This window comes from Mucilaginibacter ginsenosidivorax (assembly GCF_007971525.1).
GTDB classification, from domain to species: Bacteria; Bacteroidota; Bacteroidia; order Sphingobacteriales; family Sphingobacteriaceae; genus Mucilaginibacter; species Mucilaginibacter ginsenosidivorax.
This window is the reverse complement of record NZ_CP042437.1, coordinates 3855844-3913514: the sequence shown is the minus strand read 5'-3', so window position 1 is coordinate 3913514 and position 57671 is coordinate 3855844. Positions and strand designations below refer to the sequence as shown.

41 protein-coding genes and 1 pseudogene (1 of these 42 running past the window's edge) are annotated in these 57671 nt (G+C 43.7%); 20 read left to right on the top strand and 22 right to left on the bottom strand.

Annotation, left to right across the window (positions count from 1 at the left end; all coding sequences use genetic code 11):
- Positions 1-743 precede the first annotated feature (743 nt).
- The 4 genes from FSB76_RS16435 to FSB76_RS16420 form a co-directional block, all read right to left on the bottom strand.
- Positions 744-1727 carry an ISAon1 family transposase gene (locus FSB76_RS16435; protein WP_225976222.1) on the bottom strand — a complete coding sequence of 328 codons (984 nt, stop codon included), beginning with the start codon at positions 1725-1727 and terminating at the stop codon, positions 744-746.
- A complete protein-coding gene (locus FSB76_RS16430) occupies positions 1720-2025 on the bottom strand; it encodes an ISAon1 family transposase N-terminal region protein (RefSeq protein ID WP_225976221.1) in 306 nt (101 codons plus the stop codon). Before FSB76_RS16430 ends, FSB76_RS16435 begins: the two co-directional genes overlap by 8 nt.
- A 273-nt stretch (positions 2026-2298) precedes the next feature.
- On the bottom strand, positions 2299-3024 hold the full coding sequence (gene recO, locus FSB76_RS16425; protein ID WP_147055154.1) for a DNA repair protein RecO: 726 nt from the start codon (positions 3022-3024) through the stop codon (positions 2299-2301).
- Complete coding sequence (locus tag FSB76_RS16420; protein ID WP_147055152.1) at positions 3014-3382, bottom strand: diacylglycerol kinase; 369 nt, start codon at positions 3380-3382, stop codon at positions 3014-3016. Before FSB76_RS16420 ends, recO begins: the two co-directional genes overlap by 11 nt.
- 207 nt (positions 3383-3589) lie before the next feature.
- Between FSB76_RS16420 and FSB76_RS16415 the strand changes: the two genes are divergently transcribed.
- From FSB76_RS16415 to FSB76_RS16405, 3 genes are all read left to right on the top strand, one after another.
- Entirely contained in the window at positions 3590-5461 is a 1872-nt protein-coding gene (locus FSB76_RS16415; RefSeq protein ID WP_147055150.1) for a M61 family metallopeptidase, read from the top strand.
- A 2-nt stretch (positions 5462-5463) separates the two neighbouring features.
- Positions 5464-6759: a M20/M25/M40 family metallo-hydrolase gene (locus FSB76_RS16410; RefSeq protein ID WP_147055148.1), complete on the top strand. Its 1296-nt coding sequence runs from the start codon at positions 5464-5466 to the stop codon at positions 6757-6759.
- 172 nt (positions 6760-6931) lie between these two features.
- Positions 6932-7456: an AAA family ATPase gene (locus tag FSB76_RS16405; protein WP_147055146.1), complete on the top strand. Its 525-nt coding sequence runs from the start codon at positions 6932-6934 to the stop codon at positions 7454-7456.
- 52 nt (positions 7457-7508) lie between these two features.
- On the opposite strand, the gene dapF is transcribed toward FSB76_RS16405, so the two are convergent.
- Positions 7509-8294 (bottom strand): diaminopimelate epimerase, encoded by a 786-nt coding sequence (dapF, locus tag FSB76_RS16400; protein ID WP_192910154.1) that lies wholly within the window; start codon positions 8292-8294, stop codon positions 7509-7511.
- 186 nt (positions 8295-8480) lie between these two features.
- Between dapF and FSB76_RS16395 the strand changes: the two genes are divergently transcribed.
- Complete coding sequence (locus FSB76_RS16395; RefSeq protein ID WP_147055144.1) at positions 8481-10025, top strand: Do family serine endopeptidase; 1545 nt, start codon at positions 8481-8483, stop codon at positions 10023-10025.
- A gap of 794 nt (positions 10026-10819) precedes the next feature.
- Here the strand turns inward: FSB76_RS16395 and FSB76_RS16390 are convergent.
- Positions 10820-12730 carry a 7TM diverse intracellular signaling domain-containing protein gene (locus FSB76_RS16390; protein WP_147055142.1) on the bottom strand — a complete coding sequence of 637 codons (1911 nt, stop codon included), beginning with the start codon at positions 12728-12730 and terminating at the stop codon, positions 10820-10822.
- Positions 12731-13133: 403 nt separating this feature from the next.
- Between FSB76_RS16390 and modA the strand changes: the two genes are divergently transcribed.
- The 3 genes and pseudogenes from modA to FSB76_RS16375 form a co-directional block, all read left to right on the top strand.
- Positions 13134-13910 (top strand): molybdate ABC transporter substrate-binding protein, encoded by a 777-nt coding sequence (gene modA / locus FSB76_RS16385; RefSeq protein WP_147055140.1) that lies wholly within the window; start codon positions 13134-13136, stop codon positions 13908-13910.
- 15 nt (positions 13911-13925) lie between these two features.
- The gene (gene modB, locus FSB76_RS16380) at positions 13926-14597 is read left to right on the top strand and encodes a molybdate ABC transporter permease subunit (RefSeq protein WP_147055138.1); all 672 of its coding nucleotides are present in this window, start codon (positions 13926-13928) and stop codon (positions 14595-14597) included.
- Positions 14594-15083: pseudogene (locus FSB76_RS16375) on the top strand (ATP-binding cassette domain-containing protein); the annotation flags it as partial. The gene modB and the pseudogene FSB76_RS16375, both read left to right, overlap by 4 nt.
- A gap of 237 nt (positions 15084-15320) precedes the next feature.
- Here the strand turns inward: FSB76_RS16375 and pnuC are convergent.
- Positions 15321-15929, bottom strand: coding sequence for a nicotinamide riboside transporter PnuC (pnuC, locus tag FSB76_RS16370; protein WP_147055134.1), 609 nt, complete (start codon positions 15927-15929; stop codon positions 15321-15323).
- Positions 15930-16112: 183 nt separating this feature from the next.
- Between pnuC and mutY the strand changes: the two genes are divergently transcribed.
- The 4 genes from mutY (at position 16113) to tnpA (ending at position 19887) form a co-directional block, all read left to right on the top strand.
- Positions 16113-17159, top strand: coding sequence for an A/G-specific adenine glycosylase (mutY, locus tag FSB76_RS16365; protein WP_147055132.1), 1047 nt, complete (start codon positions 16113-16115; stop codon positions 17157-17159).
- A 23-nt stretch (positions 17160-17182) separates the two neighbouring features.
- The gene (locus tag FSB76_RS16360; RefSeq protein WP_147055130.1) at positions 17183-17599 is read left to right on the top strand and encodes a single-stranded DNA-binding protein; all 417 of its coding nucleotides are present in this window, start codon (positions 17183-17185) and stop codon (positions 17597-17599) included.
- Between the two features lie 147 nt (positions 17600-17746).
- Positions 17747-19240: a serine hydrolase gene (locus tag FSB76_RS16355; RefSeq protein ID WP_147055128.1), complete on the top strand. Its 1494-nt coding sequence runs from the start codon at positions 17747-17749 to the stop codon at positions 19238-19240.
- A 179-nt stretch (positions 19241-19419) separates the two neighbouring features.
- Positions 19420-19887: an IS200/IS605 family transposase gene (gene tnpA / locus FSB76_RS16350; RefSeq protein ID WP_147055126.1), complete on the top strand. Its 468-nt coding sequence runs from the start codon at positions 19420-19422 to the stop codon at positions 19885-19887.
- Positions 19888-20450: 563 nt separating this feature from the next.
- Here tnpA and FSB76_RS16345 read toward each other — a convergent pair.
- Positions 20451-22634: a S9 family peptidase gene (locus tag FSB76_RS16345; RefSeq protein ID WP_147055124.1), complete on the bottom strand. Its 2184-nt coding sequence runs from the start codon at positions 22632-22634 to the stop codon at positions 20451-20453.
- A 104-nt stretch (positions 22635-22738) separates the two neighbouring features.
- Here FSB76_RS16345 and FSB76_RS16340 point away from each other — a divergent pair, with 104 nt between their 5' ends.
- On the top strand, positions 22739-24268 hold the full coding sequence (locus tag FSB76_RS16340) for a serine hydrolase (protein ID WP_147055122.1): 1530 nt from the start codon (positions 22739-22741) through the stop codon (positions 24266-24268).
- 97 nt (positions 24269-24365) lie between these two features.
- Here FSB76_RS16340 and FSB76_RS16335 read toward each other — a convergent pair whose 3' ends face one another.
- Positions 24366-24647: a hypothetical protein gene (locus FSB76_RS16335; protein ID WP_147055120.1), complete on the bottom strand. Its 282-nt coding sequence runs from the start codon at positions 24645-24647 to the stop codon at positions 24366-24368.
- 266 nt (positions 24648-24913) lie between these two features.
- On the opposite strand from FSB76_RS16335, the gene FSB76_RS16330 reads away from it, so the two are divergent.
- Both FSB76_RS16330 and FSB76_RS16325 read left to right on the top strand, forming a co-directional pair.
- On the top strand, positions 24914-27250 hold the full coding sequence (locus tag FSB76_RS16330; protein WP_147055118.1) for an efflux RND transporter permease subunit: 2337 nt from the start codon (positions 24914-24916) through the stop codon (positions 27248-27250).
- Positions 27251-27371: 121 nt separating this feature from the next.
- Positions 27372-28148, top strand: coding sequence for an SDR family oxidoreductase (locus tag FSB76_RS16325; protein ID WP_147055116.1), 777 nt, complete (start codon positions 27372-27374; stop codon positions 28146-28148).
- 231 nt (positions 28149-28379) lie between these two features.
- On the opposite strand, the gene FSB76_RS16320 is transcribed toward FSB76_RS16325, so the two are convergent.
- Positions 28380-28580 carry a hypothetical protein gene (locus FSB76_RS16320; protein ID WP_147055114.1) on the bottom strand — a complete coding sequence of 67 codons (201 nt, stop codon included), beginning with the start codon at positions 28578-28580 and terminating at the stop codon, positions 28380-28382.
- A gap of 83 nt (positions 28581-28663) precedes the next feature.
- On the opposite strand from FSB76_RS16320, the gene ileS reads away from it, so the two are divergent.
- The 4 genes from ileS (at position 28664) to FSB76_RS16300 (ending at position 35388) form a co-directional block, all read left to right on the top strand.
- Entirely contained in the window at positions 28664-32092 is a 3429-nt protein-coding gene (gene ileS / locus FSB76_RS16315) for an isoleucine--tRNA ligase (RefSeq protein WP_147055113.1), read from the top strand.
- Entirely contained in the window at positions 32093-32476 is a 384-nt protein-coding gene (locus tag FSB76_RS16310) for a TraR/DksA family transcriptional regulator (protein WP_090651575.1), read from the top strand. It abuts the gene before it with no gap.
- Positions 32477-33082, top strand: coding sequence for a lipoprotein signal peptidase (locus FSB76_RS16305; RefSeq protein WP_147055110.1), 606 nt, complete (start codon positions 32477-32479; stop codon positions 33080-33082).
- Between the two features lie 377 nt (positions 33083-33459).
- On the top strand, positions 33460-35388 hold the full coding sequence (locus FSB76_RS16300) for an LTA synthase family protein (protein ID WP_147055109.1): 1929 nt from the start codon (positions 33460-33462) through the stop codon (positions 35386-35388).
- A 72-nt stretch (positions 35389-35460) separates the two neighbouring features.
- Here the strand turns inward: FSB76_RS16300 and FSB76_RS16295 are convergent, their stop codons facing one another.
- The 11 genes from FSB76_RS16295 to FSB76_RS16245 all read right to left on the bottom strand — a co-directional run bounded on the left by FSB76_RS16295 (position 35461) and on the right by FSB76_RS16245 (position 53116).
- Complete coding sequence (locus FSB76_RS16295; RefSeq protein WP_147055107.1) at positions 35461-37092, bottom strand: RagB/SusD family nutrient uptake outer membrane protein; 1632 nt, start codon at positions 37090-37092, stop codon at positions 35461-35463.
- A 20-nt stretch (positions 37093-37112) separates the two neighbouring features.
- On the bottom strand, positions 37113-40346 hold the full coding sequence (locus FSB76_RS16290) for a SusC/RagA family TonB-linked outer membrane protein (protein WP_147055105.1): 3234 nt from the start codon (positions 40344-40346) through the stop codon (positions 37113-37115).
- A gap of 567 nt (positions 40347-40913) precedes the next feature.
- Positions 40914-41645 (bottom strand): 6-phosphogluconolactonase, encoded by a 732-nt coding sequence (pgl, locus tag FSB76_RS16285; RefSeq protein WP_147055103.1) that lies wholly within the window; start codon positions 41643-41645, stop codon positions 40914-40916.
- Between the two features lie 131 nt (positions 41646-41776).
- Positions 41777-43291 (bottom strand): glucose-6-phosphate dehydrogenase, encoded by a 1515-nt coding sequence (gene zwf / locus FSB76_RS16280; RefSeq protein ID WP_147055101.1) that lies wholly within the window; start codon positions 43289-43291, stop codon positions 41777-41779.
- A 26-nt stretch (positions 43292-43317) separates the two neighbouring features.
- Positions 43318-44745 (bottom strand): NADP-dependent phosphogluconate dehydrogenase, encoded by a 1428-nt coding sequence (gene gndA, locus FSB76_RS16275; RefSeq protein ID WP_147055099.1) that lies wholly within the window; start codon positions 44743-44745, stop codon positions 43318-43320.
- A gap of 1 nt (position 44746) precedes the next feature.
- Positions 44747-45370 carry an HAD family hydrolase gene (locus FSB76_RS16270; protein ID WP_147055097.1) on the bottom strand — a complete coding sequence of 208 codons (624 nt, stop codon included), beginning with the start codon at positions 45368-45370 and terminating at the stop codon, positions 44747-44749.
- An 8-nt stretch (positions 45371-45378) separates the two neighbouring features.
- Positions 45379-46476 carry a transaldolase gene (gene tal / locus FSB76_RS16265; RefSeq protein WP_147055095.1) on the bottom strand — a complete coding sequence of 366 codons (1098 nt, stop codon included), beginning with the start codon at positions 46474-46476 and terminating at the stop codon, positions 45379-45381.
- 319 nt (positions 46477-46795) lie between these two features.
- Entirely contained in the window at positions 46796-47503 is a 708-nt protein-coding gene (rpiA, locus tag FSB76_RS16260; RefSeq protein WP_147055093.1) for a ribose 5-phosphate isomerase A, read from the bottom strand.
- 82 nt (positions 47504-47585) lie between these two features.
- Positions 47586-49589: a transketolase gene (gene tkt / locus FSB76_RS16255; RefSeq protein ID WP_192910153.1), complete on the bottom strand. Its 2004-nt coding sequence runs from the start codon at positions 49587-49589 to the stop codon at positions 47586-47588.
- 21 nt (positions 49590-49610) lie between these two features.
- Entirely contained in the window at positions 49611-50366 is a 756-nt protein-coding gene (locus FSB76_RS16250) for an ROK family protein (RefSeq protein ID WP_147055089.1), read from the bottom strand.
- 368 nt (positions 50367-50734) lie between these two features.
- Positions 50735-53116: an alpha-L-rhamnosidase-related protein gene (locus FSB76_RS16245; protein ID WP_147055087.1), complete on the bottom strand. Its 2382-nt coding sequence runs from the start codon at positions 53114-53116 to the stop codon at positions 50735-50737.
- A 575-nt stretch (positions 53117-53691) separates the two neighbouring features.
- On the opposite strand from FSB76_RS16245, the gene FSB76_RS16240 reads away from it, so the two are divergent.
- The gene (locus tag FSB76_RS16240; RefSeq protein ID WP_147055085.1) at positions 53692-56079 is read left to right on the top strand and encodes a DUF2339 domain-containing protein; all 2388 of its coding nucleotides are present in this window, start codon (positions 53692-53694) and stop codon (positions 56077-56079) included.
- The gene (locus FSB76_RS16235) at positions 56048-57289 is read left to right on the top strand and encodes a DUF3999 family protein (protein ID WP_147055083.1); all 1242 of its coding nucleotides are present in this window, start codon (positions 56048-56050) and stop codon (positions 57287-57289) included. Before FSB76_RS16240 ends, FSB76_RS16235 begins: the two co-directional genes overlap by 32 nt.
- A 144-nt stretch (positions 57290-57433) precedes the next feature.
- On the opposite strand, the gene FSB76_RS16230 is transcribed toward FSB76_RS16235, so the two are convergent.
- A protein-coding gene (locus tag FSB76_RS16230) for a TIGR01777 family oxidoreductase (protein ID WP_147055081.1) crosses the window boundary here: on the bottom strand, positions 57434-57671 show its 3' portion. Its footprint extends 692 nt past the window's final position; 238 of the gene's 930 nt are visible here — the last part of the coding sequence; the start codon falls outside the window, past its right edge; its stop codon occupies positions 57434-57436.

Sequence of the window (57671 nt, the reverse complement as noted above, 5' to 3'; positions counted from 1 at the left end):
CAGTGTGGTTTCTAAAACGCTTTGCATGTGAATGAGGCTTTGTGCAAGGGGCAAAGTGACTGGCGGCGACGACTCACCCCGACGAGGCTACGCCCGTCTGCCCCTCTCTCCGACTGCGTCGCATAGAGGGGCAAGAAGTTTTTTTTCAAACCCTCTTTGCGGCTTTAGCCGGAGAGAGGGTCGGCCAGCGCAGCGTAGCCGGGGTGAGTCGTAGCCGACGTTCAAACAGACGCTATGTTAACCGAACATCAAAAGTTATACAGCACAACCTTTATACCCATACAGCTATCGATATGGTTTACCTATTTTTTCTTAAAGTTTGGGCTCTCTTTTTCGATACAAAATTCAGTACATCCCCAAACTTAATCGCCTTGAAGGTCTGCGTCACTGCAAAACTGAAGCCCTGTCCCCGGCAAAAACCGGCGCATTTTTTGACCATTTTGATTGAAAAAATGGCAAAATAAGGGCCTTTTTTTCAAAAAACACGCTTTTTTCATCAAAATATGGTGTTTTTTCATAAAAATGAAGCTTTTTTTGCCAAAAATTAGTCTACTAACCCTATAGTGCTTATATTTGTCCTAATTGTTATTATCGATCTAACCAATTAGTTCTTTATGGTAAATAATGAGGTCAGTCAACTTAAAAAAAAAGAGAGAGCCACCTGGCTATCTCTTTTTTTATTTTAGGCATGTTTTAAGGCTGAAATAATGGATCAGTCCGAAAAGTTGGGGGTGGATAAATAGTTAAGCATATAATTTAGCAAGCCTGAATAGGAAGAAGGTGGTATCTCTAACGCCTCTTGAAGTAGCCCTGAAAGCTTTGATCTTGGCATTAAAGGATTCGGCAGAAGCATTTGTACTCCTGTTGTCGAAGAAGTTCAAGATAGACTCATAATGCGTTTGAACAGACCTTGCTACGGTTTTAAAAGCATCAATTCCTGCCTCTTCTATATCGTTATACCAGATAGCCAATCTTTTGAATGCCTGCTGCTTGTCTTTACAGATGGTGAAGATTTGCCCCAGCCGGATGGACAGGTTGTAAGCTTTGAGCAGCAAGGGATACCTTGGAAACAACAGATCAGCTCTTTCTTTTTGTGATGCTGTCCATTTGGCCTGATGCTTAAATAACAGATATCTGCTCCTGGCCAGTAACTGTTTTAAAGTATCTCCATTGCTAAATACTTCGGGCTGATGACTTTGCTTATTCTTTTTAGCCTCCTCTATAGCTTTGTTCTCTTGTTCTAATGCTTCCCAACGATATTTGATCCTTGCTTCCTGTACGGCATCATAAGCCAGCTTTTGTACATGAAACCGGTCAATAACGCGTACTGCATTAGAAAAGCATCTGCGGATAGCTTTGATCATGTTCGCTGCCATGTCCATCGTCACTTCTTTTACCCTATTTCTTTTACGTACCGGGATTCGTTCCAACACGGTCATGATCTGTTCGGCCTGTGTACCCCTGAGCATCGCCACGATCGCTTTTTTACCGCCTTTTGCTTCCTTATTGGTCACAATCGTATACAGTTCCCCATTACTCAGAGCGGTTTCGTCTATGCTGAGCGAGGGGCCAATATTGTCAGCAAACAGCATCCATTCATCTGCATGATCTTTCTGGCCCCAACTGTGAAAATTACTGAGATGGTCTTTATATTGTTGTTGTAACTGCTTGCCATCCAAAGAATATAAACGGCCTAAAAGGTGGCAACTGATCGGGTTATTATCCAAATATTCCTTTTAAAAAAGTGCCGAACTCTGTCGTCATCCGTGCGCCTTTTCGTACTAAATTCCAATCCCTTGTAATGATAGCCCCGGTTTGCTTTACTTCCCATCTCCGCCTTTTAATACAAAGCGCTACCTTATGTCCACGGATCGGAAAATCCTGTATAGCCGTTTCGGGTAAGAAACCTTTTGATTCCAGTTGTGACTTCTCATACCCCGAAGGCGGCTGGTTCTTTTCTTCCAAATGGATATTCAATTGCCCATTCTCTGACGAGCGGACATCGGTAAGTTCAAAGTATTCCAAGATGCCTTCAGGTAAAATCAGGCGGACAAGGGTTTCGTGTGCAGCGGATAAGTCTGTAAATATTTATTATCCTACAAAAAAACAAACTTTTTTTTATTCATCCCCTCTACTATTCTGCTTGATCCGAAATAATGCATCCAACCAGCTATAATGATATTCAGTAATGCCATTGCATACCCCAGCTTTTCAGGAGCGAGAAGAACTTTCAACTCAACGCATTTGACTATAAAGAAAGTTTTTTTGACTTAGAACTTAAGACTTCCGACTCAAGACTTAAGAAAGAACCTCTTCCAGCACATCGCCCGAGCGGATATTGCCAAAGCCTTCAATATGCAGGGCATAGTACTCCATTAATTTCTGGATAAGATAACGCCGCTCGTCGTTACTCAGTTTCAGCTGATCCATATTTTCAAAACTGCTTTTGAGCAGCCTGCTAAAGTTTTGCGTATGCGGTGGCGACAGGTACATTACGGTATCTGGCTTATATTTGCTGAACGTCCCGTTCTTCAGGTCGAAATAGTCGGCATGGTCAATCAGCGCCCTGTCGGGATAAAATCCCAGGTACCGGGTAAGCCGGGATAAAAACAGCAGGTGAAAGTTGGCTACATTGCCGGTTTGATGATCCAGCCATTCTATCGCACTAAAAACAAAATCAAAAATATTCTCCTCGGCCGACTGCTGTTTGATGGATTTGTATAGCACCTCGTTTAAAAAAATGGCAATGCAGCTTTTGATCACATCATAGGGGATGCTTTGTAATACGGGCGAATTTTTAAGCTCGGCTATGCGTTGCACACTACCGGTATTTTTATGATAAACAACCAAATCAAGCAGGTGAAGCGGCTGGAGCATATTGCGGCCTATTTTTGCTTTTGGCTTTTTGGCCCCATTAATGATGTACGATTGCAGGCCGAACTTCTCGGTAAAAATTTGCACAATTACACTGCTTTCGCCATAATCGGTGGCTTTAAATACTATGCCACGGGTTTTATGCAGCATGCCTTACCAGTAAAATAAGTTTTGGTAAAAATATTACGATGCCCGTTACAAGTGCAAACAGGGCTGCAATTACTACTGCGCCCGCGCAAACATCTTTAACCCTGCCCGCCATTTCATTATAGTCCGGCGATACCAGGTCGGTCAATGTTTCAATCCCGGTGTTTAAAAGCTCAATTACCAGTACAAAGGCAATTGCCAGCATAATCCATTGCCATTCTGCAAAGGCAATATGGAGCGCAAAACCCAGCATCACCGCAATAAAAGCCAATACCAGGTGTATCCTGAAATTAGGCTGCGTTGCTGTGGCATACCTTAAGCCCTTAAAAGCAAAACCAAAACTGCGTATCAGTCTTTTCATAATTCAAAAATACGTGTAATTGGTGTAACTGATATATTAAAGATTCTTATGTGAAAGGCGGCAGCGCAAAACCTCTTAAAACTTGCGGCTTTGCTTGCTCTGCATGAAAATACAATAATGGGAGGGCAAACACCTTCTTCTGTAATAATATTGATATAATGCAATTTGGCCGATTAGTTGTAATTTCATCGCTGCTAATCATAATACATGAAAAAAACATTACTCCTCGCGTTTGCATCCCTGTTTTCGGCAGCTGCCATAGCCCAACAGGATGCACCAAAAGCTATTTATTATTCCATATCGTTCCCTAATGCCGCCCATCACGAGGCCGAGATTACCATCACCATTCCGCAGGCCCCAACCGGCCCTTTGCTGGTTAGGATGAGCCGCTCATCTGCCGGCCGTTATGCCACGCATGAATTTGGTAAAAATATTTATAATGTTGCCGCTACCGATGTAAATGGCAAGGCCCTTGAATTGAAGCAGGTTGAAGGTGATATTTACTCGATAGAGGAGCATCCATCCACGGTAAAAGTAAGCTATACCCTTTTTGGCAACTGGACAGATGGCACCTACGCCAGCATCGACCCAAGCCACGCCCACCTGAACATGCCCGCCACTTTTATGTGGGTTGTTGGGCAAGATAAAAGGCCTGTCACCTTCCAGTTTAACGATTTGGATAAATATGGCTGGCATGTGGCTACCCAGTTAAAACACGAGGATAAAAACGTGTACAGCGCCCCCAACCTGCAATACATGATGGATTGCCCAACCGAACTGTCTGATTATAAAATTGCCAGTTGGGATGTGGTTAATTACGATAATAAAAAAGAAAAAATAAACCTTACCGTTCACTCCGATGATAGCCAGGCCGTAATAGATAATTTTGGCAAAATGGTTGCCCGGATGGTGCAGGAAGAAAAAGCCGTATTTGGCGAATTTCCGGCCTACGATTATGGCGAATATACTTTTATCAGCGACATTCATCCAACCACATCAGGCGATGGAATGGAACATCGTAACTCAACCTGCATTACCATACCTGCCCCTAAGGTTGAGGGTTTGGAAAAAAGATTGTTAGGCGTTTTTGCCCATGAATACTTCCACAGCTGGAATGTGAAACGCATCCGCCCAAAATCATTGGAGCCTTTCAATTTTGAGCATGCCAACATGAGCAGCGAACTTTGGTTTGCCGAAGGCTTTACCCAATACTACGGCGAACTGCTACTGGTACGATCTGGCTTTGTTGATCTTGACGATTATACGGGCACTGTTGCCGGCCTTGTAAACCAGGTATTAAACACCCCTGCCGCCGCTAAATATCCCGCAACCCAAATGAGCCGTTATTCGGTATACGCAGATGCCGGTGTTTCTATCGATCCTAACAACAACGCCAACGATTTTACCAGCTATTACACCTATGGCGGCGCCATAGCCCTCGCACTTGACTTGCGCCTGCGCAGCGATTTTAATATGACGCTTGACGATTACATGCGCCAGGTTTGGCTAAGCCGTGGTAAAGTAATGAAACCCTATACCGTGCCCGATTTACAAACCGACCTGGGCAAAGTAACCAACCCGAAATTTGCTGCCGACTTTTTCAGGAAATACATTACGGGTATTGAAAAAAACAACTACGAGGAACTATTGGCCAAAGCGGGCTTGGTTTTACGCAAAATTAACCCAGAAAAAGGCTGGGCAGGATCATTAGCAACCACCGCCGGCCGTGGCAGGGCAGGCCAGCCGCGCGCGGGTAATGCAGAGGGTTTACCGATACTTTCAAGCACAATTATTGGCTCGCCGGTATACAAGGCCGGGCTTGATGCAGGCGATGTGATATTAAAGGTAAACGGCGTTGACATTAAAGACCAGAAAGGTTTTGACGACCAGCTTAACGATAAAAAACCGGGCGACAAGCTTACCGTAAATTATAAAAGCCGCACCGGCAGCCACGAAACAACCATTGTATTAGAGGCAAATCCTAATTTTGAAGTAGTTACCTTTGAAAAAGCAGGTAAGCCCTTGTCAAAAGAACAGGAAACATTCCGCAACAATTGGTTGCAATCAAAAGTTAAATAACCATGAAAAAAATCTTATTAAGCTTAGCTTTATTATCGGCCGCAACTTGTGGCTTTGCACAGGACGTGAATAAAATGATTGTGCAGGATGATGTTGGCCGAATTATTAAAACCCTATCGGCCGATGACATGCAGGGCCGTGCAACCTTTACGCCAGGCATCGAAAAAGCAGCCAAATTTATTGAAGGCGAATTTAAAGGCATTGGCCTAAAACCGCTGGCAGGTAATACCGGTTTCAGACAGGATTTTAAAATGATCCGTTCTACCCCTGTTAAGTTAACCCTGAGCATTAACGGCAAAAGCATTGCGCCCGACAGCGCTTTTGCAACCGGAAGCGAATCATTTAGCTGGGGCACCAACGCCGATGTGCAGGTGGTACAGGTAACGGGCGATAAAAATTTCAGGCAGGAGTACGGCGCCGTTACACGCAGCGGTAAAAAATCGCTGGTGCTGGTTGACCCTAAATTTAAAGATTTGTTTACCCGCGTACGCGGATTTAGCGGCAGGGGCAGCGTAACCTTTAAAGGCAAAGCAACAAGCCCTGTTATATTTGTGCTGGGAACTTTTGATAAAGTAACCACGTTTGATGCGAATTACGAAACCAAAGCCGAAGAACTTCCTTTGTTTAACGTTGCAGGCATGATCCCAGGTAAAACCAAGCCGGATGAGTTTGTAGTATTTTCGGGCCATTATGATCACCTGGGTATCCTAAAACCTATGGAGGGTGACAGCATTGCCAACGGCGCGGATGACGATGCGTCGGGTACAACCGCTGTTATATCGTTGGCTAAATATTACAAAAAGCTAAACAATAATGCCCGCACCCTTCTTTTTGTTGCTTTTTGTGCCGAAGAAATTGGCGGTTACGGTTCGCAATACTTCTCGGGCCAGGTAAACCCAGATAAAACGGTTGCCATGTTCAATATCGAAATGATTGGCAAGGCATCAAAATTCGGCCAAAACTCGGCATTTATAACCGGCTATGAACGCTCTGATTTTGGCAAGATCCTGCAAAAAAACCTGGATGGCACCGCTTTTAAATTTTACCCGGACCCATATCCTGAGCAAGATTTGTTTTACCGGAGCGATAATGCAACACTGGCCAGGCTTGGCGTACCGGCGCACACCATATCAACCGATCAGATAGATATCGACAAGTTATACCATACCGTAAAAGATGAGTTCAGCTCTTTGGATGTAAGTAATATTACTTCAACCATCAGGGCAATTGCGCTAAGTTCGCGCAGTATTGTTGCCGGCACAGATACCCCAACAAGGATAGCAAAACTGGAGCGGTAGTAGGTTTGCAAACAATCAAGAAAAAAAGGCCTGTGCGATTCCTTCCTCGGGGAAGGGGGAGGAAGGGGTTTAGCCCACTGATAAGTAAGGCGGCGAACCCCTACCTGCCACCGCGCAAATCGCCGCGCCCCTCCCCTGGGAGGGAATTTAGCTTCAATATTTAGGTTCCTCAATGTCCCACGTATTCAAAATAGCAGTAGTAGGTCCCGAATCCACAGGAAAATCAACCATGTCTGATTACCTGGCAGCGCATTATCAAACCATTGCTGTACCTGAGTACGCCCGTGGCTATTGCGAAAAGCTGACAGAGCCCTGCACCTGGCAGGATGAGATTAATATGTTTTACGGCCAACTGGCTTTGGAACAGCAGTTGCTGCCCATGGCCAACAAGTTACTGATTTGCGATACCACCTTTATTACCGTAAAAATATGGAGCGAAGAAATGTTTGGCCGCTCGCCACAGGAAGTATTGGACGAATTGCCCCGCCACCCTTATGATTTATACCTACTGCTTAATATAGACCTGCCCTGGCAGGACGACCCACTGCGCAATTTCCCTACCAAGCGGGAGTATTTTATGGATGTTTGGCACAAAGAACTGGACGCCCTGAATGCCAATTATGTACTGATATCAGGCACCGGAGCTGATAGGTATGAAGGCGCTGTAAAGGCAATAGATGAGTTTTTGGCAAAATAACTTATCTAAAAACAAAACGATTTGTCAGTAAGTCCGCGCTATAAAATCAAAGTTATACCTCTACTACACCATCAAATACCTGCACGGCGGGGCCTTCCAAAAATATATCGGTAAAAACCTTTCCGTCATAATCAAAACGAATATTAAGGTTGCCGCCCAATACTTTTATCGGTGTATCAATATGCCCCGTTTGCTGGTTGTGGCTGGCCATAGCAAGTGCTACCGCGGTTACACCTGTTCCGCAGGCGAAGGTCTCATCCTCTACTCCCCGTTCAAAAGTGCGCACAAAGTATCCATCATCGGTTGGTTCAACAAAATTTACATTGATGCCTTTCTCGCGGTAAGTAGCATTGTTACGGATGGCTTTGCCTTCATGAAAAACATCGCGGTGTGCAAGGTCATCAACCAGTTTAACGTAATGTGGCGATCCGGTATTGAGCACATAAGCGTCCAGGTCGGTTTTTAGCTCTTTTACATCTATCATTTGCAGGCTTACCCAATCCCCTTCCGATGAAATTTTGGCATAATGAGGACCGTCTACCGCCAAAAATTCAGTTTCGGTGTCAATCACACCCAAAAACTTTGCAAAGGCTACAATGCAACGGCCGCCGTTACCGCACATGCTGCTGGGCTGGCCATCGGCGTTATAATAAACCATCTCAAAATCAAAGCCTTCTTTATTCTGCAAAAACATCATGCCATCGCCGCCAATTCCAAAACGGCGGTCGCACAGGCTGGCAATCAGCTTAGGATTGTTATGGTCAACTATATTTTCGCGGTTATCAACCAGTATAAAGTCGTTACCGGCACCCTGGTATTTATAAAATCGTATCTTCACAATAATATCATTTAGTATCAATTACTTACCTCAAACAAATTGTTATTAAGTATGGTTGTGGTTAAGTAAAATCATTTTAACAAATTTTAACAAAAAACCTAATAACTTATCGTTGCTTATGTCGTCTATATGGTATTAAATTTGATTTGTTAATTATAAACAAAATAAAGAAAGGCAAATATAAAGATGAAAAAGATTGGTTTAACATTATTAACCGCTTTTGTTGGAGGAGCCATGGCTTTAGGCACTTACAAGGTTATCGAGAGCAAGTATGCCGACAACCTGAGCTTCGAAGACAAACAGAAAGTTTATTTTACCAGTAATCCCTCGGCCCCTGTAGTATCTTCAACCGGTGCGCTTGATTTTACGGAAGCTGCGGCAGCGGTAACGCCTGCCGTGGTTTACATTCGTACTACCTACAGCAGCCAATCGGGCAGCAGCGGACAGGACCAGTTTGAACAGATGTTTGGCGATATGTTTGGCCAGCGTGTACGCCCGCAAGGCCCGCAAATGGCATCCGGATCGGGTGTAATCATTTCCAATGATGGCTACATTGTAACCAACAACCACGTGGTTGAAAAAGCCGATAAAATTACGGTTGCTACCAATGACCACCGCACTTTCCAGGCTAAAGTGATTGGTACCGATCCAAGTACCGACCTTGCGCTGATCAAGATAAGTGCTACCGACCTTCCAATTGTAAAATTGGGCAATTCAGATGATGCCCGTGTTGGGGAATGGGTGTTGGCGGTAGGTAACCCTTTTAACCTTAATTCAACCGTTACCGCCGGTATTATCAGCGCCAAAGGCCGTAACATAGGCATCATTGGCAGCGAGGACAACCAGGACCAAAGCAATCCGTTTGGCCGTACCCGCAACCAGCAAACAACGCCTAAGTTAAACAAGGCGATCGAATCGTTCATCCAAACAGATGCTGCCATTAACCCTGGCAACAGCGGCGGAGCGCTTGTAAATACCAAAGGCGAACTGATAGGCATCAACGCCGCTATAGCATCGCACACCGGCTCATATGAAGGATATGGTTTTGCAATTCCGGTTAACCTGGCAAAAAAAGTACTGAATGATATCAAGAAGTATGGTACTGTAAAACGTGGTTTTGTTGGTGTAAGCTTTACTGAGCTTAACCCCGATGTAGCACAAAAATTAAACATCAACAATACAACCGGCTTATATGTTAATGACCTGGTTGAGGGCGGTGGTGCAGAAGCTGCCGGTATCCAAAAAGGTGATATTATTGAAAAAGTGGAAGGCGTACCTGTGTATGAATCATCTGACTTACAAGAGCACGTGGGCCGTTTACAACCAGGCGACAAAGTAAATATGACCGTGCTGCGTGATGGTAAAGAAAAAACCTTTGCAGTTACGCTTAAAGCAGACGCCAACCCTACTGGTACCCGCACAGCAGCCGTATCAAAATCGGCCGAGGAATTATTTAACAAATTGGGCGCAAGCTTCCAGCCATTAAGCCCGGCCCAAAAAGCCAAATTCCATGTAAACTCCGGTGTTGTGGTAACCCAGGTGCGTGAAGGCAGGGTGTTTGATAGCTTCGAGATCCCGGTGGGCTCTATCATTACAAGCATCAATAAATCGCCAATAAACAGCGTAGCTGATATTGATAAAGTAATCACTAACCTGCGCAATGGTAACCTGGTAATTTCGGGCTACTATCCGGATGGTACAAACTTTAACAACATGTTCCAGGTGCAGTAAGCTGGATGATATGCAGATTATAATACAAAAGCCCGGTGATTGCCGGGCTTTTGTTGTTGTGCTTCGTACCTCATAATGACTCTGTCATGCTGAGTGGTAAAATTTCGCGAAATTCTGAAGGGAGAATGACATCGTTAAAAGGGCTGTCATGGTGAGTAACCGATATTTGCGTTTAGCAAATAACCGCATTGAAAATGACATTTTTTAATGCTAATAACCAGCAAGTTACAGACTTGTCATTGGCAGTAACCGATATTTGCGTTTAGCAAATAACCGCATTGAAAATGACATTTTTTAATGCTAATAACCAGCAAGTTACAGACTTGTCATTGGCAGTAACCGATATTTGCGTTTAGCAAATAACCGCATTGAAAATGACATTTTTTAATGCTAATAACCAGCAAGTTACAGACTTGTCATTGGCAGCCTGTCGAAGCATAGCGGGCAAAGGCCTCTCCGCGCGCCCCTTCGACAGGCTCAGGGTGACCGGCCTGCGCACCTCGAAAGTACAACATGTCATGGGTAGGTACGAAGCATCTGTTCGCAAACTTTTATGGCGGTGATGCTTGTTGGCTAATAGATCCTTCCTTCGTCAGGATGACAGGAGTCATTTTACTTTAATCGAGAACAAATGTTTTCAATCAGAACGCGTGGTATGCATAGAATACTCTGAAACGGCTTGGTATAGGAATCACCAATGTAGAGAATTTCAAAAACACGGCATGGAGTACCTTTATTATTGTTTGTCAATAATTTATCTATTTTCGACGAACCTTATCAGTCCCCCTTTTTACCTATTCTGCCGTGTTCTCAATCACCAACTTACTCCAGCCTTTTGAGCCTGCGTTTTTAATTTCTTTTTTCTGGGCCTCCATGGCTTTTTTAATACGGGTGCTGTAGGCCCAGCAGGTACTTTGGCGAATGGATAATATCTCTGATAATTTATGTGACGAAATTTTGCCTTTTGTAGAGTACATCAAAAAGATCATATAAAAAGCTTTATTGATGGGGATGCGGGTATTTTGTAAAATGGTGTAGGCAATCACCGATTCTTCATAACCGCATTTGGAGCAGCGGCGGCTGTACGGCAAATGCCCGCCCCCGTAATGCGTACCGCCACATTTGCGACAGGCGTAGCCATTTTCCCACTTCAGGTCGCTCAGGAATTTAAAACAGGTTTCCCGGTCGGGATAGATTTTGCTGAACTCCTCAAAATCAACCTCAGCCGACATTACCCTGTCGTGCGTTACCTTCTCAATATCGTTATGCAACGTAACATTATCTTTCTCCAACAACACATTCATGCGCGAAATTTCTTCGGCTTGCTGCTGTAGTAATTCGTTTACAGATCGTAGTTCCTCGTTCTGGTCGGCTATCATTGATGATTTTTCAACCAGTTCTTTCGTACGTTCCTGCACCTGTTCTTCCAGGCGTTTGTTCAGCACGTCTTTCAATTCCTCGTTCTGCTTCATTTGCTTAATCATTGCTACCTGGGCGTCGTCCTTTTCCTTTTTCAGGATGCGTACTTTGTCGCCAATAGCAAAAGAAATGAATAGCATTTCGGTAATAAAGCAAACGCTCAGGCTGTAATAATCAAACTCGGTAACCGGCAGCCACCACATGTTTAAAGCAATACAGCTTTTGATGATAAAACCCGTGAGCAAAAACAAATACCCGATAACAAAAAAACGGGCCGGCTTGTATCCTTTTGCCCAGGTATAGCAGCCTGCATAAAACGCCAGCAGCAATGGTATAAATTCAATAATCTTGTAGTTAAACCAACTGTTGTTTATAAGGATGCAAGCCGCAAAAAACAGGCATCGCAGCGCAATAACCCAACTGGTTGCTTTATATAAACGCGGTGCGTTTACCTTTAAATTGAGCAGGCTTTGGGTAAACAGTACCGCAAAAATACTGGCGGCAAATAAAGCAATACCGTAAGCATACTGGTTCCACCCAGGGTTATTGGGCCATATATACTGATAGGCAATACCATCGGCACACATTTCATAAAGGCCAATGCTAATGTTATAGGCTATGTAGTAAAGGTATTGCACCTTACGCATAGCAATAAACATCATGAGGTTATACAGGCCAAAAACCAGTATCATACCGTAAAAAACGCCAAAAAAGAAATACTCGTCCAGCGCGTAACTAATAAACCAGCTAACGGTACGCAGTACCATTATTACGTTGACCGAATGGTGCGACCGGATACTGACGTAATAAACCGCATCGCCGGTTCCGGGGTTATTTAAATTAAGGCTAAAGTTTTTATGATGATAAAACCGCTCCGAAAACGGACGGCTGCTCCCCAAAAGTACCGGTACATATTTGTTAGCGCCGATAGGCGAATAAACTGTTATACTGTCAATAGTTTGATCAAAAAATTCCAGCAGCCAGCTGTTCTTAGTGGCGGGATTCCCGCCGATTTTGATGCGGTACCAATAGGTAGAATTTACGTTCCGGGTAACTGGTGTTGGTTCGGGGTTTACCTTAAAACTACCATCAAAAGCAGGTACGCCATCGCCGGTAAACCGCAGGCGGCCGGTGGTATCTTCAAAAAAATAAACTTGCCTGTATTCAAATATATGCTGCTTAACATGGTCGTCCAGCCGGACAACGGTTTGGGCAGAAGCAGGAGTGATAAAATAAAAAAAGGATAGTAAAACGGCAGTAAAATATCTCTTTAATAGTTTGCACATACGCAATTAAAAGGGGTAAGTATCTTTCGTACCCGCAGCTTGGTTTTGCGGGCACGAAAGCTGGTTAATTTGGTTAGCGTCAGGCCGGATACAATGATAGTACATTTCTTTTTATAATCCTATTAAAGGTATATAATACAGTTATTTAAATATGATTTTTATTAGGTTTAAACACTATTTTTATCCACCTTTTTATAGTTTTTTATAAAGTAAACCAACTTACGCAACATATATATAAATTGCGGAACCGGCAATGATATCTCTTGTAAATTTTCGCTGGCCGGCATCAATTAATTAATTGTATAACAAGTTTATATTTGCTTTGCGGGGACGACCCCAACACCCTGGTTAAACAATAAAAAAACGATGCATTTTCGCCATGCCCCACATAAAACAAGTACAAATGGAACACATAGAATACCATAACAAGCTGTTTAAATACATATTTTTTTTACCAGCTATTTGCCTTTTTACTTATTTGCCTGTTGCCGCGCAAAATGTGAGGGTTGCAGCCGCCGCCAACCTGCAATCGGTTATTGAAGTGTTGCAGAAAGATTTTAAGCAGAAAACGGGAATAAACATTGAGCCGGTAGTTGGTTCATCGGGTAAGCTTGTGGCGCAAATAAGCAACGGTGCTCCATTTGACGTATTTTTATCTGCCGATATGAGCTTCCCTGAAACGCTTTTTAAGGGCGGCTTTGCTGCCAAACAGCCGGTGGAATACGCAAGGGGAAGCCTTATCATTTGCAGTTCGCAAAACATTGGGTTCGAGAATTGGGAACGCATGTTATTAACTGCACGGGTAAAAAAAATAGCTATAGCCAACCCGGCCATTGCCCCTTACGGTAAAGCCGCTGAAGAGGTTTTGAAATACAAAGGCATTTTAGACGAAGTGAAATCAAAAACTGTTTATGGCGAAAGCATATCGCAGGTAAATACCTATGTTACTACCGGCGTAGCCGACGTTGGTTTTACTACCCAATCGCTTGTAAAGGAAGCCGGCTCCAAAACAGATTTGTACTACAAGGTTATCGACCCTAAATATTACAAACCTATTTTGCAGGGCATGGTACTATTGAAACATGGTATAGATAACCGCGGTGCCGAAAGATTTTACCAGTATATATTAAGCCCGGCAGCCAAAAGTATTTTTGCAAGCTATGGCTACCGTATACAATAACCACTATTTTTGTTGATGGACTTATCCCCAATATGGCTTACTTTAAAATTGGCCGGCATCACCACGGCGCTGTTATTTATTGTAGGAATACCTTTTGCGTGGTGGCTATCCGGAGGGAGGTCTTTTTTCAAAATCGTGGTGGAAGCCATTATCACCATGCCATTGGTTTTGCCGCCATCGGTATTGGGCTTTTATTTGTTACTGGCCTTTAGCCCGCAGCACGGGCTGGGCAAATGGCTGCATGATAGCTTTGACGTACAGTTGGTGTTTTCGTTCCCTGGTTTAGTATTGGCATCGGTAATTTACAGCATGCCTTTTATGATTGGCCCGGTAAAATCGGCATTACAGCAGCTGCCTGCTGCTTTGGCCGAAGCATCTTACACGTTAGGCAAATCGCGTTGGCAAACATTTAAAAGCGTGTTGCTGCCCAATATCAAACCATCGCTGCTAACCGCCGTTGTACTTAGCTTTGCACATACCCTGGGCGAATTTGGAGTGGTGCTGATGATAGGTGGCAATATCCCCGGCGTTACCCGCGTAGCTTCTATAGCCGTTTATGATGCTGTGGAAAAAATGGATTATACATCAGCTAATAATTATTCGCTCATTTTATTTTCGATAACGTTTGTAATGGTTATAGCTATTTTTGTGTTTAATAAATATCAAGCAAAAAGCCCTTTAGGATGATCAGCATCAATATCGAAAAGAAGCTAAAGGCCTATCATGGGCAGCAGGTGCTACACATTGATAAACAATTTGCCACGGGCAGTGTCACCAAAATACATGGGCCATCGGGCTCGGGAAAAACAACTTTTTTAAAGGTAATAGCGGGGCTTATCAGCCCCGAAAAAGGGATTATCAAGGTTGATAACGAAACCTGGTTTAATTCGGAAGCGAAGGTCAGCCTATCAACCCAAAAAAGAAATATCGGTTTTGTATTCCAACAATACGCGCTGTTCCCCAATATGACGGTGAGGCAACATCTTGAATATGCTACTGGTGATGAAAAATGGATAAACAAACTGCTATTGCTGGGCAAATTAGAATCGCTGCAAACGCATAAACCCGATTACCTGTCGGGTGGCCAGCAACAGCGCCTGGCCATTTTGCGGGCGTTGGCTACCAAACCCCGGTTACTTTTAATGGACGAGCCCTTTTCGGCCCTGGATGCAAAAATGAAAACCGAACTGATGGCCGAATTGAAAACATTATCGAAAGAGTTAAAGATAACCACCATCATCGTAAGCCACAATCCGCAGGAATTAGACGGCTGGGCCGATGAGGAGATAGTATTCAGTTAAGTCGAAAGTTTTAAGACGGAAGTCTCAATTCATTTTTTTACCCTCCCGGTACCACAACTTGTTTTTATATAAATACCATTTCCCTGGTTTAGAACTTAAAACTTTCGACTCAAGACTTGCCTTTATATTCTTTATACCAGTCAATGTATCCCATGGTACCTAAAACAAGCAAAATGGCATATAAAACCGCGGTTATATACAGATTTTTGTAGATATATAACGGCACATAACAAATATCAACAAATACCCAAAGCGCCCAGTTTTGCAGGATTTTCCGGGTCATCAGCAATTGGGCCATAAAACTTACCGCGGTGCAAAAGCCATCGATATAAGGCACCGTACTTGATGTAAAATACTGAAGATAAAGGCCAAGCAATCCTGATAAGGCAAGAGTGGCCAATATTACCAAAGCATACGCTTTGCCATTAAGGCTAACTACCGGTTTTTCATCCCGCTCTTTTTTACGAAGCCAAAAATACCACCCGTAAACACCCGTACCAAGGAAGTAAATTTGCAAATAGGCATCGCCAAATAAACCACTTTCAAAAAATACCACCATGTAGGCTATTACAGCAATAATTCCGGCCAGCCAGTTCCAGATATTCTGCCGCGCCGCCAGGTAAACGCAGGCAATAGTTGTAACGGCCCCAACCCACTCCAGGTAACTGGTTTGTTTAATGCCCTGGATAATATGCTGGCCGATAGAGAGGTGTTGCATTTACCCCAAATATATAAAAGGATATTAATAAACATCCACCGCCATATTAGTAAGCACCTGCATCATTCCGGATATTTCACAAATCGGGCATAAATTAAGATGCTATCTATTAAAGTGTTGCTTATTAAACTTCAGGCCGGCTAATGCTGCCATTTACCATTTACCTCGCTACCTTTACTCCCAATGAACTTTACCGACGAACTGGTACAATGGTACCTTGCCAACAAACGCGACCTGCCCTGGCGTAATACTACCGATGCTTATACGATATGGCTGTCAGAAATTATTTTGCAGCAAACCCGCGTTGAACAGGGGCTGCCTTATTTTAACCGCTTTGTGGAAAAGTACCCAACAGTGAGCGATTTTGCAGCAGCCCATGAAGACGAGGTGCTTAAACTTTGGCAGGGCCTTGGCTATTATTCCCGTGGGCGCAATATGCTCAAAACCGCGCAGCTGGTGCAGCAAATGTACAACGGCGTTTTCCCCGAAAGCTATGACGACCTAATTAAACTTAAAGGTATTGGCGAATACACCGCGGCTGCCATTTCATCTTTCTCGTCAAACGAAGCAAGGGCTGTTGTTGATGGTAACGTGTACAGGGTGCTGGCCCGATATTTTGGAATTTATGAAGCTATTAATTCCTCCACGGGTAAAAAGACTTTCCAATCACTTGCCACAAATTTGCTTAATAAGCAAAATGCAGCATTGCATAACCAGGCTATGATGGAGTTTGGGGCAATGCTTTGCAAACCTAAAAATCCAGGATGCGGCATTTGCCCGGTAAATGTAGGCTGTGCTGCTTTTTTAAACAATGCAACAACTGCATTGCCTGTAAAATTAAAAACTGTAAAAGTGCGCGAACGCTTTTTCAATTACTTTTTAGTTACAGATGGGAACACCGTTTTAATGAATAAAAGGGGCGATAAAGACATCTGGGCCAATATGTATGACTTACCAATGGTTGAAACGCCTGAGATGCTACCAGCGCACGAACTGGCAAAACTCCCTGAAGTTACTGCTATGTTTGGGAACGAACTAAACATTACGGAAGATACTTCCGTAATAAAACATATACTTACCCACCAACGGCTATTTGTGCGGATGGTAAAAACCACTAATACTCCACTTATTTTGAAAGAAAACTGGGCGTTTATCCCCGTTGACAGCTTACATGAACTGGCACTTCCGAAGGTCATTTTTATATTAATAAAAAACATTTTTAATTTATAAAATAATTTCCGTTATTTTATGGCATGTCTGGAATTAATAAAGTTATCCTTGTTGGCCATTTAGGCAAGGACCCTGAATTGCGTACTTTAGATGGTGGAGTATCAGTAACAAGTTTTCCGTTAGCTACATCCGAAACCTATAACAAAGATGGTCGCAAGGTTGAACAAACCGAATGGCATAATATTGTAATGTGGCGCGGCCTTGCAGATATGGCTGCAAAATTTTTACAAAAAGGGAAGCTGGTGTATATAGAAGGCAAATTGCGGACCCGGTCGTTTGAAGATAAAGACGGCATCAAGAAGTACACCACCGAAGTAGTCGCCGAAAATTTTACCATGCTTGGCCGCAAAAGTGATTTTGATACCGAGACTAACAAACTGACAAAAAACGTGGAATCGGTAACTTATACAGACGGAGAAGACTTGCCTCCTGCGTACTAACAACAGGGCGTTTTAACCAAATTATAACGGGTACTCTTTGCATTAAAGCCAAGGGTATTTTTTTGTGCTTTTTATTTAGATAGCAACGCATAGGCTGCATTATATTTTATCGCTATATTGAGTGCAGAAAACCTTTAGCCAAAAATCATGAAACTTTTAAAATGCCTGCTATTCATATGCCTTGCACCTGCAATGGCGTTTGCCCAAACCAGTGCGAACATCCAGGATTTTGACAACTACGTTCAGCAAGCCGTTACCGACTGGCATGTGCCTGGCCTGGCCATTGCAGTAGTAAAAGATGGTAAGGTAATATTTGCAAAAGGCTATGGCATACGTGAAATGGGCAAACCCGATAAGGTTGATACGCAAACTATTTTTGCCATTGCATCAACAACCAAGGCTATGACCGCTGCCTGTGCCGCCATGCTGGTTGACGAAGGTAAACTGCACTGGGATGACAAAGTAACAGATTACCTGCCCGGTTTTCAGCTATACGATCCCTACGTAACCCGCGAGCTAACGGTACGCGATTTATTTTTGCATGATAGCGGCGTGGGCAATACAGATTATTTATGGGCCTACATGAACATTCCGGCTGATGAGATGCTTCATCGTTTGCGCCTGGCAAAACCAGAATATGGCTTCAGGGCCGGGTTTGTGTACCAAAACTTATTTTATGTAACAGCGGGTAAAGTAATTGAGAAGGCCAGCGGCATGCCCTGGGCAGATTTTGTGCAGAAAAGGATTTTTACCCCACTAAAAATGACCCGGTCTGTACCTGCTTTCAGCAAAATTAAAGGCGTACCTAACCAATCGTCGGCACATATTAAGGTAGATAGCAGCATTGTTGTAGCCCAAAAAGATGTTACCGATGCCATTGGTCCGGCGGGTGGCGTATGGTCAAGCGTAGAGGATATGGCCAAATGGGTTAATTGCATGCTCGATAGCACTAAGTATAACGGCAATCAGCGCCTGCTTAAACCCGAAAGCTGGGCCATGCTGCTTAAGCCGCAAACATTTGTATCCGAGAGTGAATTTTACCCCACAGCCCGGGTTACCAAACCGCATTGGATAACCTACGGCCTGGGCTGGTTTCAGCAGGATTACCAGGGGCAGAAAGTCGATTTTCATACCGGCAGCCTCACAGGGCTGGTAGCCATAAACGGGATGATTGTAGATAAAAAGATGGGCGTATACATACTGGCCAACCTTGATCACGCCGAAGTGCGCCATGCCCTGATGTTTAAAGCCTTTGATTACTTTGCATTAGGCGGCAACCGCGACTGGAGCAAGGAGTTTTTAAAGCTTTACGGCGATATCCTGGCCAAACGGGAAAAATCAACCAAAGATTATGAAGCTAAACGCGTTATAGGCACCCATCCCACACTTGACCTGAAAGCCTATGCCGGCACCTACACCGATCCGCTTTATGGAACAGTAGTGATAACGGCCACAGCCGATAAACTAACATTCAACATCAACAATTTTATAACCGCCGAAGCCAGCTGCTGGAACTACGATACCTTTGTTGGCCCATACGTACGCAAGGAATACGGCAAAATTGGTGCTACATTTAATATCGACGAACTGGGCAAGGTAAGCACGGTTAATGTGGATGGGATGTTGTTTGCGAGGCAGTAATAAAACCATTTTTTAAATGCCTCTTAACGAAGGGAATTATGTAACATTTAAAATTCACCAAAACGCCTACATGCAAACCTCCTGTCCCAGAGGGACAAAAGCTTTGTAGAAATAAATTAACCCTGTTTTAGAGTCCCAGAGGGACTCAACTTCTTGAACATGCCCTTACCAGACAAGCTATGGCTACAAACAATACCTACACACAGTTATATATCCATTTTGTATTTGCAGTGAAATTTCGTGCATCATTAATTTCCGAAAAGTGGGACGAGCGGCTACGTTTATATATGACCGCAATTGTTCAAAATAACGGCCATAAAATGATCGCCATTAACAACATGCCCGATCATGTCCATTTGCTTATTGGTTTAAATCCTAAACAAGCAATAGCCGATCTGATGCGGGTGTTAAAAAGTGACTCGTCTGAATGGGTAAACAAAGAGAATTTAACTGCCGGAAAATTTCAATGGCAGGATGGGTATGGTGCTTTTAGTCATAGCAAATCGGAGGTTGATAGGGTGGTCAAATACATATTAAATCAAAAGAAGCACCATAATGAGAAAACGTTTTTAACGGAATATCGGCAATTATTAAAACGTTTTGATATTCCTTATGATGAACAATATATTTTCAAGCTTCCTGAATAAATCGCTTAGCTAAGTTTTGCCCCTCTGGGGCAAAAAAACAGGATACGTGGGTGCTACAAAGCTTTTGTCCCTCTGGGACAGGGCTTCGGTTGTTATTGGTTTGTAATGGCACAATTGTTTTTGTCGTTTTCTTAATGGATAGCCGTTATTTTGATATTGAGTATGATGAACAATATTTTCAAACTTCCTGAATAATCGCTTAACTAAGTTTTACCCTCTGGGGCAAAAAAAAATGGGATGGGTGGGTGCTACAAAGCTTTTGTCCCTCTGGGACAGGCCTTCAGTTGTTCGCGGTTTGTTATTACGCAATTATTTTTTGTTGTTTTCTCAAATGGATTTCTGCTAAGATAGATTTCAGACGCAAAAGCTGTCCCAGACGGACAAAAGCTTTGTAGAAATACACGCCACACATCCATTTTGCCCCAGCGGGGCAAAACACCACAAGCTTGTAAATACACAGCAGGATTATTAAAAACCTGTAAACTTTTTTTAGGACGACATACCGAATTAACAAAAACGCCCCTCGTAAAAACGAGGGGCGTTTCCACTATCAAACCACCATCCTATCTCCCACCCGGCGGGCAATGTTCTTTCAAATATTTGGTGAACATGGTGTGCAGGTGCAGGCTGGTGCCCGGGCCTTCAAAAATGCCGTGGGTACGGTTAGGGTAAGCCATCAGTTCAAACTGTCGGTTGTATTTAACCAGCTCGTTAATCAGTTCTTCTGCGTTTTTGTAGTGCACGTTATCGTCGCCGGTACCGTGTATGTACAGCAGGTTGCCGCGCAGGTTTTTGGCGTAGGTAATTGGCGATCCTTTGATAAATGCCGCTTTGCCTTCGTCATTAACCGGTACGCCCATGTAGCGTTCCTGGTAAATGTTATCATAGGTTAACTGGTCGCCTACGGCTGCTACAGCTATCCCTGTTTTGTAAATTTCGGGATATTGAAACATCAGGTTAAGGGTTGATGAACCGCCACCGCTCCAACCGTGTACTGCTATGCGCGTCGAATCGACAAAAGGCCATTTCAGGATCTCTTTGGCAGCCATGGCCTGGTCGCGAATGTTGATGATGCCAATATTTTTATAGATAGCCTTGCGCCATGCTGTGCCTTTGGGGGCCGGTGCGCCACGGCCTTCAACAGACATGTAAATGTACCCATCATCGGCCATGCTGCCTACATACAGGCCATTACGGCCGGTACCCCAGGTATCGGTAACGGTTTGGCCCGCAGGTTCGCCATAAACGGTAAATACAACAGGATATTTTTTATTCGGGTCAAAGTTGGTCGGCTTCATCATCCAGCCGTCCATTTCAATGCCATCAACGGTTTTTACTTTAAAAAACTCGGGTTTGTTTTTAGCATTCTTATCAACGGCAATTACTTTACCGCCAATATGCTGATGACCGGGCAGGCTTACCACTTCGCTTGCTGGCGGGGTATAGCTATTGCTGAAATTGTGCAGCGCCACTTTTCCGTTAGGCGAAATATCGTAACCATGGGTACCCGGCTCATCGGCAGGCGAAACACGCTCTGCTTTGCCACCTGCCAGTTTAATACGGTATAAATATTTCTGGGTAGCGTTATCCGGCGAAGCCATAAAATAAATATAACCGCCGGCTTCGTCAATCAGGCTTACGGTAATAACATCATAATCGCCTTTGGTAAGCAGGGTTTCTTTTCCTTCGCGGCTTACGCGGTAAATGTGTTTCCAGCCATCTTTTTCGCTCACCCATAAAAAATCTTTGCCTTTGTTTATCCACTCCCAGCCCATCGGATCGCCGTTGTTCCAGCGCTCTTTGCCGTCAATCCATGAGTTGCTTTTTTCTTCGCGGATAAGGCGGGTTGTGCCATTTGATATATTGCCGATAAATACGCTGCTTTCTGTTTGGGCGCGGTTCAGTTGCTCAACAATAATTTCGTTGGGGCTTAATGTCCATTCCATACGGGGGATGTAGTGCTGCACATTATCGCCGGGAATGTCCATCCACCTGGTAGCAGCAGTGCTGATATCAACTACGCCAATTTTTGCCGAACTTGGGTCTTCGCCTGCAACAGGATACTCAACCGGTACTACAAACGGATATATCGAGTCGGTTGTGTTCAGCATATAATAGCTCTTAATTTTGGTAGCATCTATCTTCCAATAAGCTATATTGCGGCTATCAGGCGACCAGCGGAAACCGTCGCGGCAGCCAAATTCCTCTTCGTATGCCCAGTCGAACGTACCGTTAATAACGTGGGTACTGCCATCGGTGGTTAGCTGTTTAACATCACCGCTGGTAAGGTCCTCTACATAAATATTATGGCCGCTTACGTAAGCAGCTTTAGTTGCATCGGGCGATAGTTTAGCAAACATCAATGACGATTCGGGCAGGTTTTTGCCTAATTGCCACAGCTTTTGGGTGCCGGTATCAAACACCCAATAATCACCACGGGTATCATAACGCCATACCTTTTTGGTATTGGTGTTGATAAGTACTTTTTTGCCGTCGTCGGATATAGTAAACCTTTTTACACCTATGGGTGTTTTGCCTTTAGGCGTAAGCATGGCCGTGCTTATCCAAACTGTTTTTTTGCTGCCATCGCGGGTATCATAAACGGTAATTTCGCCGCCTGTTGTTTTGTAATATTGATAGCCATCATTGGCCCAGTGTGTAGGTGCGCGTTGCGCTTTAGCCAGGTTATTGTTTAAAATAAACAGAACGATTAACAGGAACGACCAGCCTGAACGGTAAAATTTCATATAAAATGCTTTGAATAATGAATGCGGCATTATTTAAAAAATAAGTAATGCCGCCGTAAATTTTGCGTTAAATTAGCACATTCGCCAAGTATAAAACCAGTGTAATGAAAAAAATACTTCTGCTTATTACGTTTTCAATTTCATTTATCGCTGTTACCCAGGCACAGCATGCCGACCGGAGCAAGTTTATAAGGGATAGCCTTGACCTGTATGTAAGCCGCGCCCTTACCAACTGGCGTATCCCGGGGGTGGCGGTATGCATTGTTAAGGACAATAAAATTGTGCTGATGAAAGGTTACGGCATTAAGGAACTTGGCCTGCCAAATCTTGTGGATGTAAACACCTTGTTTATGATAGGCAGCAACACCAAGGCCTTTACTGCAACCGCGCTGGCTATGCTGCAAAGCAGCGGCAAGCTTTCGTTGGATGATAAGGTAACCAAATACATGCCGGAGTTTAAGCTTGATAATAAACTTGCCGGCGAGCAAGCCATAGTGCGCGATTTATTGTGCCACCGCCTGGGCCTGCAAACCTTCCAGGGCGATTTTACATTTTACAATACCAACCTTAGCCGCGAAGAAATTATTCAAAAGCTGGGGCAAATTAAAGCACCTTATCCTTTCCGCACCAAATGGGGTTATACCAATTCGGCATTTTTAACGGCAGGCCAAATTATCCCGAAGGTAACCGGCAAGCCCTGGGAAGTGTATGTGAAAGAAAATATTTTTGCCCCGCTGGGCATGAGCAATACATTGGCCCTCACGGCCGAAATGCCCAAATCGATAAACCGTACCGTACCACATACCCTAAATGATGGCCGGCTAACCGCCATACCTTATTGCCAGATTGATGGGCTTGCACCAGCCGGGGCTATCAGCTCGTCGGTAAATGACATGAGCAAGTGGGTGATGGCCTTGCTTAATGACGGCAAAGTTGGCAACAGGCAGGTAATTCCGGCGGCGGCGATACAGGCCACCCGGCAACCCCAGGATATTGTGGGCAGCATCCATCACCTGAATGGCGAGAATAATTTTGAGCTATACGGGCTGGGATGGTTTATACAGGACTACTCGGGCCACCGGCTGGTGATGCACGATGGCGGTGTAAACGGCTATTTATCTTCGGTAACATTATCTCCGCAAGATCACCTGGGTATCATCATTTTAACCAATACCGATCAGAACCAGTTTTTTGAAGCCTTACGCTGGGAGATATTAGATGCCTATTTTGGCCAGGGATATCGTAATTACAGTGACACATATTTAACCAGCTTTAAAGCCCGCGCCACTGCCGACCAGGCCACAGATAAAAAACTGCGCGATTCGGTACTGCTAAACTTGCGCCCGGCCTTACCGGCGCAAAACTATACCGGCAAATACACCAATAGCCTTTATGGCAGTATGAATATAACCCAGGGCGAGAACAACGACCTGGAGATAAGATTTGAACACCACCCTAAAATGTTTGCCAAACTGCAACCTTTAGGTGGCAACCGTTATTACGTAACCTTTTCAGATCCTACTTTAGGCAAGGCCGTATTCCCCTTCACCGTACAAAACGGCAGGGTAACAGGCGTAAGGGTTAAAGTAGCCGATTTTGTGGAGTATAATCCTTATGATTTTAAGAAGGAGTGAAGCCCCTCCTAAATCCTCCCCGGTAGGGAGGACTTAAAAAAATAGCAAAGTAAAAGTCTCCCCTGCCGGGGGAGATTTAGAGGGGGCTTCACCAACCCTAAAACTTCAAATTCGACTTAAGCCAAACCTGTACATCTTCCTGGGTAGATACTTCGGCGGGCAGTTCATCGTGAATGAGCTTTTCCATTTTGTTGCCGGTATTGGCAAAACGGTAATCCCACAATATCATCAGTTTGTTTATCAGGTAAACAACTTCGTTGCCTTCATCCTTTGCAAACGGGGTTGCATCTGGCTTGCCGTTTACGCGCGGATCATTTTGGGTATAATTCGTCCATTTGTAATCGGTATAATGCAGGTTTCGCTTCGAAAAAAGGATCATGAGCTTAAGGAATTTCTTTAAAGGTACGGATAAATAACCCGGTATTTTGCGATAGCCCATTTTATATGCGCCTAACCATTAAAATAACGTTAACAAATTGTTGTAGCCTGCAACTTATAGTACCCCTCATTAGCAAGCTTTCACGCAAGACATCCGTATTTGTCACTATTTAATTTGGAGCAAGCTGCTATTGTCATAAAGTCGATATCTTCAATGGGTGGTTAAATCTAAATTCGTAGTTTAGCGGCGGCTATAATTTACTGTTCATGTTCTGGAAAAAAACGGCATCATTTATTCTTAAAAACAGGCTTTTTGTGTTGATAAGCGTTGTGGCGTTAAGTATTTTTATGAGCTATGAAGCATCCAAAGTAAAAATAACCTTTAACGGCGGCAAGGTATTGCCCGTTACCGATTCGGCCTACATCAGGTATAACCAGTTTAAAAAAATGTTTGGCCAGGATGCCTCGTCCATGGTTATCGGCATCAAATCGGATAAAATTTTTGACAAAGACATATTTAACGACTGGTACAACATAGGTAACGATTTGAGGCAGGCAAAAGGTGTTAAAGCGGTTATTTCGGTAGCCAACGTTTATAACCTGCAAAAGGACACCGCCAAACATCGTTTTATTATAAAACCATTGGTTACCGGCATATTGCCAACAGCACAGGCCGTTGATAGTATAAAACAGAAACTGGCCAGCTTGCCTTTTTATAAAGGCGTGGTATTGAGTAACGATGGCAAATCAACCCTGATGGCTATCACTTTTGACGATAAGATCATCAACACGCCATATCGTGTACCCATTATCAACAAAATAAAAAAGCTGGGTGCAGCATTTGAGCAAAAGCATGGCATTAAAGTGCACTATTCGGGCCTGCCGCTTATCCGTACCGTGGTTGGCGATTTGGTGGCTCATGAATTTTCGATGTTCCTGAGCTTATCGGTATTAATTACGGCTATCATACTGCTGGCATTTTTCCGCTCGTTTTTCCCGGTGGTGTTTCCCATTATCATTGTTGTGCTTGGAGTAGTCTGGAGCCTGGGTACATTGGTGCTGATGCATTACGAAATGACTATCCTCACCGGCATCATTCCGCCGCTTATTGTGGTTATAGGCATTCCTAATACCATCTTCATCCTTAACAAATACTACCACGAATATGAGCTCTGCGGCGATAAAATGAAAGCGTTGCATCTCGCTATTGAAAAAGCCGGTATTACCACCTTTATTGCCAATATTACAACCGCCATAGGTTTCGGCGTATTATGCTTTACCAACAGCGAGCTGCTCACGCAGTTTGGCCTGGTGGCCTCCATCAGCATTATAGCTACTTTTGCATTAAGCTTAATTTTAGTGCCCATTATTTTCAGTTATCTGCCATCGCCCAAACCACAAAAGGCCGGCATTAAGGATAGCAAGCTGATGGCGAGCTTACTAAGCGGCCTTGATAAACTGGTGCATACCCGGCGCAAAACTATTTACATAGGCACGTTGGCATTAATTGCCATATCGTGCGTGGGCATTTATCAAATAAATATTAACGGGTTTGTGGTTGATGACCTGCCCCAGCATAACAACACGCTTGAAGACCTTAAATTTTTTGAGGCCAACTTTAACGGCGTATTACCCTTAGAGGTAAGCATTGATACCAAACGTAAAAACGGCGTGGTAAACCTGGGCGTGATCCGCAAGGTAGAGAAGCTGGAAAAACTAATTTCATCGTACCCGCAGTTTAGTCGCTCCATATCGCTTATACAGGTTTTAAAATTCAGCACCCAGGCTTTTTACGGCGGCGCGCCCGAATATTACCGGCTGCCTGATGGATTGGAGCAAAACTTTATCCTGAACTATGCAGGCAACTCGGCAGGTAAAGGTACCAGCGCTTTAAACAGTTATGTAGATAGCACCAAACAGGTAACCCGTGTAACCTTTGAAATGATTGACGCCGGGTCAAAAAAAATGAACGTGGTGCTGGCCGAATTGCAACCGCGCATCGACTCTATTTTTAACCCTAAAAAGTTTCATGTAGAGCTTACCGGCAGCAGCATTATATTTATTAAAGGCACCAATTACCTGCTTATTAACCTGTATGAAAGTTTGGCCTGGGCTATTTTCCTGATTGCCATTGTGATGTGGATATTGTTTCGCGGTGTTAAAATGATAGCTGTATCCCTGGTACCTAACCTGATACCCCTTATTATTACAGCCGGCATCATGGGCTTTTTTGGCATCCCGCTTAAGCCCTCAACTATCCTCATCTTCAGCATAGCCATGGGTATTTCGTCCGACCAGACCATTTATTTCATTACCCGTTACCGCCACGAACTGCGCAACACCAGCAAAAGTATATCGGTAATTGTATCCGATACCATCCGCGAAACCGGGGTGAGTATGATATTTATTGCCACTGTACTATTTTTGGGCTTTGGTGTGTTTGTGGTATCAAAATTTGGTGGTACACAGGCCCTGGGCATCTTGCTATCTATTACATTGCTGGTGGCGATGATCAGTAACCTTACCCTGTTGCCGGCATTTTTATTGACTTTGGAAAAAGGGATAGACAGGAATAAATTAAGGGGGCCGGATATAGAGGAATAAGCCTCACCCTGCCCTCTCCAAAGGAGAGGGTTCTGGAAAAGGTCTTTTTTAGCACTTAAAATAATTAGTAAACATTTTATTCAAAAGTCCTCTCCTTTGGAGAGGATTTAGGTGAGGCTTTATGGATCTTAAACTCAACAACAAAGTAGCCCTGGTGCTGGCAGCCAGTAAAGGGTTGGGCAAAGCAATAGCCACGGCTTTATCTGCCGAGGGTGCTAAAGTAATTATAGGCTCGCGCGATGAGGCGGAGTTAAATAAAACTGCCGAAGAGATCAGGAAGCTAACCGGTAACGAGGTTGTGGTTATTCCTGTTGATGTTTCGAGCGTTGATGAAATTGATGCCTTTGTTGCCAAAGCAGCAGCCACATTTGGCAGGATAGATATTTTACTGAACAACGCCGGCGGGCCACCTTTTGATAAGTTTGAAAATTTTGACAATGAACAATGGCAAAAAGCATTTGAGCTTAACCTGCTTAGCGTTGCTCGTTTCAGCAAATTGGTATTGCCCCACATGCAAAAAACGGGGAGCGGCAGAATCATTAACATCATCAGTGGTTCGGTAAAGGCGGTATTGGGTAATTCGGTATTATCAACCACCATGCGTATGGGCGTTGTAGGCATGGCCAAATTAATGGCCGATGAATTTGGACCATACAATATCACCGTAAATAATGTGGCACCGGGCTTAATCCTTACCGACCGCATTAAGCACACACTCCCTAAAGATGTTGACCCGGAACAAGCTATAAAAGACAAAGCAAAAACCATCCCGTTAGGAAGAATAGGCAAACCTGAAGAGCTTGCGGCGTTGGTTACATTTTTAGCATCGGAACAGGCAGCTTACATTAGCGGGACTACTATACAGGTTGATGGCGGGGCTAACAGGGCTATCTTTTAACAGGATTTAGGGATTTTGCAGGATTGACAGGATTTTTTCTTTTCCTGAACTCGGATTAAGCAGATTTATGGGATTATAAAGGACTTTTTGACTGTACGGGCGCAATCTGATTCAAGTTCATCAATTTGCAAATCAAATCCAAAAAATCTGAGAAATCCGTTTAATCCGGGTTCAGACTAAAACTGGACAATAAAAAATCCTGTCAATCCTGTCTAATTCTGTAAATCGTGTCTACCTTCTGCTATCCTTCAAATAATCAATAATTAAAGTAATGATACTCACTATGGCGGCCATAATTAAACCGGTGGCGGCACCCTGCATGTAAACCTTCCAATTGGAGCCTTGTAAAGCCGGGATAACCATAGTGGCCGAAAACAAGATCACGGCTACTAACAACATTAATATCGTGCGCTTTACTTTATTATTTTTCACCCGTCTAAATTAAAAAAATGATTTATAAATTCCGTATTTTTGCAACCTCTTAAAAAAGAGGTGATAAAAGGTAAAAGATATACATGTATAAGGAATATAAGCAGTTAAATTTATCGCAAACAGGCAAAGAAGTACTGGAATTTTGGAAAAAGAACAACATTTTCGAAAAAAGTATCAGCAATCGCCCGGAAGATAACCCTTACACTTTTTACGAAGGGCCACCGAGCGCCAATGGCATGCCCGGTATTCACCACGTAATGGCGCGTTCTATCAAGGATATTTTTTGCCGCTATAAAACCTTAAAAGGTTACCAGGTTAAGCGTAAAGGCGGTTGGGATACCCATGGCCTGCCCATTGAGCTGGCTGTTGAAAAAGCTTTGGGAATAACCAAAGACGATATCGGCAAAAAAATTACCGTTAAAGAGTACAACGATGCCTGCCGCAAGGAGGTAATGCGCTATACCGATGTATGGAACGACCTTACCGAAAAAATGGGTTACTGGGTCGACCTGAATGACCCGTACATTACCTACAAAAACGAATACATTGAAAGCCTTTGGTGGATACTGAAGGAATTTTATAAAGCCGGTTATTTATACAAAGGGTACACCGTACAACCTTATTCGCCAAAATCTGGCACCGGTTTAAGCTCGCACGAACTTAATCAGCCGGGCACTTACAAAATGGTGAAAGACACCACCATCGTTGCCCAGTTTAAAGTAAAACACGACCAAGATTCGGCCTTTTTATTTGAAGGTGTGAATACCGATGTGTTTATACTGGCCTGGACCACTACACCATGGACGCTGCCATCAAACTGCGCCCTTGCCGTTGGCGAAAATATTACCTACGTTAAAATAAACACTTTCAACCCTTACACTTTTGAACCAATCTGCGTTGTTTTAGCAAAAGACCTGGTTAAAAAATACTTTAAGGCCGAAGGAGAGAACGCATCTTTTGAAGATTATAAAGGCGGCGATAAAATTATTCCATGGACATTAGCAGCCGAATTTAAAGGCAGCGATCTGTTGGGTATTCACTATGAGCAACTAATGCCTTACGTAACCAACGACGACCTGGAAAAAAACGCTTTCCGCGTTATCCCTGCTGATTTTGTTACTACCGAGGATGGTACAGGCATAGTGCACACTGCATCAGTTTTTGGCGCGGACGACTTCAGGGCCTGTAAAGAAAACAACGTGCCATCGGTAATGGTAAAGGACGAAAATGGCAAGGAAGTTCCGTTGGTGGATAAGCAAGGCCGCTTTGTTGTTGAGGTTACTGATTTTGCAGGCCAATACGTTAAAGAAGAATATTATACCGCCGAAGAGCGCGCCGTAGAAGGTTTCAGGGCTACCGACGTACAGATCTCGATCAAACTAAAAACCGAGAACAAGGCCTTCGACGTAAAAAAATACGAGCACAGCTACCCGCACTCCTGGCGTTCTGATGAGCCTATTTTATACTATCCGCTGGATAGTTGGTTCATTAAAACAACTGCTGTTAAGGATAAAATGGTAGCGCTCAACAAAACCATCAACTGGAAACCAGAATCGACCGGTACCGGCCGTTTTGGTAACTGGCTGGAAAATTTGGTTGACTGGAACCTGTCCCGGTCCCGTTACTGGGGTACCCCGCTGCCTATCTGGCGGGAAGAAAATGGCGGCGAAGAAAAATGTATCGGATCGATTGCTGAGTTAAATTCTGAGATTGAAAAATCAATAGCTGCCGGGTTTATGCCCGAAGGTTTCGCACTGGAAGACATGCACCGCCCTTATGTTGATGATGTGATATTAACCTCATCAACCGGCAACAAGATGTTCCGCGAACCAGACCTGATCGACGTTTGGTTTGATAGCGGTGCCATGCCTTACGCGCAATGGCATTTCCCGTTTGAAAACCAGGAAGAATTTGCCAAAGCCTATCCGGCCGATTTTATTGCCGAAGGTGTTGACCAAACCCGTGGCTGGTTTTTTACCCTGCACGCCATAGCTGTAATGCTAAGCGAGTGCAGCGACGAGGTAAAGGCCGTTAACGAAAAAGTTGGCAACGGCGGTGTTGCCTTTAAAAACGTAATATCGAACGGTTTGGTGCTGGATAAAAACGGCAACAAAATGTCAAAACGTTTGGGCAACGGTGTCGATCCGTTTGAAACCATCGAGCAGTTTGGCGCCGATGCGCCACGCTGGTACATGATTAGCAATGCATCGCCGTGGGACAACCTGAAATTTAACGTAGAGGGCATTGACGAAGTTCGCCGTAAGTTTTTCGGTACGCTTTATAATACCTACTCATTCTTTGTGCTGTATGCCAACATTGATAAGTTCACTTACAGTGAGGCCGAAATTGAGATTGGCAAACGCCCGGAGATTGACCGTTGGATTATATCGCTACTAAATACCTTAACCAAAGAGGTTGATGGTTTTTATGCCGATTTTGAGCCAACCAAAGCAGCCCGTGCCATACAGGAATTTGTGGATGCGCATTTCAGCAACTGGTTTATCCGCCTAAGCCGCCGCCGTTTCTGGAGGTCGGATAATTCGGATGATAAGTTATCGGCATATCAAACTTTATATACCTGCTTAATCACCATCAGCAAGCTGATGTCGCCTATAGCGCCTTTCTTTGCCGATAGGTTATACAGCGATTTAAACAGCGTTACCGGCAAAGAAGCTTACGAATCTGTTCACCTGGCTTACTTCCCCGAGTATCATGCCAACCTGGTTGATACCGACCTGGAAGAGCGCATGAAACTGGCCCAGGACATTTCATCTTTGGTGTTATCGTTACGTAAAAAAATAGGAATTAATGTAAGGCAGCCGCTAAGTAAAATCCTTTTACCTATATTAGATAAGGACTTTAAAGCACATGTAGATCTGGTTAAAGAATTAATATTATCTGAAACAAACATTAAGGATATTGAGTATATTACCGATACCGCAGGCTTTATTAAAAAGAAGATAAAGCCAAACTTTAAAGCCCTTGGGCAAAAAGTGGGTAAAGATATGAAAGCAGTAGCCGAGGCTATAAACAACTTTACAAATGAACAAATCGCTTCTTTAGAGGCGAATGGCAGTATTGATGTAGAAGTAATGGTTGGTGGCAATTTGAAAGATAGTTTGCCGGAACCACTCACCACTCACTACTCACTACTCACCACCGATGTAGAGATAATAGCCGAAGACGTACCGGGCTGGCAGGTTGCAAACCAGGGCAAACTAACCGTTGCTTTGGATGTTACCATAACCAACGAGTTAAAACAGGAGGGTATAGCAAGGGAATTGATTAACCGCATCCAAAACCTTCGGAAAGATAAAGGGTTTGAAGTAACGGATAAAATTGATATTAAGCTTTTTGACCACCCTTACATTAGCGAAGCGGTGAAAAACAATTTAGCCTATATTTGCGCCGAGGTTTTGGCCGTTGATATAGTGCTTGATAACCAGTTAAATGAAGGCGATTTAATAGCCATTGACGGACATGAAATTTTGATTGTAATTAGTAAAATATAAATGAAAGTAGAAAACGAAAAAACCAGATATTCTGAGTCAGACCTGCAGGAATTTAAAGCACTAATCCTGGATAAACTGCGTATTGCTAAAGAAGAATTGAACTCGCTTGCAACATCATTAAGCTCGCCAAACGCGAACGGAACCGATGATACCGCAGGAACATATAAAACATTAGAAGATGGCTCGGCCACACTGGAAAAAGAACAAATTAACCAGTTAGCTGCCCGTCAGAAAAAATTCATTGATCAGTTGGAAGCTGCATTGGTACGCATTGAAAACAAAACTTACGGTATTTGCCGCGAAACCGGTAAACTTATACCTAAGGAACGTTTGCGCGCGGTGCCGCATACCACCATGACGATGGAAGCAAAAATGAGGCAATAAATGAAGGCTGCTTACACCAAACCTTTTTTTACCGCTTTCATCATTATCCTTGCCGACCAGGCTATCAAAACCTGGGTACGCAAGTACATGTATATGGGCGAAGAAATTCGCTTCCTGGGCAGCCACGGTATGCTGCACTACACCGAAAATAACGGCATGGCATTTGGCATGGAGTGGGGCGGCGATGCCGGCAAACTGGCATTAACCCTATTCCGCATAGCCGCGGTTGTGGGTATTGTGTACAGCTTGATTTACCTTATTAAACACAAATACCATCGCGGGCTGGTCATGAACGTGGCGCTTATTTTGGCCGGCGCCGTAGGTAACATTATCGATTCTACCTTTTACGGCATCCTGTTTCAGCATGGTAAACTGTTTCATGGCCGCGTTGTAGATATGTTTTACTTTCCCCTGCTCAGAGGCACCTACCCAACATGGTTTCCGTTTTGGGGCGGCGAGGCATTTGAGTTTTTCAGGCCGGTATTTAACCTCGCCGACTCGGCAATATGCGTGGGTGTTATTATGATACTACTATATCAAAAACGCTACTTCAAACACGAAATACCCGAGGTAGCAAGCCCCAACAGCGAGATGGTGGAGGAATAACGAACAAACAACAATATTAAAAGAGCCGCGTTAAGCGGCTTTTTTTGTTTTACGCGCCTTCCGATGCCTAGGTCCCGACAGGCACCTTTCCACAAACATTGTCGCCATAAGCAACCCGGAATAGCGGCCTGCGAGAACACAGACCGCAGGAGAGACACAAGTTTCAGAAAAAATCACAATTTAATAACACTAACTAAACCCACAAGTTATTTTAAATTATGACAAAAAATTAAAGCAAGGTTTTTGCTTATTTATTACATTCGTTGCTTTTACAAGCACCCCTGCATTTAAACGACGATAAATTCACAATTATTCCTTAACCAGGAATAACCACCTTTCGCCTTACACAATTTAGGGGTAGCCAAAACAATATTTTCATGGAAGATAAATTTAGGTTATCCGAATATAAGGTTCTTATATATCGTATGTTTTTAGGCTACCTGTTCTATTTTATAGCCCGGGTTTTATTTTTTGCCTATAACACACACCTGCTGGCCGTTGATAATCTTTCCACGCTGTTAAAACTTTGCTATTACGGGATGGCTTTTGATACCACGGCCCTGCTATATGTTAACAGCCTGTTTATCTTATTAAGCGTACTACCCTTAACCATCAATACCCGGCCGGGGTACCAAAAAGGCATCACCATTTTATATTTTATTACCAATTTTTTGGCCTACGCCACCAATTTTGTCGACATCATTTACTATCGCTTCAGCCAGGTACGCTCAACCAAAGCAGTGCTTGATGTATTGGCCGATGAAACCAATAAAAAAGCGCTGCTTGAGCATTTCACCTGGGCCTATTGGTATATCCTGGTGATATATATATTGTGCTGCTTGTGCTGGGTTTGGCTGTATTACCGAGTGAAAGTTATACCGCGGCCAGTAAAGCATTTGCAGCCCTACTTTATAACATCTGTAATTTCGCTGCTTGTTGCTGTGGCGCTGGTTATCGGTGGTATCCGGGGCGATTTTGCGCACAGTACCAGGCCCATTAATATGGTAGATGCCTATAAACACGTTACGGTGCCCAACCAGGGCGATGTGGTATTAAATACCCCCTTCGCCATTATCCGTACTATCAGCAGCAACAACTTTAAAATTCAGCACTGGACAACTACCGATTATATTAACGCCAACGTTAAACCTATAAAACAGTACAACAGTAAGCCCGCTACAAAACCAAACGTAGTGATCATTATTTTGGAAAGCATGGCCAAAGAGTATTGGGGCAGCATGAACAAGGGCGCCAACATACCCGGCTTTGTATCATACACCCCGTTTTTAGATTCACTTTCCGATAACAGCCTGATATTTACCAATGCCTACGCCAATGGCCGCCAGTCTATCCACGCCATGTCGTCGGTTTTGGCGGGCATTCCTTCGTTTCAAACGGCTTTTACTTCATCGCCTTTTGCCAAGCAAAAAATTGAATCTATTGTATCGGTATGTAACAGCATGGGGTATCAAACTTCATTTTTTCATGGCGCGGCAAATGGCTCCATGGGTTTCCAGGGCTTTGGCAGCATTTTAGGCTTTAAAAACTATTACGGCAGAACAGAATATAATGACGACCGGGATTTCGACGGCATCTGGGGCATTTGGGACGAGCACTTTTTTCAGTTTATGGGCAAAACGCTTAGTACGCAAAAACAGCCCTTTATGGCTACTTTGTTCAGCTTATCATCGCACGACCCATACCAACTGCCCGAAAAATACAAGACCAGGTTTAAAGGCGGGCCCCTTGCTATTGACAAATGCGTGCAATATTCGGATAATGCGCTGCGCGAATTTTTCAACTATGCCAAAACGCAACCCTGGTTTGCCAATACTATTTTTGTAATAACTGCCGACCATACCAGCCAAACCTATTACCCGGAATACAGCAAAGGCGTTAACCGTTTTGCCGTACCTATTTTGTTTTACAGCGCCAACAACGCCTATGCCTTAAAAGGCACGCGTACCGACCTTGCTTCGCAGATGGACATCTACCCTTCTGTTGCCGATTTGATAGGCTACAACAAGCCCTTCAGGTCATGGGGCCGCAGCTTAATTAACCCTGCACCTGCCGAATTACCAAGGGTAATCAACTCCACCGGTAACATCTACCAGTTGATGCAAGGCAACTACACCTATTTGTTCGACGGAAAAAACATCACCGGCGTATACGCCGTTACCGACAAGGGCCTGGAAAAAAACCTGATGACCAACAACCCCAATCCCGAAATGAATACCGGCATAGCCGACTGTAAGGCCTTTATCCAGGACTATGCTGATAGGATTGTTAACAAGAAATTGAATTAAATGTAAAAGGCCACGCATTTGTTTGCGCGGCCTTAGCAGTATTAACTGATATTATATAAAGAACGATACAAATCAATTCGGGTTTTTAACAGGAGCACTGCCTGCACCGGGCGGGTTTAATACCACCTCGTCGGCAGGTACATCCCAATAATCAAGGAAATTATAATTGATAGTTGCATGCGTGCTTAATACGCCATTTGGCGATAGTACAACCGCATTAGTACGGCCGCCGCCTTTTGATATATCGTATATTACACCCCATCTCCTGGCATCGTAAAATGCTGTTCCTCTAAACAATAAAGCAAGGCGTCTTTCTTTGCGCAATTCTTCTTTCGCAGCAGCCAAAGTTAAACCTGTACCTGAAACCTTTGCAAGTCCGGCCCCCTGGTAAGTTCTTACATTATCTATACTTGCTAAACCAAGATCAATTTGCCCGGTGTTAATCAGCGCTTCGGCTTTCATCAACTCATTTTCCTCGTAGGTAGCACCTATATAAACTTCTTGCTTACCCGGTGTTTTATTAGCAAGTTGAATAGCGCCGTTATTCGGAACGGCATCAATTTTCGCATCGTATAATTTCCATCTTGTGCTAAAGGTAAAACCGCCAACCTGGTTGTAGAATGGGGTAACCTGCAGGAAATTTTCAGCCAAACGCTTGTCTCCCGGTTTAATATCCTGTACCAATCTTTCGCTTATTGTAAAGCTGCTTGCAGTTTCATCGCCAGCGGTATTTACGGCTACTGACCCTCCGCCTGATGAAAACACATAATTGTTTTCTGTTGAAAATCCTGCAAAAACATTATCGATAGACTGGATACCCGAAGAGGTTAACGTAAGAATAGTTTGCCAGTTGGCGGCTGTCATGGCAGATGCGCTGGTGTTAACCAACAGGTTACGCGCCATTAATGTATTTATGCTATGCACAAACATGGCCGGCGTAGGCACTTTGCCATTACCCACCTGGAAAAATGAAGGGATCAGCTTTCCCATCAAAGCGGTGTACGTATCGGTAGCTGTTATACCATTTAAAATAGAAGCAGCCTGCGTGAGGTTTTTATTTGATTCGGCAATCAACGCGGCGCTGTTAACATAAGTGGCGTTTGTTGCGCTTATATCATTATTAATAAGGCCTGCATAATAAATTGAACCCAGCCTTGCGTAAGCATAGCCTTTCCACCAGTAAGCCCATGCTTTGTAGGTGGCCAGCTTTGTTGCTGCATCGCCAGATAAACTTACAGAACCAGCCAGGGCCAGGACTTGATTACAAGCATTATTTAATCCATACATGCTCTGCCATTCATAGTAAAACATATTCTGGCTTTGTTTATCGCGGGTATTGTTGAGCCTTAAATTTGCTATCTGGGGTTGGGTGTTTACAACTTTTGTACCGTCATCAAGTATGGCATAATCGGGTACGTTAACCAGGTTCACGTTTTGGTTTGCAGCCTGTGCCGACACATCATCAGCAAGTAGTTCATGATAGCCGTAGCAAAGGGAAAAAAAACTGTCGCCCAACCATCCATCGCCATTTACAAAACCGTTAATGTAAATACTTCCTGCTGCAAGCGAGGTTAAGCCCGATTCTGTTTTTGCCTGCTCAAGCGTAGGCGAATTAGGGTTTTTTACGTCTAATTCCTTTTTGCAGGACGACACAGCAAAACCGACTAAGAGTACTGATGTTATAATATATTTATATTTTTTCATTTTATTTTATTTAAAGTCAATTAAAACCCAAGATTTAAACCTACCTGGTATGATTTGCTGTTAGGTGTAGAATCATGATCTACGCCCCTGTCAAACGGAGAATTAGATGTGCCTGAGCTTATTTCAGGATCAAACCCGGTGTACTTGGTAAAGGTTAGCAGGTTGCGGCCTGTAAATGTTAAAACTGCCCTTTTAAATACTTTTTTGCTTATAAGGCGAGAGAAATCATATCCCAGGTAAATATTTCTCAATCGTAAAAAAGAGGCACTTTCATAAAAATAATCTTTAGTGCCGTTCCTTGCACCATTTACGCCCCCAATAATATCGGCATACGCGCTTCTGTAATAAGCAGTGTAAGCGGCAGATGTACCTCCTATGTTAACAGCTTTATCATAATCGCCGCTAATACCATCCCGGTATTGCCATTCCCTGGTTTGGTTATAAAGGTGGCTGCCGTAAACCCAGTCAAACTGGAAACCAAATGATAGTGATTTATAGGTAAAGTTGTTTATAAATGCTGCATTGAACTTAGGGTTAGGATCGCCAAATGAGGAAGCCTCACTTGCAAACTGAATTCCCTTTGTAGCTATATTAACAACCCGGCCATCAACAATTGTGTATTTACTATAATCGGCCGGAAGTATGTACGGCACGCCAGCGCTGTTGGTCTCGCTCAGGCTTGTTAGTGCTTTATTGCCAAATATCTGGCCAATTTTTTGACCTGCAGTCAAGGTTAAAAAGGTGCTGCCGGCTGCTGTGTTCAGGATGATTGGTGCACCGCTGGTGCTGGTTATCATTGTTGTAGCCTTACTAAAATTGGTTGTGAAATTCCAGTTAAAATCACGGGTTTTCAGGATGCCAATATTTAATGACGCCTGGATACCATGAGAAGAAAGGCCTATTGCATTGGTTTTTATTTGATTACCGCCAGTTGATGGAGCTGTATTGATATTGTAGATAACGTTATCGGCCTTACGGTTCCAGTAAGTACCGCTAACGTTGATTTCGCTGAACCAATTGCCGGATGCGCCTTTAATAGCTATATCGGTACCAATTTCATATTCCTTTGAAACCTCTACTTTTAAGTTCGGGTTGGCAAGTGACGTTGGCAGGTTAAATGTAAGCGCCGAGCCAAGGTTTCCGGGGTTAATAGTAGGATACCGGTCAAAAGGCATTGGTTGGGTACCGGCCTCGCCGTAACCGCCTCTTAACTTAAACTCGGGAATTACGTTTCCTAAAGCTGAGTTTTTCCAGAAATCAAACGACGATGGCCTGATATAACCGTTTGCATTTGGGAATGTAAACGGCTTTGAACCGCCGCCAAATGCCGATGAATAATCACTTCTGAAACCGCCGGCAACGCCACCGTAATCGCCAAAATCAATTTTCTGATTTACATAAAAACCGTAAGTAATAAATGGCGTAGTATAATCATAGGCCACGGCTTGTGTTGCTGTTTGGTTAAAGTTGTAAATAGCGTACTCCGGCAACTCCAGGCCATAGGTGTTGTATTGCTTATCAACGTTTTTCCTATAATCGTACCCTACCAGGGTACTTGTTGTGATGGGCAAATTAATATGAAAGTCTTTTTCAAAGTCGGTTTTAATAATTGCCGAACCATTAAAGTTTTGGAACGTAGTGCTGCTTGTGTTTTTATCCAGCTCGCCTTTAGGGTTAGCAGCATAGGCACCATAGTATGAACCAAGATCAATAGCGGTAAGCGTACCCGATTGATTTTTGTAAATAGTATTTTGCTCGGTATGCTGATAATTGATACCGTACTTGGCATTTAATGATATAAATTTATTGATCTTGTAGTCGGCCTGTATATTTTGCAATATATCTTCCCGGTTTGATACCCGGTTTGCCCATTGCGTGTAGTAATTAGGATTAGACCCGTTTACGCTCACAGTGCCTGAGTTTAACGACATTGGATAACTGCCATCGGCATTTTTCTGATTAAAATCGTAATACGGCGATGCATTTAAAACATCGAATATCCCGCCTGCATTACCAATACCGTAATTTGGATTAAGGGTGTTTTTTGTATAAATAAGTTGCGTTATCGATCTGATTGTAAATCCTTTGAATAATTCAGCGCCGATATTCGCAGTTAAATTTGTCCTGTCGTTGTAACCGTTGTTCCTGATATTACTTTGCTGATGGTTATTGGATATGGTTAAGTTATAATCAGAATTATCATTGGCACCCGAAATTGCCGCACTATTATTGGTTGTATAGGCAGTTTTAAATAGCTGCGCCAGGTGGTCATAATATTTTAAGTTAGTGCCATATTGCTGATGCGCAATATTTAACGGGTTTGACATCGCCGTAGGATGGCCGTTTGACGGATCGGCGCCGTACGCCCATTGGATACCCAGGTACCTGCCGTCCTGGTTTCTTACAACCGGATTGCCGGATGCATCAATAAATGTACCGCTGGCATCAACTTTAAAGCTGCTTAGTTTTGCCTGGTGTACGTCACCGATATTTAAATAATTGCCGGCACTTACGCTTGATGAGATATCTATCCGCGCCTTGCCCAATTTACCTTTTTTGGTGAATACCTGGATAACTCCGTTTGCACCCTGCGCGCCATATATTGTTGAAGCCGCGGCCCCTTGTACAATCTCAATGTGATCAACCGTAGCGGGATCAAGCTGGCTAATATCAGTTGAACGCGATTCGATACCATCCACCAAAATCATGGGCGATGTACTACCCTGAACCGTGTTGATACCTCTTAATACAATGTTGGTTTTTGCCCCGGGGGTACCGTCAACAGACGAAATCTGGGCACCGGCAACCTGACCTATCAACCCCTGGTCAATAGATGCCTGCGGAGAAGAGGAAAGGCTTTTACCGGCAACGGCTTCAACCGAGATGCCTAATTTAGCCTTACTGGTAGCCACACCAGATCCTGTTACAACAACCTCGCTCAGTTGTTTAAAATCGTTAGCTAAAGCTACGTTTACAACCCCGGTACTGCCAATGGGCACTTCTGTTTTTGCAAACCCAATAAAGGTAAAAACCAACGTGGTACCCGACGAAGGTACACTGAGCGAAAATTTACCGGAGCCGGAAGTTTGAGTACCTATGTGTGTTCCTTTTACGGTAACACTTACACCGGGGACAGGTAAGCCATCATCTTTGCTTGTAACGGTACCCGTAATGGTTCGGTTTTGGGCGTACGCGTATTGGCAAAATAATGCCAATAGTATCCCCATTAAGTTTTTGAGAAAACTTTTTTTCATACTTAAATCAGTTAAATAGTTAATAGTTGTTAAAAAACAAGATAGTCTGTAACATTTACATTACAAACCGAGGGCTAATTTTTAGCAATGAAGTAAAATAAGGGGAAATTAAAGCTCTTTTATTTTGTGATTTTTATTTTTTCAGACGTTTTATTTAAATAAATGCAATCATAAAGAGTTTTGTCCGTTAAAAAACGCATAAAAAAAGACTATTTATTACGGTATTGTTATGCAAAAATTAAATTATGGAACTTTTTACATTTATAGTTACTTAGTGTATATAAACTTTTAATAATTTTAGGTAAAAAATACAAAAATTCAATCTTTTAACTGTTTAATTTACAAACGAAAGGAAATAAATTAGGCTAAAAATTAAAATTACATACATAAAGTCTACAAAAACAGAACTTAAATTTAAAGTTATATATTTATTTAACATTTTATAAATACACTAAGTAAAGTCTTTTTTATTGATAGAAAAGCATGTTTTCTCCAAATCTTCAAAAAAAAACAAAGGCCGGTAGATGATTAATCTATCGGCCTTTGTTTATCTGGTTGAGCTTTTTATTACTCCAGTTCCTGCAGGTTTGCAGCAGCGGGTTCGTCTAAAAACCACTCGGTTTCGCCAACTATCGAATCTATCAGTTGGGCAGGGTACTCTTCAATATCTTCGTCATCTTCCAGTACATGGTGTACGGCAATGGCTTTGCCCTCGCCATAAACCAGGAACGCGATGTAGCGGGCATCATTAATCAGCGGGGCATTCAGCGTAATACGCCAAACCTGCTGATCTTCCAGCCATACTTCTTTCACTCCCGGTGTGGTATCATGCAATACGGGCGTATGCGGGAATAATGACGCGGTATGTGAGTTATCGCCTAAGCCTAAAAGTACCAGGTCAAAACTCAATTCATCTTCATCAAAAAAGGTAGCTATCATATCCCAATACCGTGCAGCAGCGTCGGCCGGTTCAAATGTGGTATCAACCGCAAATATGTTGGCCGGGCTTATCAGCAACGGATCAAACAAGGCGGTTTTGGCCATCAGGTAGTTGCTATCCTTATGGGTTTGCGGCACATTACGCTCATCGCCAAAAAAGAAATAAACTTTTGTCCAGTCTACCTGGTCCGCATAACTGGTTGAAGCAAGCAGTTCATACAGTTTTTTGGGCGAGCTGCCACCCGACAGCGCTACAGTAAACTTACCTCTTGCAGAGATAGATGCATCGGCTATTTTAACAAAATAATCTGCCAGCGCCATCAGCACTTCATCGGCAGTATTGAAGATATTTAAATTCATACTTTTTAGGTTCGAGGTCCGTGTTGCGTGGTTCCAGTTGCGAGGGTCGTGTTGCGTGGTTCGGGAAAAGAATCTATATAGTCATAAACCAGGCACCCGAACCTCGCATCACGCAACCCGAACCTTAATTACTATTTTTTTCCATTTACAGGTAAGGTAAACCAGTTAAAGCCGTCGCGGGCAATTAATGCTTCGGCAGCTTCAGGTCCCCATGAATCGGCAGAATAGTTAGGGAAATTCAGGCTCTTTTTATGTTGCCAGGTGCTTAGAATCGGCATAACCAATGCCCAAGCCTCTTCTACCTGGTCGCCACGCATAAACAGGGTTTGATCGCCCATCATAGTATCAAGTATCAGCGTTTCATATGCTTCCGGTGCCTGGTTAGTGTAGGTGCCTTTATAGTCAAACACCATATCAACTACGTTTAATACCATATCAATTCCCGGGCGCTTGGCCTGTACCTGTAAACGGATACTCATCTCGGGCTGAATGCTGATGATGAGCCTGTTTTGCTGCCAGCTTTCGGCGGCCTCTGTTGGGAATATTAAATGCGGAACATCTTTAAATTGAATAGTAATAACCGATGATGACTGGTGCATTCTTTTACCGGTTCGTAAATAGAATGGTACACCTTGCCAGCGCCAGTTGTCGATAAAAAATTTAATGGCGGCAAAAGTTTCGGTATTTGATTCGGGGTTAACTTTTGGCTCCTCGCGATAACCGGCTACCTCTTTACCTTTCATCCATCCGCTGCCGTACTGGCCCCTAACCGCCGAGTTACGCACGTCTTCGGGTGTAAACTTACGCATGGCCTTTAATACATCAACCTTACGGTCGCGCACTTCATCGGCACTAAAGCTAACCGGCGGCTCCATAGCTATGTGGCAAAGTAACTGCAACAGGTGATTCTGGATCATATCCCTCATGGCGCCACTGCCGTCGTAGTAATCACCACGCTCTTCAACGCCCAATTGTTCGGTAACCGAAATCTGTACGTGCTCAATATAGTTACGGTTCCACAGCGGCTCCATAATGGAGTTGGCAAAGCGGAAGGCCATAATATTCTGCACGGTTTCTTTACCCAGGTAGTGGTCAATACGATAGATCTGGCACTCGTCAAAAATGCTTTTTAACAACGCATTCAGTTCCTTAGCGGTTTCCAGGTCGTGCCCAAAAGGTTTCTCGATAATGATTCGTACCCGTTTTTTATCGTCGGCCAGTTTGGCTTTTGATATATTGGATGCAATGATTGGGAAAAAGTTTGGCGCTACCGCAAGGTAAAACAATACGTTAGCCTTGGTTTTCCATTCGGCATTATGTTTTTCAATGCGTTTGCCAAATTCTTTGTAGGTTTCAAAATCGTTGGCATCTGATACCTGGTAGTAGATATTTTTTACAAACTCGGCCCATTGCTTTTCGTCGGTTTTACCGCTGCGCGAAAACTGGTTGATATCGTTAAACAGGTTTTCCCTGAATTGCTCGTCGGTTAATTTTGTACGACCGGTACCAATAATTGAAAATTGCTTGGGCATCCACCCGTCTAAAAACAGGTTATAAAGTGCCGGTGCAATTTTACGGGAATTCAAATCGCCCGTGCCGCCAAAAATGATAAATATGGTAGGGTCTGATTTTGTGCTTGAGCTCATTGTGATCAGCTTTTAATAGTTTATGTTTAGTCTTCGGCTTTGGTCCACTGTGTATGGAAGGTTCCTTCTTTGCCTATAAGCTCGTAGGTATGCGCGCCAAAATAATCGCGCTGGGCCTGAGTAAGGTTTGATGGCATCCTTTCGCTGCGGAAAGCATCAAAATAACTTAACGAAGCAGTATATGCAGGAGTAGCAATACCTGCAACAATTGTTTTTGACAGTAATTTCCTGATGCCTGGCAAAGCGCCTTCAACCAGCGATTGTACATTACTATCTAACAACAAGTGCTCAAGTTTGGCATCCTTCTCGTAAGCTTTAAAAATATCGTTCAGGAATTTTGAGCGGATAATACAGCCGCCCCTCCATATTTTGGCAATCTCGCCCAGGTGCAAATCATATTTGTACTCGGCTGATGCGTTTGATAGCAAGTGCATGCCCTGCGCGTAGCTGATGATCATCGTGAAATAGAATGCCTGCTCTAAATCGGCAATTATCTCATCGGTGCTGCCATCTAAGCTGATAGGTTCTTTGGCATACAGGCTGGCTGCTTTTACGCGCAACGCTTTATATTTCGACATATCGCGCATGGATACAGCACTGTCGATAGTAGGAATAGGTGCCTGCAAATCCATGGCCACCTGCGACGTCCATTTACCTGTGCCTTTGGCACGGGCCTCGTCTTTAATATCGTCTAATAATAAATGATCGGTTCCGGGAGCTTTAAACGCAAAGATATCTTTGGTAATATCCAGCAGGAAAGACTGTAAGCGTCCTTCGTTCCACTGGGCAAATACCTTTTGCATGGCATCGTTATCAAGCTTAAGGCCCTTTTTCATTACTTCGTAGGTTTCGGCAAGTAACTGCATCATTCCATACTCAATGCCGTTATGCACCATTTTAACAAAGTGGCCAGATGCACCGGGGCCAATGTACGTAACGCAAGGGGCGCCATCAACTTTAGCGGCAATAGCCTCAAATATTGGTTTCATTACGTTGTAGGCATCTTTATCGCCGCCCGGCATCATGCTAGGGCCTCGGCGGGCACCTTCTTCGCCACCAGATACGCCCATGCCAAAAAAGTGCAGGCCAATAGCCTCCAGCTGCTCAACACGGCGGTTGGTATCGGTAAAGTGCGAATTACCGCCATCAATTAAAATATCGCCTTTCTCCAATAACGGAGTAAGTTCCTCAATTACTGCGTCTACAATTTTACCGGCAGGTACCAGCATCATAATGGCACGTGGCGTGGTAAGGCTTTGAATAAATTCTTTTACATCGCCAAAGCCTTTAGCGGCCCTGTCGCCGGCCTCATCATTTAATGACGATACCTTTGCGGCGTCCTTATCATGCCCGGCTACTGCAAAGCCATGATCGGCCATGTTAAGTAGTAAGCTGCGGCCCATAACGCCTAAGCCTATCATGCCAAAAGCATATTTATCTGTTGTTGCGCTCATGTTATTTGAGGTTTTCTTTTTTAAGGTCTTCTAATATTTTTTTAGTGGTCTCGAAACTGGTATGCTGAAACGACCGGATCCCAAGTTTTTGGGCCGTGGTTACAAACATCATCCTGTCATCAAAGTACACACATTGCTGGGGGGATGCCTGGGCAATACCCATGGCCAGCTGCCATATGCCCGGATCGGGCTTGCGCATTTTTACCTCGCACGATGATACAAACGCATCGAATGCATCATGCAGTTTAAACTTACGCACGCGGTAATCATTTAACTCTTTACCTTCGTTATTAACGGATATAATACGGAAACCGCAATCTTTTTTCCACTCCTTAAGCCAGGCCAGCATATCAGGCAGCTCATACGAGGTAGAATAAATAAAATCCTTAAAATCTTCCCTTACAAAATCGCGGGGATGGTTAAATATTACCGTATCCAAGTACTCATCTAAAGTGATGCTGCCAATTTCATATACGTTGAAAATGAAATTGTGCAGGGCGTTTACTTCGGCATAATCAAGGTTAAACCTTTTGGCTGCTTCCTCGCGTGCCTCGTGGCCCCACCCGTTCGACAATAAAATACCTCCTACGTCGAAAAAAAGGATTTTTACGTTTGCGGTTTCCATAAAGCCGTTTAGGCTACTTTACTTTTTTGATCTTCGATAGCTTTTAACAGTTTTTCGAATGGTTTATTGAATTTTTCGATGCCTTCATCTTCCAGTTGTTGGGTAATGGCGTCAAGATCGATACCTAAATCTTTCAATTTGGCCAAAGTTGCGGTTGCTTCATCCAAACCGGCTTCAAGCGTGTTGGCAGCAATACCATGATCACGGAAAGCTTCAACAGTTTCTAAAGGAACAGTATCAACAGTATCGGGGCCAATTAAAGCCTCTACATATTTAGTATCTTTAAATGCAGGGTTTTTGCTGCCTGTACTTGCCCAAAGCAAACGTTGTGGCTGCGCACCCTCGGCAGCAAGCTTTTGCCATCTTTCGGTGCTAAATACCCTTTTGTAAATTTCGTATGCTTTTTTGGCCGATGCAATAGCAACCTCGCCAATTAAAGCTTTTTCGCCTTTGGCTTCCAGCAGCGGATCAACAATAACATCAATACGGCTTAAAAAGAAGCTGGCTACTGATGATATGTGCGCAATTTTATGGCCTGCAGCTAAGTGCTCCTCTAAACCAGAAATATAGGCCTCGGTTACTTCTTCGTAACGCTCCAAACCAAAAAGCAAGGTAACGTTAATGTTGATACCTTTTGCAATGGATTGCTGAATAGCCGCCAAACCCGGTTTAGTACCAGGGATTTTGATCATTACATTCTCGCGATCAACTTTATTCCAAAGTTCTTCGGCCTGTTTGGCGGTACCTTCGGTATCTAAAGCTAAAAACGGAGAAACTTCAAGGCTAACATATCCGTCAACTTTGTTCGATTCGTCATACACGCCTTTAAACAGGGCAGTAGCTTGCTGAATGTCGCTTATTGCCAGGCCAAAAAATAACTCTTCGTTATCATCGGTGGTTTTTGAAAGCTCCCTGATATCGCTATCATAATCAGAGCTGCCGGTTATCGCTTTTTCAAAAATAGCCGGGTTTGAGGTAACACCTCTTACGCCATCCTCGTCAATTAATTTTTGCAGTTTTCCGGATGCGATGATTTCGCGGTCGATAAAATCAAGCCAGATACTCTGTCCGAAATCATGTATCTGTTTTACATTGTTGGTTGCCATATTGGTCGGTTTAAAATATTGTATTTTTTATTGGATAGTATTTACAAATTTGCGAATGCCTATGAATTTGATAGATATTTTCTGCAAATGTATTCGTTTGATCCGTTTTGTAAAGTTCTTTGTTAATATTCTATTTATTGTAAGCTAAATATCATCATTCGGTTACACCAGCGTAACAAATCAAAGTCAAGATATTAGAATCAAGAAACACAACGATAGTAGCCTAATTTATTGTTCTTAGATTACTAATTTCTATATCAAGGCATTTTTTGCGCTTCTCTTGATTCCTGGCTTTTGACTCTTGATTCTCATCGCTATGTTAATTATTAGATGCTACCAAAATTTCGAGGTTATATCCTATAAACAACCCGCTTTCTATAACGCCTGTAATTCCTTTTATATCTTTCTCTAAAGTTAGCGGCACATCATCAAAGCGGCAATCTAAAACCACGTTATTGTTTTCGGATATAATTGGGCCATCCTTGCCTTTGGCCGGTCTGATCACGATGCTGTTTGCTCCTAACTTCTGCAATTCGGCTTCTACATGTAACAGCGCCTGCGGAAACACCTCGATAGGGATAGGGAAGTTGGTACCTATCTTATCCACTATTTTGGAGTCATCTACAATAATATAGTTAACAGCACTGGATGCAATCAGCAGCTTCTCTTTAAACATAGCCCCGCCGCGGCCTTTAATCAGGCTGTTATTAGGGTCAACCTCGTCGGCGCCATCAAACAGCCAGTCGGGTTTGTGTTCAAACAAAGTAGTAAGCGGGATACCCAATTTGGTGCAAAACATCGAGATTTCTAACGATGTGGGTATAGCTAAAACGTTTAGTTTCTCCGTCTTAATCCTATCAGCAATAGCCAACAAGGCCATGTACACCGTAGAACCCGAGCCAACGCCAAGCACATCGCCATCCTTTACCTTGGCGGCAATTTGTTGCGCCACCTTTTGCTTGCCCGCGGCATTAATGATCTCTGACGACCACGCAAGGTTTTTTATTAAACTACTATCCCAATTCATTTTGAAAAGAATCAAGAATCAAGAGTCAAGAATCAAGAGAAGAAAAAAATCTTAACTCTTGACTCTTGATTCCTGACTCTTCTTACAACAAAGCTTTCGCTCTCTTAATTACATTATCAACTGTAAAGCCAAAATGCTTGTACAGGTCATCAGCCGGGGCCGACTCGCCAAAGGTGGTCATGCCCAGCATATCGCCTTCGTCGGTGGTGTATTTGTGCCAGCCCATTGGCGATGCCATTTCAACAGCCAGACGTTTGCGGTATGCTTTAGGGAATACCGATTCTTTGTAAGCTGCGTCCTGTTTTTCAAATAACTCCCATGATGGCATACTTACCACGCGGGTTGATATACCTTCTGCTTCCAGTTTTACCTGTGCATCCATAATCAAGGCAACTTCCGATCCGGTTGCAATTAATATCAGGTCGGGATTTTTGCTGGCTTCGGATAGGATGTATGCACCTTTCTCCAGGTTTTCTGCCTTGCCATATTTATCCTGGTCAAGGATAGGTAAGCCCTGGCGGGTAAATACCAATATAGTAGGGCCATCTTTTTTCTGGATAGCCACACGCCATGCATGCGCGCTTTCGTTGGCATCGGCCGGGCGAATGGTGGTTACATTAGGTATCGAGCGCAAAGAAGCCAATTGCTCAACCGGCTGGTGGGTAGTACCATCCTCGCCTAAACCTATACTATCGTGGGTGTAAACAAATATCGGGCTCACTTTCATAATGGCAGCCAAACGGATTGGCGGGCGCATATATTCAGAGAACATCAGGAAGGTAGCGCCAAATGGCAGCAAACCTTTGGTTAAAGCCATACCATTTAATGCCGAACCCATGGCATGCTCGCGGATACCAAAGTGGAAGTTACGGCCGCTCCTGTTTTCGGATGTGAACGAATCAAAACCCTTCAGGTTGGTTTCTGTTGATGGGGCCAAATCTGCCGCGCCGCCAATTAAGTTAGGCAAGCTTGCCGCAATGGCGTTTAATACTTTACCAGATGCCTGGCGGGTAGCCATTTTGGGATCGGAACCTTTAAATACCGGCAGTTTATCTAACCAGCCTTCGGGCAAATCGCCTTTAAACGCAGTTTCATATTCGGCGGCTAATTCAGGATATTCTTTTTTATAATCGGCAAACAGCTTGTTCCATTTCTCTTCAGATGCGCCACCGCGTGCGCCTTTATCATGGTAATATTTCAACACATCATCAGGCACATTGAATGATTTATCCGGATCGAAGCCAAAAAACTCCTTAACCAGCTTAATTTCATCGGCACCAAGCGGCGAACCGTGTGAACCTGCAGTACCCGATTTATTAGGGCTGCCGTAAGCGATCAGTGAGCGCACACGGATTAACGATGGTTTTTGCGCTTCGGCTTTGGCGTTAACTAAAGCAAGCTCTAAAGCGTGCGTATCGTTAACATCAGGCAAATCCTGTACATGCCAGCCGTATGAACGGAAACGTGCGCTTACATCTTCGTTAAAAGTAATATCAGTAGCACCTTCTATAGATATGTGGTTATCATCGTATAAATAGATAATGTTACCCAACTCCAAATGGCCGGCTAATGAAGCGGCCTCAGAAGTTACACCTTCCATCATATCGCCATCGCTCACAATAGCGTAAACGTGGTAGTTAAAAAGATCGTAACCGGGTTTGTTGTAGCGTGCTGCCAGGTGTTTTTGCGCAATGGCAAAGCCAACACCGTTTGCAAAACCCTGGCCCAGCGGGCCGGTAGTAACATCAATACCAGGGGCCAAACCATACTCCGGGTGGCCGGCAGTTTTGCTGTTTAGCTGGCGAAAGTTTTTGATATCGTCTAAACTTAAGTCGTATCCTGTTAAGTACAAAAAGCTGTACTGCAACATACAAGCATGACCGCATGAAAGTATAAACCTGTCGCGGTTTGCCCAATCCGGGTTTTTAGGATTGTAATTTAATGCTTTTGACCATAAAACGTGGCCCATAGGTGCAAGCGCCATGGCTGTGCCCGGGTGGCCCGAGTTTGCTTTTTGCACTGCATCGGCCGATAAGATCCGTACGGTATCTATTGCTAATTTTTCTATGTCCTGTGTGTTTTCCATTATCTTTTTGGGTATTGTATGTTATGCTGTTGGGGTTGCTATTGCGCGTTTGGTTTTGCTGTCATCGTCATTTAACCATAACCGCGCACCGCCTTTAATGCCATCGGCATTGGTTACAATTTTCATGTTTTTATCCAGTTTAAACGTTAACTCATCAGAGTTGCCGCCGCCTATATATAAAGTATCGTAATTGAATACAGTTTTTAAAATCTCAAAAACCTTTTGTATGCGCTTGTTCCATTTCTCTTTACCCTCTTTCTCCAGGGCCCGTTCGCCAATATACTGGTCGTAGGTTTTACCTTCTTTTATAGGCAGGTGTGCCAGTTCAAAATGGGGCAGCAAGTGGCCGTCCATTAGCAACGCGGTACCAAAACCGGTGCCCAGGGTAATTACCATTTCCAGGCCTTTGCCTTTTACTACGCCCAAACCCTGCATATCGGCGTCATTTACTACCTGTGTAGGTTTGCCTAATACATCGGTTAGTTTTTTGGCCAGGTCAAAATCGGCCCATAGCTTGGTACTTAGGTTAGGAGCGGTTTTAATTACACCGTTTTTTACATAACCAGGAAAGCCCACTGAAATCCTGTCATAACCAGGGAATTTCTTCACCAGGGTTTGGATAGCTTTAATTACATTTTCGGGACTGGCCGGTGCGGGCGTGGCAACTTTGTCGTACTCCATTTTAAGCTCGCCCTTAATATTTAAAATAGTTGCCTTAATGTGCGAGCCGCCGATATCGATTGAAAGAATTTTTAACTGGGATGGAGTGTTTTTCATCGGTGTTATTTGTTTTAAGTTATGATGAAGCTATCATTGGCAGTATAATTAATGTTACAACCATGAACCATCCATCTTTATTGTATTTACCTACCGGGCGCCTCCCCTTGCAGGGCGGACCCGTTTAATAACTGTAGCGCGTAAATATCACATTTTTAATAATAAATGATTGTTAAATATGTAATTAACGCAAGTGTAACTAATACAATAACTAATAAACGTTGTAAGAGTAAAGTTAGCGTTGCTTTTTTCTTTTCAAACAAAAAACCAATGTTTTTTACTGTAAAGTGGCAAAAACGATACAAAAATGCTTCATTTATTGGAATTATCCTAAAAATATGATATAAATCATGTTTTATTAATCATTTTTAGACAATTATCTTGTTTTTTCCGGGATTAATGAGGTGATTTTGTCCTTTCCAGATAAAAACACCGGTTGTACCGGGTGGCAAAATAACTTCTATATCCCATTTTTCTTTTTTCAGCTCATATTTCACGGCAATTTTCCCGTTAGGATGAGGTATTTCTCCGCCTATTTTTTTTAAATCGCCCAGGTGCGGCTCTATTTTTATTTTGCCGAAACCGGGCGCATAGCTGTCGACGCCCAAAATGGTTCGGTAAAACTCAATATTGGGGCTCGCGCCCCAGGCATGGCAGTCGGACCGGTTATGTTGCAGGTCGGATATTTCAGCCCAGGTGGTAAGTCCCATCCGGATATTGCTGCGCCATATATCAAGCCATTTCAGGTAATCATCCCCATAACCACTTTTAATTAGGGCCTGGTGCAGGTAATATTTAAAGTAGATAGTACATTGGGTAAGCGTTGTATCGGTCATAAGCTTTTTGCCAAGGGCCGATGCCTGATCGCCTGTTACCATACCCGTTAAAATTGCCAGTGAATTGGTATGCTGTGAAAACAGTTGCTGGTCTTCCACGTCGGCGTATAGTTGCCTGCCGGGCACCCAATATTTTTGTTGAATGGTAGCTTTTAATGCGTAAGCCATGTCATGATAATATTGTGCAATAATTGGTATGCCAAATTTGGCTTCCATTTGGGAAGCCTGCTGGTAAGCCCACAGCAATTGCATATCCAGCAAGGCCGATGATCCGTTTGCGCTTACTGGGGCCGCGCCAAAATCCCAGCCTTTACCGCCCACCCAATCGGCAAAGTTCCAGTATGGGGTGCTTTTCAACGAACCGCCCGGTTGTTGATATTTTCTGAAAAATGCCAGGATGTCTTCTACGCCCTGTAATTTGCTTTGCACAAAAGCGCTGTCGGGCCGGTACATCCAATAATCATGCAGCATGCCGATATACCATAAAGAAAATGTTGAAATAATCTGGGGCGAAAATGACGGGTGACGGCTTAAGGTAACCCCTTCGGCAATACGGGAGTGGTCCATTAGGTTAATGGCATTACGCACCAGGCGGTCGTCGCCGCTATTGTAGTACGATACCAGGGCCTGGATGCGGCTATCGCCCACATATTGCAGCTGTTCGTAGTAGGGGCAGTCGTAATACGTTTCGCCAGCACAAAGCCTGGCTGTGCGCCAGCCAATGTCCAGCATCTTTTTCATTTCGGCTGTGCCGTCAAGCTTCGCGTTCAGTTTAAAAGGGTAGCCGGTAAAGGTGCCGTATATGTCGTCTATCTGTAAAGGCTGGCCGGCGGTGGTTATTTTTAATTGGATATACCTAAATGTGCGAAAGCTAAGCGTATTAAACGACTGGCCCGCGCTACCATCAGACACGATGCTATCCCTGCGGCCCGAAAATATTTTACCTTCTACATCATCGCGGTTGCCTTTTTCAAGGCCGCCGGGCCCGTGCAGTTTGGTAAATAATGTTTCGGCATAACTAAGGCTGATACCGGCATTTTTACCAAGGCTAAAATTGAGTGATATAAAAGCATTAGTTAAAAAAGTTTGATCGAGCAAAAAGGTAACAGTGGTATTTGCAGGAATAGTTATGGCTGTTTTAGTGGCCGGGAAGCTTTTGGGCACAATGATCCCTTCGGCCTTGCGTAATACCGGGATGCGCTGGTAGGTTAGCTCAACCGGCGGAATGGAGGAAGGTACCAGCATCCATCCAAAGGCGTTCACCGTACCTTTAGGGTTACCGTTATCTATTTTAACAGCGTTTTTCCAGCCGCTTATGTCTGTTTCTTCAGCCTTCCAGTTGCTGATACCGGCGTTCATATCTACCCGCTCGCCGGGGCCGGCTACATAATAAGTACCGTACCCAACCCCCACAATGGGTTTGTATGCTTTGTCGCGGATGCCTTTCCAGCTTTTATCTGTATTAACTATAGCTTCCGTATCGCCATCACCCTGCATAATAAATCCGGTCTGGATCGAGATCTGCGCTTCCGGGCGGTAGTCGCCATCGTTCCAAACCACGGCGGCGATGGTATTATTGCCCGCTTTAAGATAAGGCGCCAGGTCGACAGTTTCGTAGTTCCAGTAATAGGTATCACCGCGGGCCGGGCCTAAGGATACCAGCGTTTGGTTTACGTATAATTTGTAGCGGTTATCGGCAGATACATGCACAAAGAATGTGGCCGGTTTATCTTTAAGGTTGATGTTTTTGCGGAAATAATAAATACCGTAATCTTTAAGTGATTCGCCGGGCACGGTAATCCATGATGCCTTCCATGGCCCTTTTAGCAGTGCCTGATTAATGGATTGCGCATAGCCGGCAAGTACAGCCAGCATAAAAAACAGCGACAACGCGGCTTTATATACAATTTTCATGGAAGGTGGTTATGATGTGGTTAGCATGTGCTTAAGTGCTAAATTACAATTAAAATAATTAGACGGTGAATGGAGAATTACCATTTTGCTTAATCCCGCAACACATTTTTTTGTACAACGCATAATTGCGTCTCCGGCAGACAGGCCGGACAAACGCATCTAAATAGCCAACGGAATGAGCTTATGGCGTGGGGAAGATATAAGCATCAAACAGCGCTTGTTTTATTGGCTGATGCCGGTTAAATGATCCGGCTACCAAAGGAACTTGTATCGGCCATAAACAGGCGCAAATATTTAGATGCGCGTAAATCGCTATCTTTTTAGTGTTAACCATGATAAAATACAATATATTGATTATCAAATATTTATAAATATATTACCTGAAATATGTTAAGTTATGTTAACCCAATTCAGTGCGTTTATTCACCCGGATAGGCGACGGATTCGCCCGCCTGGATTTGCCTGCGCGAGCTGCAATTATGCTTATCACGTTGAAGAAAGAAGCCTTCTTATTTATTTAAACCGCGCATTAGTTTCATAATTCCGCTATCTTTAATTTTAATAAACCTGAGGCTATGGATTTTTTTATCGTTGTTTTACTCATATTGATTATTGTTTTAATTGTAAACAACAAAAGCAGCGTTGGCCGCAATATAGAAGCACTTGAAACCCAGGTACTGGAATTAAAGCGGATGATTGAACATTTGCGGGTATCCAAACTGACGGAAGAACCAGTCAAACGCGACGAGGTTCCCAAACCTGTTATCAAAGAAATTCCCGTTATTACAGCCCCGGAGCCACCTGCTTTACCAGTTCCACCGGCAATAAAACCCGAGCCGGAACCTGTTAAAATTGAAAGACAACCCGAGATAATCAGCGATAGCATACCGGCTATTAACCGCCCGGTAAAAACAAACGCACCCGCCCAACCGGTACCCGAAGAGCCAAAACTTTCCTTTTTTGAACGCTACCCCGACCTGGAGAAATTCATCGGCGAAAACCTGGTTAACAAAATCGGTATAGCCATATTGGTATTAGCTATTGGCTACTTTGTAAAATTCGCTATTGATAGCGGCTGGGTTGGCCCTGCCGGCCGCGTGGGCATTGGTATTGCCTGCGGCGCTATATTGGTAGGCATTGCCCATTGGTTACGCAACAGTTATAAAGCCTTCAGCTCGGTGTTAGCCGGTGGCGGCTTAGCGGTATTTTATTTTACCATAACACTGGCCTATCACCAATTTAACCTGTTCAGTCAAACGGTGTCATTCGTTATCCTTATCGTCATCACTATTTTTGCGGTTCTGCTGTCATTGCTCTATGCTAAGCAGGAGTTGGCCATTATAGCGCTTGTTGGCGGTTTTGCCAGCCCTTTTATGGTGAGCACAGGGAAGGCAAATTACGATGCCTTGTTTATTTACCTGCTCATACTGAATACCGGCCTGCTCATCATCGCTTATTATAAAGCATGGCGCGTGCTCAACATGGTGTCGTTCGCGTTTACAGTCATTGTATTTGGAGGGGTGTTGTATACGCTTACGGCGCCAACCTACCATTACGGGTTAATTTACGGCAGCATATTTTATGTGCTTTACTTCGCCATCAATGTGGCCAATAACGTCAAGGAGAACAAAAAATTTATCGGTTCGGATTTCAGCATCCTGCTCATTAATACCGGGCTTTATTTTGCGGCCGGCTTGTACCTGCTCACCGCTATGCACCAGGAGCAATTCCGCGGGTTGTTTTGTGTGAGTTTGGCGGTGGTAAACCTCATCCTGTCATACATCCTGTTCCGTAACCGTAAGGTTGATGCCAATGTATTGTACCTGCTGATTGGCATTACGCTCACCTTTATATCGCTGGCTGCGCCTATTCAACTGCATGGCAACAGTATTACATTGTTCTGGGCTGCCGAAACGGTGGTGCTTTACTGGTTATACCTGCGTTCGTCAATTAAATTAATGAAGCTTACTTCGCTTATTTTGTGGGTAGCCATGTTGCTGAGCCTGCTGATGGATTGGTACCAGATTTACCCCGATCACCTCATTAAGCTTACCGTTATTGCCAACAGGGGCTTTATTACAACACTGGTGGCCGCCGTCAGCTCGTTCCTGTTGTCGGTGCTGGTAAGCCGCGACGAAAACGACGATGCGGGTATAAAATTCAGCAATCACATATTCAGCACCGTTGGGCTGGCGCTGTTATTTTTAAGCGGCCTCACCGAGATTAATCACCAGTTTTTAAACAGGTATCCCGATGCATCGCTCAATATATTGTACATGATGCTGTATACGCCGGCTTTTATATTAGGCTATTATGTGGTATCGTTAAAAGTAACGGCAATTCAATTTAGCAACAACATCCGGATTGGCATAATTGGGGTTTGTATTATCATATACCTGGTTTTAATGCCGCAGTACTTTGGTTTGCTGACAGATATGCTTACCGGTAAAAAAATACCATCGGGCCATTTTGCGGCGCACTGGATAAGTGCAGCGTTTATCGGCCTGCTATTTTACCGTACCATCCGCCTTTGCCAAAGCACTATGGACGATGGTATGAAAACGCTTTTCACCTGGATCCTGAGCGCCGGCATCGTAGTATTTTTAAGCCTGGAATTTTGCCTGCTCAACAACCTGGTATTTTACAGCAAAATGCACTCCATTGAACGGATAGAAACAGTTTACGTTAAAACCACCCTGCCTATATTATGGGGGCTGCTATCCTTCGCGCTCATGTGGCTGGGCATGCGTTACAAAATGCGCACCATGCGTATAGTATCGTTAACCCTATTTTCTATCACGCTGGTTAAACTGTTTACTTATGATATTGTAAATATACCGCAGGCCGGGAAAATAGCCGCATTCTTTTGCCTGGGTGTTTTGCTGCTCATTATATCCTTTATGTACCAAAAGGTTAAAAAAATTATTGTTGATGATGAAACTGCTAAAAATAAGGAAGACTAACATTGCCTTAACCGCTTTTTTTTGCGGACTGATGTTTACGGCATCGGCACAAAAAAGCTTTAAATATGGCGCTGCACTACAACAGGTAGATAGTACGGGCTTTTACCGCATCAGCCTTAAGCCCGGCTTTGTGGCCAAGGCCAGGAACGATATGGCCGATATCCGCATTGCCGATACCAAAGGCAAATTTGTGCCTTACATACAGGCCGGCAGCCTGCCACAAAAAAACCAGCAAAGCTTTGTTGTTTTTAACAGAATAGATAGGCACCTGCCAACCGATACCGGTACCACTTATGTAGTTGAAAATAAAACAGGCCTGGCACTTGATAAGCTGTGGATAAAACTGCAAAACACCGCAGTGCAACGCAAGGTAAACCTGGTGGGCAGCGATGACCTGCAACAATGGTTTGCCATACAGGAAAGCATTCCATTACAGGAGGCAGTACAAAACAGCGAAGGCACCTACATGCAATTGCTTTCGTTCCCGGCCAGCAGCTATCGTTATTTAAAAATATTGGTTGACGATAAAAACAAAACACCCATCAAGTTTTTGCAGGCCGGTATTTATACCGAATATGCCAAAACGCTGGCTTATACCCCCATCCCCTCGCTTCAGTTTACGCATGCTGATAGTAATAAAACTACCTTTATCAACATTAAACTAAACGATAATTACCAGGTAAATAAGCTGCATTTAAATATCAGCGCGCCTAAATACTTCAAACGGAACATAACGGTGTACCAGATTATTGGCAGTTACAAAGAAGCTGTTGCCGAGGCTGAATTAAACTCCACCAAAAACAACGACCTTCTGTTTTCTTCAAAGGCCAGCCAGCTGTTATTACAGATAGCCAACGGCGATAACCAGCCATTAACCATTACCGGCATTGATGCTTACCAAACCGACCAATACCTGGTTAGTTATCTTGATGGCAAACAAAGCTACCGCCTGCTGGCCGGCGATTCGACCGCACAGGCACCGGAATACGACCTGAAGTTTTTTGCCGATAGCATAAAGGGTAATATCCCAACCATCAGCCACGGAGCTGTTGTCAAAAACAACACTGTTTTGCTGGTACAAACCAAAGCAGACAAGGATTATACCGTGTTGATTTGGCTGGCTATTGTAATTGCTTTGGGGCTTTTGCTGCTGCTTACTTTGAAAATGACGAAAGAGGTGGGGAAGAAGGTGGGGGATAAGAATAGCTGATTTTAGTTAATTGTGCCGGTTTATTTCGACGGCCTTCTCCGCTGAATTTTCCAGATTTACGAAGTTTTAAAAACTTCGTAAATCTCCTATTTCCGCAATCTGTGTCCTCACAGGCATCGGGAAGGATCAAATATTGAAAGATCCCTACCCCCTTATACTCAAAATATCGTGTATTGCATATTCCGCCTTTTCGTACTGAAACTTAAAACCGGCATCCATTAAGCGCCGTGGTTTTACCCAGCGACTTTTTAATATCAGTTCCGGTTCGGTGCCGATAACCAGGGCGCCAATCTCCAGCAGCCATTGCGGTGCAGGCAGGCCTACCGGCATACCATAGGCTTTGCGGATGAGTCGCATAAAATCGGCGTTCTTTTCGGCATAA

Excerpts from the sequence above, each read along its gene's own strand:
- recO (WP_147055154.1), bottom strand. The coding sequence starts at position 3,024 with ATGCTGCATAAAACCCGTGGCATAGTATTTAAAGCCACCGATTATGGC.
- FSB76_RS16420 (WP_147055152.1), bottom strand. The coding sequence starts at position 3,382 with ATGAAAAGACTGATACGCAGTTTTGGTTTTGCTTTTAAGGGCTTAAGG.
- FSB76_RS16415 (WP_147055150.1), top strand. The coding sequence starts at position 3,590 with ATGAAAAAAACATTACTCCTCGCGTTTGCATCCCTGTTTTCGGCAGCT.
- FSB76_RS16410 (WP_147055148.1), top strand. The coding sequence starts at position 5,464 with ATGAAAAAAATCTTATTAAGCTTAGCTTTATTATCGGCCGCAACTTGT.
- FSB76_RS16405 (WP_147055146.1), top strand. The coding sequence starts at position 6,932 with ATGTCCCACGTATTCAAAATAGCAGTAGTAGGTCCCGAATCCACAGGA.
- FSB76_RS16395 (WP_147055144.1), top strand. The coding sequence starts at position 8,481 with ATGAAAAAGATTGGTTTAACATTATTAACCGCTTTTGTTGGAGGAGCC.
- FSB76_RS16390 (WP_147055142.1), bottom strand. The coding sequence starts at position 12,730 with ATGTGCAAACTATTAAAGAGATATTTTACTGCCGTTTTACTATCCTTT.
- modA (WP_147055140.1), top strand. The coding sequence starts at position 13,134 with ATGGAACACATAGAATACCATAACAAGCTGTTTAAATACATATTTTTT.
- modB (WP_147055138.1), top strand. The coding sequence starts at position 13,926 with ATGGACTTATCCCCAATATGGCTTACTTTAAAATTGGCCGGCATCACC.
- pnuC (WP_147055134.1), bottom strand. The coding sequence starts at position 15,929 with ATGCAACACCTCTCTATCGGCCAGCATATTATCCAGGGCATTAAACAA.
- mutY (WP_147055132.1), top strand. The coding sequence starts at position 16,113 with ATGAACTTTACCGACGAACTGGTACAATGGTACCTTGCCAACAAACGC.
- FSB76_RS16360 (WP_147055130.1), top strand. The coding sequence starts at position 17,183 with ATGTCTGGAATTAATAAAGTTATCCTTGTTGGCCATTTAGGCAAGGAC.
- FSB76_RS16355 (WP_147055128.1), top strand. The coding sequence starts at position 17,747 with ATGAAACTTTTAAAATGCCTGCTATTCATATGCCTTGCACCTGCAATG.
- tnpA (WP_147055126.1), top strand. The coding sequence starts at position 19,420 with ATGGCTACAAACAATACCTACACACAGTTATATATCCATTTTGTATTT.
- FSB76_RS16345 (WP_147055124.1), bottom strand. The coding sequence starts at position 22,634 with ATGAAATTTTACCGTTCAGGCTGGTCGTTCCTGTTAATCGTTCTGTTT.
- FSB76_RS16340 (WP_147055122.1), top strand. The coding sequence starts at position 22,739 with ATGAAAAAAATACTTCTGCTTATTACGTTTTCAATTTCATTTATCGCT.
- FSB76_RS16335 (WP_147055120.1), bottom strand. The coding sequence starts at position 24,647 with ATGATCCTTTTTTCGAAGCGAAACCTGCATTATACCGATTACAAATGG.
- FSB76_RS16330 (WP_147055118.1), top strand. The coding sequence starts at position 24,914 with ATGTTCTGGAAAAAAACGGCATCATTTATTCTTAAAAACAGGCTTTTT.
- FSB76_RS16325 (WP_147055116.1), top strand. The coding sequence starts at position 27,372 with ATGGATCTTAAACTCAACAACAAAGTAGCCCTGGTGCTGGCAGCCAGT.
- ileS (WP_147055113.1), top strand. The coding sequence starts at position 28,664 with ATGTATAAGGAATATAAGCAGTTAAATTTATCGCAAACAGGCAAAGAA.
- FSB76_RS16310 (WP_090651575.1), top strand. The coding sequence starts at position 32,093 with ATGAAAGTAGAAAACGAAAAAACCAGATATTCTGAGTCAGACCTGCAG.
- FSB76_RS16305 (WP_147055110.1), top strand. The coding sequence starts at position 32,477 with ATGAAGGCTGCTTACACCAAACCTTTTTTTACCGCTTTCATCATTATC.
- FSB76_RS16300 (WP_147055109.1), top strand. The coding sequence starts at position 33,460 with ATGGAAGATAAATTTAGGTTATCCGAATATAAGGTTCTTATATATCGT.
- FSB76_RS16295 (WP_147055107.1), bottom strand. The coding sequence starts at position 37,092 with ATGAAAAAATATAAATATATTATAACATCAGTACTCTTAGTCGGTTTT.
- FSB76_RS16290 (WP_147055105.1), bottom strand. The coding sequence starts at position 40,346 with ATGAAAAAAAGTTTTCTCAAAAACTTAATGGGGATACTATTGGCATTA.
- pgl (WP_147055103.1), bottom strand. The coding sequence starts at position 41,645 with ATGAATTTAAATATCTTCAATACTGCCGATGAAGTGCTGATGGCGCTG.
- zwf (WP_147055101.1), bottom strand. The coding sequence starts at position 43,291 with ATGAGCTCAAGCACAAAATCAGACCCTACCATATTTATCATTTTTGGC.
- gndA (WP_147055099.1), bottom strand. The coding sequence starts at position 44,745 with ATGAGCGCAACAACAGATAAATATGCTTTTGGCATGATAGGCTTAGGC.
- FSB76_RS16270 (WP_147055097.1), bottom strand. The coding sequence starts at position 45,370 with ATGGAAACCGCAAACGTAAAAATCCTTTTTTTCGACGTAGGAGGTATT.
- tal (WP_147055095.1), bottom strand. The coding sequence starts at position 46,476 with ATGGCAACCAACAATGTAAAACAGATACATGATTTCGGACAGAGTATC.
- rpiA (WP_147055093.1), bottom strand. The coding sequence starts at position 47,503 with ATGAATTGGGATAGTAGTTTAATAAAAAACCTTGCGTGGTCGTCAGAG.
- tkt (WP_192910153.1), bottom strand. The coding sequence starts at position 49,589 with ATGGAAAACACACAGGACATAGAAAAATTAGCAATAGATACCGTACGG.
- FSB76_RS16250 (WP_147055089.1), bottom strand. The coding sequence starts at position 50,366 with ATGAAAAACACTCCATCCCAGTTAAAAATTCTTTCAATCGATATCGGC.
- FSB76_RS16245 (WP_147055087.1), bottom strand. The coding sequence starts at position 53,116 with ATGAAAATTGTATATAAAGCCGCGTTGTCGCTGTTTTTTATGCTGGCT.
- FSB76_RS16240 (WP_147055085.1), top strand. The coding sequence starts at position 53,692 with ATGGATTTTTTTATCGTTGTTTTACTCATATTGATTATTGTTTTAATT.
- FSB76_RS16235 (WP_147055083.1), top strand. The coding sequence starts at position 56,048 with ATGATGAAACTGCTAAAAATAAGGAAGACTAACATTGCCTTAACCGCT.